General features: G+C 39.6%; 42 protein-coding genes and 1 tRNA gene (2 of these 43 running past the window's edge). 16 read left to right on the forward strand and 27 right to left on the reverse strand.

The window, feature by feature from the left end; all coding sequences use genetic code 11:
* Positions 1 to 1035 carry the 3' portion of a hypothetical protein gene (locus AC04QZ_RS20740; RefSeq protein ID WP_478359293.1) on the forward strand. Its footprint begins 267 nt before the window's first position, so only the last 1035 of its 1302 coding nucleotides appear in the window; its start codon lies beyond the left edge, outside the window; its stop codon occupies positions 1033 to 1035.
* A gap of 285 nt (positions 1036 to 1320) precedes the next feature.
* Here AC04QZ_RS20740 and AC04QZ_RS20745 read toward each other — a convergent pair whose 3' ends face one another.
* Both AC04QZ_RS20745 and msrA read right to left on the reverse strand, forming a co-directional pair.
* Positions 1321 to 1671 carry a VOC family protein gene (locus tag AC04QZ_RS20745; RefSeq protein WP_478359294.1) on the reverse strand — a complete coding sequence of 117 codons (351 nt, stop codon included), beginning with the start codon at positions 1669 to 1671 and terminating at the stop codon, positions 1321 to 1323.
* Positions 1672 to 1744: 73 nt separating this feature from the next.
* Entirely contained in the window at positions 1745 to 2344 is a 600-nt protein-coding gene (gene msrA / locus AC04QZ_RS20750) for a peptide-methionine (S)-S-oxide reductase MsrA (protein ID WP_478359295.1), read from the reverse strand.
* Positions 2345 to 2691: 347 nt separating this feature from the next.
* Between msrA and AC04QZ_RS20755 the strand changes: the two genes are divergently transcribed.
* The 3 genes from AC04QZ_RS20755 (at position 2692) to AC04QZ_RS20765 (ending at position 6111) form a co-directional block, all read left to right on the forward strand.
* Positions 2692 to 3654 carry an isopenicillin N synthase family dioxygenase gene (locus AC04QZ_RS20755; protein ID WP_086547781.1) on the forward strand — a complete coding sequence of 321 codons (963 nt, stop codon included), beginning with the start codon at positions 2692 to 2694 and terminating at the stop codon, positions 3652 to 3654.
* A 107-nt stretch (positions 3655 to 3761) separates the two neighbouring features.
* Positions 3762 to 4604 (forward strand): DUF6929 family protein, encoded by an 843-nt coding sequence (locus AC04QZ_RS20760; RefSeq protein WP_478359296.1) that lies wholly within the window; start codon positions 3762 to 3764, stop codon positions 4602 to 4604.
* Positions 4605 to 4692: 88 nt separating this feature from the next.
* A complete protein-coding gene (locus AC04QZ_RS20765; protein WP_478359297.1) occupies positions 4693 to 6111 on the forward strand; it encodes an FAD-binding oxidoreductase in 1419 nt (472 codons plus the stop codon).
* 169 nt (positions 6112 to 6280) lie between these two features.
* Here AC04QZ_RS20765 and AC04QZ_RS20770 read toward each other — a convergent pair whose 3' ends face one another.
* From AC04QZ_RS20770 to AC04QZ_RS20785, 4 genes are all read right to left on the reverse strand, one after another.
* The gene (locus tag AC04QZ_RS20770) at positions 6281 to 6805 is read right to left on the reverse strand and encodes a hypothetical protein (RefSeq protein WP_478359298.1); all 525 of its coding nucleotides are present in this window, start codon (positions 6803 to 6805) and stop codon (positions 6281 to 6283) included.
* 74 nt (positions 6806 to 6879) lie between these two features.
* On the reverse strand, positions 6880 to 8697 hold the full coding sequence (locus tag AC04QZ_RS20775) for a serine hydrolase domain-containing protein (protein ID WP_478359299.1): 1818 nt from the start codon (positions 8695 to 8697) through the stop codon (positions 6880 to 6882).
* A complete protein-coding gene (locus AC04QZ_RS20780; RefSeq protein WP_478359300.1) occupies positions 8684 to 10318 on the reverse strand; it encodes an amidohydrolase in 1635 nt (544 codons plus the stop codon). The genes AC04QZ_RS20775 and AC04QZ_RS20780 overlap by 14 nt, the downstream gene beginning before the upstream one ends.
* A 365-nt stretch (positions 10319 to 10683) precedes the next feature.
* Positions 10684 to 11247 carry a magnetosome magnetite crystal formation protein family gene (locus tag AC04QZ_RS20785; RefSeq protein ID WP_478359301.1) on the reverse strand — a complete coding sequence of 188 codons (564 nt, stop codon included), beginning with the start codon at positions 11245 to 11247 and terminating at the stop codon, positions 10684 to 10686.
* A gap of 565 nt (positions 11248 to 11812) precedes the next feature.
* Between AC04QZ_RS20785 and mutL the strand changes: the two genes are divergently transcribed.
* From mutL to AC04QZ_RS20815, 6 genes are all read left to right on the forward strand, one after another.
* The gene (mutL, locus tag AC04QZ_RS20790) at positions 11813 to 13651 is read left to right on the forward strand and encodes a DNA mismatch repair endonuclease MutL (protein WP_478359302.1); all 1839 of its coding nucleotides are present in this window, start codon (positions 11813 to 11815) and stop codon (positions 13649 to 13651) included.
* 301 nt (positions 13652 to 13952) lie between these two features.
* On the forward strand, positions 13953 to 14684 hold the full coding sequence (locus tag AC04QZ_RS20795; RefSeq protein ID WP_086547789.1) for a rhomboid family intramembrane serine protease: 732 nt from the start codon (positions 13953 to 13955) through the stop codon (positions 14682 to 14684).
* Entirely contained in the window at positions 14677 to 15531 is an 855-nt protein-coding gene (locus AC04QZ_RS20800; protein ID WP_478359303.1) for a rhomboid family intramembrane serine protease, read from the forward strand. The genes AC04QZ_RS20795 and AC04QZ_RS20800 overlap by 8 nt, the downstream gene beginning before the upstream one ends.
* Entirely contained in the window at positions 15531 to 16643 is a 1113-nt protein-coding gene (locus AC04QZ_RS20805; RefSeq protein WP_478359304.1) for an endonuclease/exonuclease/phosphatase family protein, read from the forward strand. Before AC04QZ_RS20800 ends, AC04QZ_RS20805 begins: the two co-directional genes overlap by 1 nt.
* A gap of 172 nt (positions 16644 to 16815) precedes the next feature.
* Complete coding sequence (locus tag AC04QZ_RS20810) at positions 16816 to 17448, forward strand: nitroreductase family protein (protein ID WP_086547792.1); 633 nt, start codon at positions 16816 to 16818, stop codon at positions 17446 to 17448.
* A 461-nt stretch (positions 17449 to 17909) separates the two neighbouring features.
* Positions 17910 to 20636, forward strand: coding sequence for a carboxypeptidase regulatory-like domain-containing protein (locus AC04QZ_RS20815; RefSeq protein WP_478359305.1), 2727 nt, complete (start codon positions 17910 to 17912; stop codon positions 20634 to 20636).
* 278 nt (positions 20637 to 20914) lie between these two features.
* On the opposite strand, the gene AC04QZ_RS20820 is transcribed toward AC04QZ_RS20815, so the two are convergent.
* The 11 genes from AC04QZ_RS20820 to AC04QZ_RS20870 form a co-directional block, all read right to left on the reverse strand.
* Positions 20915 to 21874, reverse strand: coding sequence for a 2-hydroxyacid dehydrogenase (locus AC04QZ_RS20820; protein WP_478359306.1), 960 nt, complete (start codon positions 21872 to 21874; stop codon positions 20915 to 20917).
* 62 nt (positions 21875 to 21936) lie between these two features.
* Positions 21937 to 22746, reverse strand: coding sequence for a DUF4249 domain-containing protein (locus tag AC04QZ_RS20825; protein WP_478359307.1), 810 nt, complete (start codon positions 22744 to 22746; stop codon positions 21937 to 21939).
* 4 nt (positions 22747 to 22750) lie between these two features.
* On the reverse strand, positions 22751 to 25075 hold the full coding sequence (locus AC04QZ_RS20830; protein ID WP_478359308.1) for a TonB-dependent receptor: 2325 nt from the start codon (positions 25073 to 25075) through the stop codon (positions 22751 to 22753).
* A 96-nt stretch (positions 25076 to 25171) separates the two neighbouring features.
* Positions 25172 to 26371, reverse strand: a complete 1200-nt coding sequence (locus AC04QZ_RS20835) for a multiheme c-type cytochrome (protein ID WP_478359309.1) — start codon at positions 26369 to 26371, stop codon at positions 25172 to 25174.
* 15 nt (positions 26372 to 26386) lie between these two features.
* Complete coding sequence (locus tag AC04QZ_RS20840) at positions 26387 to 28138, reverse strand: cellulase family glycosylhydrolase (protein WP_478359310.1); 1752 nt, start codon at positions 28136 to 28138, stop codon at positions 26387 to 26389.
* A gap of 25 nt (positions 28139 to 28163) precedes the next feature.
* Positions 28164 to 29570, reverse strand: a complete 1407-nt coding sequence (locus AC04QZ_RS20845; RefSeq protein ID WP_478359311.1) for a glycoside hydrolase family 30 protein — start codon at positions 29568 to 29570, stop codon at positions 28164 to 28166.
* A gap of 92 nt (positions 29571 to 29662) precedes the next feature.
* Entirely contained in the window at positions 29663 to 31192 is a 1530-nt protein-coding gene (locus tag AC04QZ_RS20850) for a RagB/SusD family nutrient uptake outer membrane protein (protein WP_478359312.1), read from the reverse strand.
* A gap of 13 nt (positions 31193 to 31205) precedes the next feature.
* On the reverse strand, positions 31206 to 34376 hold the full coding sequence (locus tag AC04QZ_RS20855) for a SusC/RagA family TonB-linked outer membrane protein (RefSeq protein ID WP_478359313.1): 3171 nt from the start codon (positions 34374 to 34376) through the stop codon (positions 31206 to 31208).
* A 260-nt stretch (positions 34377 to 34636) separates the two neighbouring features.
* Entirely contained in the window at positions 34637 to 37552 is a 2916-nt protein-coding gene (locus tag AC04QZ_RS20860) for a ligand-binding sensor domain-containing protein (RefSeq protein ID WP_478359314.1), read from the reverse strand.
* A gap of 495 nt (positions 37553 to 38047) precedes the next feature.
* The gene (locus AC04QZ_RS20865) at positions 38048 to 38707 is read right to left on the reverse strand and encodes a GDSL-type esterase/lipase family protein (protein WP_478359315.1); all 660 of its coding nucleotides are present in this window, start codon (positions 38705 to 38707) and stop codon (positions 38048 to 38050) included.
* A gap of 852 nt (positions 38708 to 39559) precedes the next feature.
* Positions 39560 to 41638 (reverse strand): FUSC family protein, encoded by a 2079-nt coding sequence (locus AC04QZ_RS20870; RefSeq protein WP_478359316.1) that lies wholly within the window; start codon positions 41636 to 41638, stop codon positions 39560 to 39562.
* Between the two features lie 472 nt (positions 41639 to 42110).
* Here AC04QZ_RS20870 and AC04QZ_RS20875 point away from each other — a divergent pair, with 472 nt between their 5' ends.
* Positions 42111 to 42302, forward strand: a complete 192-nt coding sequence (locus AC04QZ_RS20875) for a hypothetical protein (RefSeq protein WP_478359317.1) — start codon at positions 42111 to 42113, stop codon at positions 42300 to 42302.
* A 108-nt stretch (positions 42303 to 42410) separates the two neighbouring features.
* Here AC04QZ_RS20875 and AC04QZ_RS20880 read toward each other — a convergent pair.
* A tRNA-Lys gene (locus AC04QZ_RS20880) sits at positions 42411 to 42486 on the reverse strand.
* Between the two features lie 1112 nt (positions 42487 to 43598).
* On the opposite strand from AC04QZ_RS20880, the gene AC04QZ_RS20885 reads away from it, so the two are divergent.
* Positions 43599 to 44678: an FISUMP domain-containing protein gene (locus tag AC04QZ_RS20885; RefSeq protein ID WP_478359318.1), complete on the forward strand. Its 1080-nt coding sequence runs from the start codon at positions 43599 to 43601 to the stop codon at positions 44676 to 44678.
* 237 nt (positions 44679 to 44915) lie between these two features.
* Here AC04QZ_RS20885 and AC04QZ_RS20890 read toward each other — a convergent pair whose 3' ends face one another.
* The gene (locus AC04QZ_RS20890) at positions 44916 to 45494 is read right to left on the reverse strand and encodes a dihydrofolate reductase family protein (protein ID WP_478359319.1); all 579 of its coding nucleotides are present in this window, start codon (positions 45492 to 45494) and stop codon (positions 44916 to 44918) included.
* 394 nt (positions 45495 to 45888) lie between these two features.
* Between AC04QZ_RS20890 and AC04QZ_RS20895 the strand changes: the two genes are divergently transcribed.
* Positions 45889 to 46461 (forward strand): hypothetical protein, encoded by a 573-nt coding sequence (locus tag AC04QZ_RS20895; protein WP_478359320.1) that lies wholly within the window; start codon positions 45889 to 45891, stop codon positions 46459 to 46461.
* A 299-nt stretch (positions 46462 to 46760) separates the two neighbouring features.
* On the opposite strand, the gene AC04QZ_RS20900 is transcribed toward AC04QZ_RS20895, so the two are convergent.
* The 4 genes from AC04QZ_RS20900 to AC04QZ_RS20915 all read right to left on the reverse strand — a co-directional run bounded on the left by AC04QZ_RS20900 (position 46761) and on the right by AC04QZ_RS20915 (position 51920).
* On the reverse strand, positions 46761 to 47123 hold the full coding sequence (locus AC04QZ_RS20900; protein WP_478359322.1) for a hypothetical protein: 363 nt from the start codon (positions 47121 to 47123) through the stop codon (positions 46761 to 46763).
* A 154-nt stretch (positions 47124 to 47277) separates the two neighbouring features.
* The gene (locus AC04QZ_RS20905; protein ID WP_478359323.1) at positions 47278 to 49731 is read right to left on the reverse strand and encodes a TonB-dependent receptor domain-containing protein; all 2454 of its coding nucleotides are present in this window, start codon (positions 49729 to 49731) and stop codon (positions 47278 to 47280) included.
* A gap of 99 nt (positions 49732 to 49830) precedes the next feature.
* Entirely contained in the window at positions 49831 to 51570 is a 1740-nt protein-coding gene (locus AC04QZ_RS20910; RefSeq protein WP_478359324.1) for a PspC domain-containing protein, read from the reverse strand.
* A gap of 14 nt (positions 51571 to 51584) precedes the next feature.
* On the reverse strand, positions 51585 to 51920 hold the full coding sequence (locus tag AC04QZ_RS20915) for a PadR family transcriptional regulator (RefSeq protein ID WP_478359325.1): 336 nt from the start codon (positions 51918 to 51920) through the stop codon (positions 51585 to 51587).
* A gap of 608 nt (positions 51921 to 52528) precedes the next feature.
* Between AC04QZ_RS20915 and AC04QZ_RS20920 the strand changes: the two genes are divergently transcribed.
* Positions 52529 to 53980, forward strand: coding sequence for an amino acid permease (locus AC04QZ_RS20920; protein ID WP_478359326.1), 1452 nt, complete (start codon positions 52529 to 52531; stop codon positions 53978 to 53980).
* 210 nt (positions 53981 to 54190) lie between these two features.
* Complete coding sequence (locus AC04QZ_RS20925) at positions 54191 to 54355, forward strand: hypothetical protein (RefSeq protein ID WP_478359327.1); 165 nt, start codon at positions 54191 to 54193, stop codon at positions 54353 to 54355.
* A gap of 14 nt (positions 54356 to 54369) precedes the next feature.
* Here AC04QZ_RS20925 and AC04QZ_RS20930 read toward each other — a convergent pair whose 3' ends face one another.
* The 4 genes from AC04QZ_RS20930 to AC04QZ_RS20945 all read right to left on the reverse strand — a co-directional run bounded on the left by AC04QZ_RS20930 (position 54370) and on the right by AC04QZ_RS20945 (position 57427).
* Positions 54370 to 55266 (reverse strand): NAD(P)/FAD-dependent oxidoreductase, encoded by an 897-nt coding sequence (locus AC04QZ_RS20930; RefSeq protein WP_478359328.1) that lies wholly within the window; start codon positions 55264 to 55266, stop codon positions 54370 to 54372.
* 74 nt (positions 55267 to 55340) lie between these two features.
* On the reverse strand, positions 55341 to 55967 hold the full coding sequence (locus tag AC04QZ_RS20935) for a class I SAM-dependent methyltransferase (protein WP_478359329.1): 627 nt from the start codon (positions 55965 to 55967) through the stop codon (positions 55341 to 55343).
* Positions 55968 to 56045: 78 nt separating this feature from the next.
* Entirely contained in the window at positions 56046 to 56957 is a 912-nt protein-coding gene (locus AC04QZ_RS20940) for a UbiA prenyltransferase family protein (protein WP_478359330.1), read from the reverse strand.
* A gap of 113 nt (positions 56958 to 57070) precedes the next feature.
* The gene (locus AC04QZ_RS20945; RefSeq protein ID WP_478359331.1) at positions 57071 to 57427 is read right to left on the reverse strand and encodes a winged helix-turn-helix transcriptional regulator; all 357 of its coding nucleotides are present in this window, start codon (positions 57425 to 57427) and stop codon (positions 57071 to 57073) included.
* A gap of 136 nt (positions 57428 to 57563) precedes the next feature.
* On the opposite strand from AC04QZ_RS20945, the gene AC04QZ_RS20950 reads away from it, so the two are divergent.
* Positions 57564 to 57671: the start of an SDR family oxidoreductase gene (locus AC04QZ_RS20950; protein ID WP_478359332.1), read on the forward strand. The gene runs 675 nt beyond the window's last position; 108 of the gene's 783 nt are visible here — the first part of the coding sequence; the start codon lies at positions 57564 to 57566; its stop codon lies beyond the right edge, outside the window.

The raw sequence follows: 57671 nt of genomic DNA on the forward strand, positions 1-57671 counted from the left end.
ATTTCAGTAATAGATGCCTTAAGGCTATATCAAGAATACCGCTCGGTTAAACAATTTGTGAAAGAAACCGACGAAGATGTTTTCCCGCTTTTAACAGCTGGATTTATTGCAATGAAGACTGGCGTTAAAACCCCGGATCCTTTTTTTAAAGACCTAAAAAAGGTTTACTATCAAAACATTGAACATGCTATTTTAAGTATGACAGTTTTAACCACCAGAGATTTAGGGCAGCCTTTTGCATTATATGAATGCGCTAAAACTCAGCCCGAATTGCTGGATGATTGCGAAGTTAAAACCTTGCTCGAATTTGTCCGTGGCTTTCTGTTTTTTGGCAATAATCTTTTTTACCTGTCAGAAGATGGTCTCTCGCGAAATATTAAATGGCTTGATAAAAATGAGAAAATTCCACTCCCCTACACGAAAGCCTTTTTTGGTTGGAGCCGCTTAAATGATGAACAAACCCATGTAGCTTTTCATGGCATGAACTACCTTTTCAGAGGTTTTGACCGGATGAGAATGGAGCGGAAAATTGATGAGGAGCGATCGCTTGAAGATTTTGAGGCTTTTTTAAACGACATGAATAAACTCGGCGTCCAAAATGAACTGGTTTGGGGTATAACCGCTTACCTGAATTTAAAAAAAGAAAGACCAGAGCAGTCGCTTCCGGCATTAGAAAAGCTAAGCAAAAGCCCATTATTTTCTAACAGTGAACGTGAAGCCCTCCAGCAAACCATTGTTTATGTAAAAGACCGTAAATCAGATAAGGCACTAACGGGAGTATACGACAAAGCATTTATAGGCAAAATTGCCACCAAATATATGATCGCACTGCTATCGAAGATTGATTGGGAAAAACTGATGAAGCAACAGGGAGTTCCTTATACTAAAGAAGTATTTGCCGGCATTGGCAAATTTAAAGCGCTTTCCAATTCGGTGAGTGAGTACACACAACCCTCAACCATCGAAAAGGGTAAAAAAGAGATTGGCAAGAAAGGCAGCGAGCTGCTCGAAAAAGCTAAAGGGTTTTTGAACTAAGAGGCGGTTTTTCACTTAGACGGGAGCGCAGTCCTGAATTTAGGGCGAGAGCTTTTTAACTTTCTTTGGAAAGTTAAAGATTTTACTTCGCAGCGTCTTCGGGTTCTCGCCTACGCCATTACTAACAGATTCCAATAAAGCGGTCGTCCTTCCCACGCATGCGGGAATCTTAACGCATATTGTATTAAGATTCCCAATCGAGTTGGGAATGACGATATCCAGAGAGGTATCACCTACTTAAAATTACCTATGCATTTAATTGACCGCTCTGCAATAAATTAGATCTCAATAGTGACTTAAAATATTAACCAATTTGCCAAATGGATCTCGGGTATAAAATCGCCTGACACCCCATGGCTCATCAGCCGGCCCGTATTCGACAGGAAATCCGGCAGCCTTAACCTTCTTCAAGATATCATCAACATTTTCAACTTCAATGGATAGATCTGGTGTTGGGGTACCTGATCCGCCTTCAGCGGCAAAACTGATCTGTACATCCATTTTTTGGCCGGCAGCGCCATAGGTTGCAATCCAGCCGTGATCCATCATTAAATCCAGCCCCAATACATCTTTGTAAAAACTTGCTGCATCTGCAATTTTTTGAGTATCGATATTAAGCACAATTCTTTTTACCATAAACAGAAGTTTAAATTCCTAAGATAACAAAAAGCCCTGCAATGTTTATTGCAGGGCTAGTCAACCACGCTTATCAGTTTTTAAGCTTCGCTTTAAATATCTTTTCCAGTTTCTCTATTTTTGGCTGGATCACCAACCTGCAATACGGTTCACTTCCATTTTTATTGAAATAATTCTGGTGATAATTTTCGGCGACATAAAAAGGTTTGGCCGCTTCTATAGCGGTTACCACTTTCTTGCCATAGGCATTGGTTTTATTCAATTCTGCCTTATATTTTTCGGCCAAAGCTTTTTGTTCTGCTGAATGGTAAAAAACTACCGAGCGATATTGTGTACCACTATCTGCCCCCTGGCGGTTTAATGTAGTTGGATCATGGCTTTTCCAAAAAACTTCTAACAAGTCATCATAAGAAATCACCAGTGGATTGTAGGTTATTTCCAAAACTTCTGCATGACCGGTAGCACCGGTGCACACTTCTTCGTAAGTTGGATTGGTTAATGTACCGCCTTCATAACCCGATTTTACCGACACGACACCTTTTAACCGCTGAAATATAGCTTCGGTGCACCAAAAGCAGCCCATACCGAAAGTAGCCTTTTCCGTCTTTTTCCCTTGTGCATTAGCCTGGTTAAGCGCCAGTACTGCTAACAGAATTAAAATTATTTTTCTCATTTTGTGTTTATTTATTTTTACCTGTAATGAGGCTATCATGATTTTTTATTACTTGCAAAATGCAAATCATGATGGTTTCATGTATGTTTTTATTTTATTAGTCGCAAATAACCCATTTACCTTACAGGTTGGTTATGTTATTTCCATTTAATTATACGAAATTAAACAAACTGTAGTTTGCATTTAAATTATAATGGATTTAGTGTGACAATCGAATATCACCTGGATTTTGAGATTTTGTTAATAACTTAAAAACCTGTATATTAATTTATTAAACACTTAACATCCGGCCGAAATGCAGTTATTAACAATTCTTTTTAAATTCGTATAACATTAAATATAAAATTATGTCTACACCGTATATTCCTTGTTTAGATTTAGGCTCTTACATCAATGGTTCAGCAGAAGACCGCAAAAAGTTTTCAGATGAATTGGGCCGTGCATTTAACGATTCAGGTTTTGTTACCATCACCAACCATGGTTTAAGTCAGGAATTAATTGATAAACTTTACGAAAACATTAAAGCGGCCTTTTCGTTACCTGTTGAAACCAAAAGGAAATACGAGAAACCAGAATTGGCAGGCCAGCGCGGTTATACCAGTGCCGGTAAAGAAACGGCTAAAGGCGCTAAAACACCAGATTTAAAAGAATTCTGGCAAATCGGACAGGAAGTAACTGATGGCGATCCGGTTAAAAACGAATACCCTGATAACGAAATTTTGGAGGAATTACCTGAATTTAACCAGGTAACCGGCGATATTTATAAAAAACTGGAAGAAAACGGAACGCATTTATTACGTGCCATTGCAACCTATTTAGAATTACCGATCAATTATTTCGACAAACATGTTCATAACGGAAATTCGATTTTGAGAGGCATCCACTACTTCCCGATCGAAAATCCTGAAACCATTCCTGATGATGCAGTTCGTGCAGGCGCACATGAAGACATTAACCTAATCACCTTGTTAATCGGTGCCAGTGCAGATGGTTTAGAAGTGTTAACCCGCAGTAATGAGTGGTTACCAATTAAAGCACACCATACCGATATTGTAGTGAATGTGGGCGATATGTTACAGCGTTTAACCAACAATAAATTAAAATCGACTACACACAGGGTGGTAAATCCTCCTCGTGAACTAATGAAAACTTCACGCTTTTCGGTTCCATTTTTCTTACATCCACGTAGCGATATGGATTTAACCAGTTTACCATCAACCATTGATGCTGAACATCCTAAAGCTTATAGCGATATGACCGCAGGAGAATATTTAGATGAAAGATTAAGAGAAATTGGATTGAAAAAATAAAAAAGATCGTCATTGCGAGACTCGATTCTTCATCGAGACGTGGCAATCTTATTCAAAAAAACATTAAGCATCGGCCAAAACCGGTGCTTTTTTGTTATTTTGATAATATGTATTCAGCACATTTAAACGTTTTCGCCGAAATTGATGGCATTGGCTCTGCCTCGGGGTTATTTGCAAGTGGAGATTTGCTTTACATTATAGGCGATAACAGTGCTTATTTAAATGCATACAACATTAAAACCAAACAGCTTCGCAAGATCCAGGTATTATTTAACACAGGACTAAAGCAGCTGGAAAACATTCCTAAACCATTAAAACCCGATTTCGAAATCCTTTGTCAGCACGATGATAAATTATACCTTTTAGGTTCTGGTTCAACTCCAAAAAGAAACCTGACGATCGAATTCGACCTGAAAACTCAAAAAGTTATTCAGAAAGACCTGACCGAAACCTACACCAAACTTAAAGCTATTGCTGAAATAGATGATCAGAATTTTAACCTCGAAGGCGCAATTTTTACGGGTAAGGAGTGGCTGCTTTTTAACCGTGGCAACGGGATCGATGCAAAGAATGGCATATTTAAAATCCCTGGAGCAGATTTAGCCGACACTAACCAGATTAAATTTAACAGTTTTAAACTCCCTAATATTGATCATGTGGAATCATCTTTTACCGATGCAACACGGGTTAAAAATGAAATATTTTTCATCGCTACTGCTGAAGACACCAAATCGACTTATGCCGATGGCGAAATTCTGGGCAGTTTTGTTGGCAGTATTAACCTGCAGACCTTAAAGTTAAACTTCAGCAATAAAATCTCTGATCAACATAAATTCGAAGGCATTACTTTATTAAGCCAGGACGAGCATAACACCACTTTTCTCTTATGTGAAGACCGCGATACGGAGGAACTTAAAACAGTAATTTATAAGTTGGTAATCAATTTTTAAGAAGAGTTGTCAACTTTCTGGCAGATCGGCTATTAAAGTTGACAACTCTTTCATTTGTTTATAAACATAGAAAAAACACCTGACTACCATGAAACGTACAGCTCTCAGCATTTTTCTAATTCTCATCTCTTTACTTTTTGCTTGTCATCCTGATCAACCAGTTGCACAAAAAAACACAGTAAACGATGTTACACAACTAAATCCTATAAAAGTTGCTAAAATAATTACACCACAAACTTCCGCTGAAATTATTAAAGCAGTTAAAACCCAGAATGGACCAATCTCCATAGGGGGAGGCCAATTTAGTCAGGGTGGGCAAACGGCCACAGAAAATGCTTTGCAAATTGATATGAGAAAGTTAAATCGAATATTAAGTTTCTCAAAAGAAAGAAAGGAAATTACAGTTCAGGCAGGAATAAGATGGCGTGAAATAATTCAGTTTATAGATCACTATGATTTATCGGTTAAAATTATGCAGACTTACGCAAATTTCACGGTTGGAGGTTCGCTCAGCGTTAATGTTCATGGCCGTTATGTTGGACAGGGACCAGTAATTTTATCAGTTAAAAGTTTTAAGATTGTTTTAGCTGACGGAAGTTTCATCACCGCAAGTCCAACGGTTAATAGCAAGGTTTTTTATGCAGCTATAGGTGGCTACGGCGGAATTGGCGTAATCACCGAAGTAACCTTATCACTAACAGAGAATTATAAAATTCAGCGAAAAGACACTTTGATGGATATCGCTGCTTACAAGCAGTTTTTCTTTTCTACCATTAGAAATAAGCCTCAATTTGTATTTCATAATGCAGATATATATCCCAATAATTACACCAAAGTTAGGGCGGTTACTTATACCAAAACCGAAAAGAAATTAACTGTAACCGAGCGCTTAAAACCAAACGACAAAAACTTTGGGCTGAAAAGATTTGCAATGAAAGTCGTAGCCAGTTCTGATTTTGGAAAGTGGCTAAGACAACACCTGATAGACCCCTTACATTATACGGGTAAAGTTGTTGAGTGGAGAAATTATGAAGCTACCTACGATGTAAAGGAGCTAGAACCCAATTCAAGAAAAAAAGCAACCTATGTTTTACAAGAATATTTTATACCAATAAATCATTTTGAGTCCTTTTATCCAAAGATGGTCAAAGTGCTAAAAGATAATGATGTCAATGTAATCAATATTTCAGTAAGGCATGCTAATAAGGATTCTGGATCGTACCTCGCCTGGGCTAAGGAAGAAGTTTTTGCTTTCGTAATTTATTATAAGCAGGAAGTATCTGATGCAGAAAAAGTAAAAGTAACCAAATGGACAAGAGCTTTGATTGATGCATCTTTATCTGAAAAGGGCACCTACTATCTTCCCTACCAAATACAGGCTACTCAATCACAGTTTTCAAAAGGCTATCCGAATGCAGAAGCATTTTTTAAACTAAAGAAAAAATACGACCCAGACTATAAATTTAGAAATAAACTTTTTGATGCTTATTATAGACCTAAAGATTAACGATTTAAAAAGGGCGGGCCATTTGAATCAGCTAAATTGTTATGACCTCTCAATCAAACCCTGAAATCTATGTTAATGCCCTCCATTTCTTAATGGTCAATTTTTAAAATCAATTGCTTTATTGTTTGACCACCTAAGTCACCTGAGAACATTAAAGTTGACAACCCTATTAATTCTTCAACAAACTCCTTACAGAAACCTGTGGTGTTTCACCCGCAGGTACAATAAAAATGGCGTCATTTTCTATCGTTTGCCCTTCATCGAAATAATAACCTGCGGTAACTGGCATTATCGCGCTGATCATTTTTCCGTCTTTATCTTTGGTATAATAGGTAACGTTTATTAAATGGCTTTTCATACCAACCTGAACCTTTTTAGAAGTTAACCTTGCTCCTGTCGCGTTAATACAATCCAGCTCGATAATTTTTGAATTGCCGATGGCTGATAAATCCAGCGAACTGGCCAAACGGATGTTAAAAGATTTGCCTGTATTGTTTTTCACAGAAGCCAAAACTTTATAACGGTCGAAATCCTGATCTTTTATGGTTAACTTTTCCTTATTTACAACGGTATAGGTTACCGCAATTCCATTTAAATTTACAGTTTCTCCGTCTTTAATCTGCTGTGCATTTACGGTAGTTTTAAGTCCCAAAAAAAGCAGCAAAAAAGCTATAGTTTTGATACATCTCATCATCAGTATTCTGTTTTAGGTTTAGGTACTGAAATTACAAATAATAATTAAATCTGCTCCATTCTTACTATAATATCCTATTTCTTCGACTCGTCAATAGCCTTGTTTACCACATCCTCTATCCTGCCCCTAATTTTTAAGTTCGATAATTTATCGGTAACGGTGGGATTAACACGGTTTGATAAAAACACATAAACCAAACCTCGTGATGGATCGACCCAAACACAGGTTCCGGTATAACCTGTATGACCATAGGTTTGTGGTGAAGCCAGCTCTGAGGGATAATGTTTGGTCGTATCTGGATCCCAGCGATCGAAACCTAAACCCCTGCGGCTTACATTCGATTGTTTCGACGTAAACATATCCACCGTTGAATTTTTGAAATATGTTACACCACCATAAGTACCGCGGTTTAAAAGCATCTGATAAATAATTGCCAGATCGTTAGCACTGGCAAATAAACCAGCATGACCAGATACACCACCGGCCAAAGCTGCGCCCTGATCATGAACATAACCCACTAGCAAAGTTTTTCTGAAATACTTATCATCTTCTGTCGGTATGATCTGCTCTGGTTTAAAACGGTTACGTGGTAAAAAACCAACCGTTTGCATGCCTAATGGCTTATAAAAGTTTTCGTAGGTATATTGGTTTAAAGGTTCTTCGCTAATATGTTCAACAATATCTTTCATCACATACATGCTGATATCGCTGTACACATATTTACCACGGGTTTTAATCGGCGAATTGAGCATTTTAGGCCACATAAAATCTTTGAAAAAGCCTTTTTTGATATAATAGTTATCGGCCACTTTGGTCGGATAAGCCGCAGATGAATCCCTGCTATAATCGCCTGTTTTTACATAATCATGAAAAGGAATGTAAGGGATAAAACCTGCCTGGTGCAACATCACTTCACGCACCTGAATATTATTCATGGGTGTAGTACGTGCTTTCGGGATGTAAGCGCCAATATTGGTATCCAGTTTCAGCTTTCCTTCTTCAAACAAACGCATTACCGCGGGGGTAGTTGCGGTTACCTTGGTCACCGAAGCCAGATCGAAAATATCGGTTACCTGATCAGGCACATGGGTATCGTAGGTATGGGTACCGTAAGCTTTGTTAAAGATGACTTTACCATCTTTGGCTATTAAAACCACCAGGCCGGGTGTTGCTTTTTGCGCTATGGCTTCGGCAGCAATAGCATCAATCTCTTTTAAGTTATTCGAATTTAAACCCGCATCTTCAGGTACGGTGTATTTTAAGCGGGTGGCGGTTGTAGTAAAACCCGAGCCCATGGTATAACGCGCCGAGTAAGCTGTGGTTAATTTATTTGAAGCGGCAATACCACCAAAAATATACTGCGGAACAACGGCTGCAGCATCCATATTGTTTTGACCTGTCCATATAATTGGTGATTTTAACAAATCGAATGATTTTAAACCAGGTCCGTTACCAAAAAAAGAAATGACTACCTGTTTATTTTTGCTGATACTGTTGATGAAATTGATGTATTTCGCTTTGCTTACATTTTGATCATCAATGGTAATTAAAATCGTATTAAAATATTTAAGATCATCTTCTAAATCATTCAGGTTCACACTATCTTTATAAGAATCGGCAGAAAATGAAGTGATTTTAGCATATTTATTGGCCAAACTATCGAACACGGTACTATAGGCAAAGCTCAAACTAACCGAAGCAATATTTTTTTTCTCCAATGATTTTAAAGGAATAATGCCCTCCTGATTGTTTAACAAGACGGTTGTATTGGCTATGGCATTGGCAATAGCCAGTTTTTTTTCATTCGCTGTATGCTCCTGTGCGCAAGCCATTAAACATAAAATATTGCAGCAAAATGCTACAGCCAGGATACACAATCTATTTCGCTTCATATACTTTTTCTCCGTTCAGGTAGGTTTTTAAAACTTTGGTTTTTAATATGTTTTGTGGTGTTGATTTCAAAATATCGTGGTCGAGTATCACAAAATCGGCTAATTTGCCTTTCTCCAAACTACCCTTTTCATGTTCTTCGAAATTGGCTTTTGCTGCCCAGATGGTCATTCCACGTAAAGCTTCTTCGGGTGTTAAGGCATTTTCCATCTGGAAGCCTCCTTTCGGAAAACCTTTTGCATCTTCTCTCACTGTTGCTGCATAAAACGTTAATAATGGATTAATGTTTTCGACCGGAAAATCGGTACCTAAAGGAATCCAACCATTTTGTTTTAATAATTGTTTGTACGCATAAGCACTTTTTAATCTTTCAGTACCTAAACGCTGTCCGGCCCAGTACATATCAGAAGTGGCATGCGTAGGCTGTACCGAAGGCACAATACTCGCCTTTCCAAAAAGATCAAAATCGTTCGCATTCACCACCTGGGCATGTTCAATCCGCCAGCGCTGATCGTTTTTGCCCTTTAAAATTTTATTGTAAATATTCAGGATTACCCGATTCGCCGAATCGCCAATGGCATGGGTGCACATCTGGAAATGATTGGCGGCAATTTTTGTGGCAACCTCTTCGAAATGTTTTTGATTGCTCAGCAAAAAGCCTGTTTTATTGGGCATATCGCTATATGGATGCAACAGGCAAGCCCCGCGCGAACCTAAAGCACCTTCGGCATAAACTTTAAATGCCCGAACATTCAATCGGTCGGTTTTAATCGGTCCGCGATTAAACAGGTATTTATAATTATCGGGTTCATCGGAAAGCATTACATAAAGCCTCATTTTGAGTTTATTCTCTTTCTGGAGTTTTTCGATAAAGTCGACCGCCAGATAACTTAAACCGCAATCATCAATGGTGGTTAAACCCGCAGCAAAGCAATTTTTCTGCGCATCTATAAATATTTTTTCGGCTAGTTTAGCGTCTGGTGAAGGAATTTTACGTTCTACTAAAGCTACGGCATTATCAATTAAAACACCGGTGAGCTTTCCGTTTTGGGTAAGCATATCGCCACCAACCAGTTTCTGTTCGCCTTTAATACCGGCATCATCCAAGGCTTTTTGGTTGGCAATGGCCGCATGCCCATCGATACGGTTTAAGAATACCGGGCGATCTGGAAAAAGTGCCGTTAGTTTTTCATTTGTCGGGAAGGCTTTATTGTCCCAATCGTTTTGGTCCCAGCCATTACCGATTAACCAGCCATCGGGGTGCGTTTTGGCAAAATCAGTTAAGCGGGCAAGCACTTCATCCCAGGATTTTGTTTCTCTTAAGTCGGCGGTTTGCAAACTTTGTCCATAACCATAAAAATGGGCATGTGCATCTATAAAACCGGGATAAACAGCCTTACCGTCTGCATTAATTTCTTCTTTGCCCGCAAATCTGGCCCGGATATCGTCACTTTTACCCAGCGCCAAAATTTTGCCCTCTTTTACAGCGAAAGCTTCAACCGTATCAAATGTATTGTTAACGGTATACACTTTTGCGTCATAAACAATTACATCAACTTTTTCCTTTTGGTTACAGGAGCTGAGCAGCAGAACAAAAAAAAGGCTGTATAAAATGGTTTTCATATCGATAAAGATAGAAAATTGAAAGCATTTGGATTTGTAAATTCGGTTTTACAGAGGGTAGATTTTTTTGGCTCGGAAACACAGAAAGCATGGATTTTATTTTCTTGGTTTTTTGCCACAGAAGCACCGAAAGTACAGATTTCGTTCTCTTATTTTTTTTGCCACGGAAGCACGGAAACACGGATTTTTAATTTACGCCTTGACTTGTGTTATCACAGACAACCTCAATAACAACATTTTTGCGTAATAGATCCTGAAACAAGTTCAGGATGACGACTCTTCGTAACCACACTCGCCTGGTCTTAGCGTCCCGCTAAGACTCTTTTGCAATAAAGCGATTATTTTACCACTCACAGACCACAAGCTTAAAAAAAAGGAATTGCGGGTATATAAATTACCTCTTTCATGTTCTTACTCCGAAAGGTATTAAATAAAATAAGTGCAAAATTTAAGGCGTAAAAACTATAAAGAATGATTAGAAAAGTATAAACACTAAAAAATCCTCCAAGATGCATCACTTTAACCAACATGAATAAAGCATAAAAAAAAGATACTGCCAATGTCCATGTGGCCTGAAAATTAAGCAATTTTTTACCAGTTTCATTTAGCTTTTCATCTCCATTACGTTTAAAATACCATAAAATTAAAGGCACAATAAAACCCAATATTGGATAGATGATAAAACTTAGGGCCGATAGATTTAAAAGAGGAATCAAATAAGTCTGCTCTTTTTCAATCTGGCTGGTTAACTCCATTGGTTTCAAATTAAAAACCTGGGCCAACCTTTTTAAAGTATCTCCTCTTGCTTCGGTTTCATTTTGTTCAATACGCTGAATAGTCCGCAAGCTTAATTGTGTTTGCCTTGCGAGTTCCTCCTGACTAAAGCCATGCTGGCTTCTTAGCGCTTTTACCTTATCTGATAATCTCATAGTTTTTAACGATTGCGTTGAACAAATGTAAGGGATCGCGTTTACATTCAACTGCGACTTATTTGCGTCATTTCAATGCCAATCTCATGCAAAATGAATTAATTTGCCCCCGTTTGAGGAACATACCTACGTTTTTCAGCCCTTAACAATCTTTTTAATACATCCGAGTTACCGTTTAGCACCTCTGAGAAACTTTTAAATACCAAGAGAGCACCTTTTCATATCTATGAGAATGGTCACCAGGTTTAGAATGCCAGCCCTTTATCAAATAAACCCGATGGAAGCGGTTCCGATCCTTCATCGGAATTAGCGGACAGCGGGACTACCCGAACCGACTGGCACTGGAACCTGCTTTTCAAAAAAATGAAATAAGAAACTGAAATATAAGCAATTAATTCGTCCTTAAACAGATTCTTTACGGCACTCCGCATGACAACTCAAGAAAAACAAGCTTACCAGGCAATTAATTCTATTTAGCTACAGTCATTTACATGTTGAGTTTTAAACAAATCGGGTTCTTTAAGCTTATTTTGCATAATTTAGCGAATTCACTTTGCCATAATACATGACTGATATTATTCACTTATTGCCTGATGCTGTTGCCAATCAAATTGCTGCCGGAGAAGTTGTTCAACGACCTGCCTCAGCGGTAAAGGAATTGCTCGAAAATTCGATAGATGCCGGCGCAGATAAAATTCAACTGGTAGTAAAAGATGCCGGTAAGGCACTGATTCAGATTATAGATAACGGCTGTGGAATGAGCGTTACCGATGCCAGAATGTGTTTCGAACGCCACGCCACCTCGAAAGTAAAAAAAGCAGAAGATTTATTTGCCATCCGCACTATGGGTTTCCGTGGTGAGGCCATGGCTTCTATTGCGGCTATTTCGCAGGTAGAAATGAAAACCCGCAGGCATGAAGATGAAATTGGCACCTGCATTTCAATAGAAGGTGCACAGGTAACCAATCAGGAACCCGTTGCCACCTCAGCTGGGACACAGATTTCGATTAAAAACCTATTTTTTAATACGCCAGCCAGAAGAAACTTCCTTAAAAGTAATCCGGTTGAAATGCGCCATATTCTGGATGAATTTCAACGCGTAGCACTGGCACATCCGGGTGTGTTTTTTAGTCTGCACCATGATGGAACCGAGATTTTTAACCTGCCAAAAGGCAATTTAAAACAGCGCATTGTCCACCTTTTTGGCAATAATTATAACGAACGTTTGGTTCCTGTTGAAGAGGAAACGACCATTATTAACCTCAAAGGATATATTGGCAAGCCTGCTTTTGCAAAGAAAACCAGGGGCGAACAGTTCTTTTTTGTGAATAACCGCTTCATTAAAGATCCTTATTTAAACCATGCGGTAAGCTCTGCTTTTGAAGAGCTACTGCCTGATGATAGTTATCCACTCTATGTACTGTTTATTGAGATCGATCCGTCGAAAATCGATGTAAACGTACATCCTACTAAAACAGAGATTAAATATCTGGACGAAAAGTCGATTTATGCCATCATGAAATCGGCCGTAAAACGTTCCATTGGCCGGTATAACATTGCACCAACTTTAGATTTTGATCAGGAAACTGGTTTTAGCAATATGATTACCCATAAAGCGGTTGAAGATATTGTACCACCCAGCATTAATTTCAATCCTGATTTTAATCCTTTTGCCAGCGATAGCAGTTCTACATCTGGTTATGCTACTTCACCGAGAAATTATGAAGCCAAACCGAGTGCTAAAAACTGGGGCTCGCTTTACGAAATAACAGAACAGCCAATTGTGGAGCAAACCTCTATTTATGCGGATGAAACTGTTTTAGAAACCAAGCAAAAGCAGTATATGCAATTGCACAACCGTTATATTGTTTCGCAGATTAAGTCGGGATTAATGGTAATTGACCAGCAAATGGCGCATGAGCGGATCCTTTACGAACGTTTTCTCGTACATCTGGATGACCGCAAAGGTGCATCGCAGCAGAGTTTATTTCCACAAACCATTACACTTAATGCCAACGATTTTGAACTGGCCAAAAGTTTACTGGATGATATAAAAAGTTTAGGCTTCGATGTACGGGAATTTGGTAAAAATACGTTGGTAGTAGAAGGTGTTCCGGTGGACCTGGGTAGCAGTAACATTAACGAAACACAGTTATTTGAACAATTGATTGAGGGCTTTAAAAACTCGCAACAAGAATTAAAACTAAGCAAACGCGACAGCCTTGCCAGGAGTTTAGCTAAAAACAGTGCCATTAAAGCAGGAACAAGCCTTGGCCAGGAAGAAATGAATACCTTGATTGATGAACTTTTTGCCTGTAAAACACCTAACTTTAGCGTGAGTGGTAAACCGATTATCCAAACCATTACTTTGGCAGAACTGGATAAGAAGTTTGAGAAGGGATAGAAAAGTCGGAGGTCGGAAGACTAAAGAGAAAAAGTCGGAGGTCAGGGGTCGGAAGACCGAAGATTGATTGGCATAGCAAAAGTTGAAGCCAACTAAACAGTTAACCAGTTTAAACAATTAACCCGGTTAAGCGTTTGGAGTTGGGCGTTTGGAGTATTAAGCTGGAATTCAGGAGAAGTCTGGCGATTAACGGTCATACAAAACTTAGATGCCCTTAGGTTTCTGAGGTGGTAAAAAAATTTGGAGTTAGGCGTTTAGCGTCGATTAACCCTTTTAAAAAATAACCGATTTTTAAAATTAAATGAATAACATATATATTCCACCAGTAGTAAAAAACCTACTGATTATTAACATCTTATTTTTCGTGGCTAGCTACCTGCTAACAACGCTCCACCTTGATGATCGGTTAGCAGTATATTATTTTGATTCTCCGAAGTTTGAGTTATGGCAGCCGATTAGCTATATGTTTATGCACGGTGGTATAGCACACATCTTTTTTAACATGTTTGCATTGTATTCCTTTGGAAGTTTGTTAGAATCGAGATGGGGAGGCAAAAAATTTATTATCTTTTATTTTATTACCGGATTAGGAGCACTTGCATTACAATGGGCCGTACAAGCTTACGAAGTACACCAGATTATCGGTAGTGCCACTAATAACGGAAAGATAAATCTTACCGCATTATTTCAGGGAGAGTTTAATACACAACAACTTTCAATGGCACAGGCGGTTACGTTACGCAGCATTTATTTCGGCGGCATGGTTGGTGCCTCTGGTGCTATTTTTGGTTTACTGGTGGCCTTTGGCATGCTTTATCCAAATGCCGAGCTGCTAATTATGTTTATTCCGGTTCCGGTAAAAGCAAAATATATTATACCAATTTATATTTTAGTAGAGTTATCTTTGGGTGTTGCCCAGTTTGAGGGCGATTCTATTGCCCATTATGCCCACCTTGGGGGCGCTTTAATTGGCTTTATACTGGTTAAAATATGGAAAGACAAAAACGATACATTTTATACACTCTATGAATAATACTTTCAAAGATTTAAAATACAAGGTTTTTCAATCGGGCAACCCATTGTTCTTTTACATTGGGATTAATGTGATCCTCTTTTTAATTATCGCTGTTATTGGGGTATTTAGCAAGCTAAGTGGCCAAGGTAACACGGTTGATTTATTTGTAAGCGATTATTTAGGTTTACCTGCCAGTATTTCAAAATTACCTGAGCGATTTTATACCATATTTACCTATATGTTTATTCATGACGGGATTCTTCATATCCTGTTCAATATGCTTGGTTTATTCTGGTTCGGCAACATCTTTATGAATTTCTTAAAAAGCCGTCAGTTTCATTTTGTTTACCTGGCAGGTGGTTTATTTGGAGGTTTATTTGCTGTTGCCGCATTAAATATATTTCCGCTTTATGCCAGCGGATTAGCAGGCGTAACCATTGTAGGGGCATCTGCCGCAGTAATGGCCATTATTTTTGCCGCAGCAACGCTGGTACCGAATTACACCATCATGTTACTTTTCTTTGGTGAGGTTAAAATTAAGTGGATTGCCATTGTCTATTTCATCCTCGATTTTATTGCCATCGGATCAGTAAATGCAGGTGGAAGTTTAGCCCATATTGGTGGTGCACTTTTAGGATTCACCTTTATTAAAAGTTTGCAAAGCGGAAGAGACTGGAGCAAAATTTTTGAGCGCAAACCGAAACTAAAAGTAGTTCGGAATGAGAAACCGGTTAAAAAACCCGAATTTAAAGGCGGTGTTTCTCAGCAGGAAATAGATGCCATTTTAGACAAAATATCAACCTCAGGATACGATAAATTAACGGCGGTAGAAAAAGAAAAACTATTTAAGGCAAGTAAAGATTAATGGCCACAAAAAAAAAGAAATATAGTTTTATGGATAAACTCCTTTTGCCTATTGCTGTTGCATTGGCAATTGCGATGCTTTTGGGGGTTCTCGCCGGTAATATGGATCCAAGAGCGCACACCATTATTGCTTTTTTCGGACTGGCCTACCCTTTTGTTTTATTTGCTAATATTATCTTTCTGGTTTGGTGGTTTTTAAGCAAAAAATGGGTTTTCGCAATCGCCACCATTTTAATTATTGCGCTTGGTGCTAAAACGTTAAAGGCCACCTTTGCCATTGGAGGTGATGAAGGTGGCGTAGAAAAACCAGAAAACAGCATCAGAATGATGACTTATAACGTGCATAGTTTTAAATTATACGGCCAGGACAATACCGAATCGGTAAAAGAAAAAATGCTTCAGGTGGTTAAAGACCAAAATCCCGATATTATCTGTTTTCAGGAATTTTTCACCCGTTATAAAGGCGCATTTGACACGGTTGACAGCTTAAAAGCACTTTTGAATACAAAATACTACTACTTCGTACCAACCAATAAAAATGATTACGAAGCCACTGGCTTAGCCATATTCTCTAAATTCCCGATTAAAGATTCTGGTAAAATCCCTTTTGTTGAAGGTTTGGCTGGTAACATGAGTATTTACACCGATTTAAACATTAAAGGAAAAACCCTGAGGGTTTACAATGTACATTTTCAATCCATATCTTTCGAAAAACAGGATTACGAATACCTGGATAAGGTGAAGGAAATGAATACCGAACTCCAGCCATCTAAACGGATTTTAAGAATGCTGAAAAGTGCTTTTTTGAAACGTAGCGGTCAGGTAGATATTATGAAGAAGGAGATGGCCACCTGTAAAACGCCTTACCTCATTGCAGGCGATTTTAATGATACGCCAGCATCTTACGTGGTTACTCAAATTACTGCCGGATTAAACAACAGCTTTATTAAAAAGGGAAACGGGTTTGGCAAAACCTATAATGGCAAATTCCCTAATTTTCAGATCGATTATATTGCCACCTCTAAAGAACTGGAAGTATTAAATTACAAAATTACCCAGGCCAAATTATCCGACCACTTCCCGGTACGCAGCGATTTGAGGTTTGTACCTTAATTTCTATTAAATATTCCCGTTGACTGAAGTCAACGGCTAAGAAAAATCCCTCCTTACCGTTCCCTTCAGTCAACCGAGACCAGGCAAAAAATTTTCTTACCATACATCAACATTAGACTTACCGCTTATCTGCATATTTGCCCTATAAAATTTAAAAATAATCTTCAAAAATATGAGCTTAATAGATGCCCTAAACTGGCGTTATGCCGTTAAGAAAATGAACGGTCAACCTGTTGAACAAGAAAAGGTTGACAAAATTATTGCTGCAGCACATTTGGCACCAACATCATCAGGTTTACAGCCATTTAAAGTTATCGTGGTAACCAACCAGGAGTTAAAAGAGAAAATTGCACCGATTGCTTTTAACCAGTCGCAGGTGATCGATTCTTCTCACCTATTGATTTTTGCCGCTAACGAAAACTATACAGAAGAAGGTATTGATGCCGTTTTCAGCAGAATGAATGCGGAGCGTGGCTTACCAGAAAGCGGAACTGATGCATACAAAGCACAGTTAAAGGGTATGATCTTATCCAGAACTGCAGAAGAAAACTTTAACCATGCAGCCCGTCAGGCTTATATCGGTTTTGGTATTGCTATTGCAGAAGCCGCTTTGTTAAAAGTTGATGCTACTCCAATGGAAGGCTTTAATGGTCCGGCTTTAGATGAACTTTTAGGTTTAGATAAAAAAGGTCTAAAAAGTGTTACCCTATTGCCTTTAGGGAATAGAGACGAAGCCGGCGACTGGCTGGTAAACCTTAAAAAGGTACGTTCACCTAAAGAAGAATTCTTAATCGAGTTTAAATAACAGGCAAACAACATCATAATTTAAAACCGGCCGCTAAAATAGCGGCCGGTTTTGTTTTAGAACATATTTTGATGACGGCTTCCAATGTATCGTCCTGCTGAACTTGTTTCAGCATCCTTATCGGTTGTTTTAAGATCCTGAAACGAGTTCAGGACGACGGTATGCAGAGTATTAAAGAGACCCGCATTTGTAATGTGGCTATCAACTATTTTCGTGGCGATAAAATCGCCCTTCTTCTCCCATCCTCGTTACAAACGAGGACGATGATAGCGAGAACCACATCTGTAATGTGGCTATCAACTATTTCGTGGTGATAAAATCGCCCTTCTCTCCCCATCTTCGTTACAAACGAGAACAATGAACATTGGATTTTTTGTAAAAAAATGTTAAACATCATCACATTTTATGTGCTCTATTTATAATTGGATATATTTACGGGCTTAGCATTTAATATCCAATCCATGAAGATTTTTAGATTATCGTTTATAATACTTTCACTTTTATCAGCACTAAGTTTTTCTTCTTCGGCCCAAACCGATACCATCAGCATAAACAGCATCATTACCAAAACGAATAAGGTATTGAGCGATTATCCTGCTGAAAAGATTTATCTTCATTTTGACAAACCATATTACGCGGTAGCCGATACCGTTTGGTTTAAAGCCTACGTTACCGAAAACCAGAATTTCTTATCTGCAATTAGTAAAATCATTTATGTGGATGTGATTAACCAGAAAGATTCGCTTATCCAGACCTTAAAATTACCCATTACAGGTGGTTTTGCCTATGGCAGCTTCCCTTTAGATCAGATCAACTATAAACAAGGAAATTACCACATCAGGGCGTATACCTTATGGATGCTTAACACTGAAGATCCGGCTTATTTTAACAAGACTTTTTATGTGGGAGAAGCAATCGACAAGGAAGTAAAAACCCATATCACTTATAAAAATACCTCTACCGATAAGTTAGAAAAAATTGATGCACGCGTACAATTTAAAGATGCCAACAATAAACCCTACGCCAATAAAAATGTAAGCTGGCAAGTGGTAACGAGTTATACGGTTATTGCCAAAGGAAGGGGCACAACAGATGCCAGCGGTTATTTAACAATAGCCATGAGCAATGCACAAAAGGCAGAATATCAATTACAAAAAGGCGAACTGATTACCAGCATTAATACCACCGATAAAGATGTGGCCAACAGTAGCTTTCAGCTTAAAAACGCGATCGTAAGCAAAGATTTTCAATTTTTCCCCGAAGGCGGAAGTTTAATTGCCGGCCTAAGCAACAAAGTAGCCTTTAAAGCTATTAAAAGTGATGGTTTAGGCATTAACTCAAAAGGCACGGTAACTGATAATGATGGCAAAACTGTAGCTACTTTTACTGCGCAGCATTTAGGGATGGGTAGTTTCAGCTTATTGGCGGAAAACGGAAAAACCTACAAAGCGGCAGTTACCTATGCCGACGGTAGCACTCAAAATTATAATTTGCCTGCAGTTGCTGCAAATGGCGTTGCGGTAAATATAGATAACAGCAGTGCAGATAATATAGCCATAAAAATTGCAGCAAATGATGCTTTCTTTGAGCAAAACCAAGGTAAAAAGCTTTATTTAATTGCGCAGAGTAAAGGTGTAATCTGCTATGGTGCCCAAACCGCATTATCAAATAAAGAATACAATACCACCGTACTTAAATCTAAATTCCCGAATGGAATTGCTCAATTTACCCTGTTTAATGAATTTGGTAAACCACTAAGTGAGCGATTGGTTTTTGTTCAGCATAAAAACACCATGGCAGTAGCCTTAACCAGTGCTGCCACCACCTACGGAATTAAGAAAAAGGTTAAAATAAATGTGGCGGCTAAAAAAGATGGCGCTCCGGTAGAAGGTAGCTTCTCGGTAGCTGTTGTAGATGAGTCGAAGGTTCCATCAAACGAAGATGCAACCAGTACCATATTAACAGGACTATTATTAAGCAGCGATGTTAAAGGTTATATCGAAAAAGCAAATTATTACTTTAATGCACCCGATGCGAAGAAAAATGCAGATTTAGATGTATTGTTGCTTACCCAGGGCTATCGCAGTTTTAAATACACTGATATTATTGCCAATAAATTACCTAAAATTGATTTCTTACCCGAACAAGGCATCGAAATTTCGGGTATTTTAAGACAGAATAATGGCATCCCGGTTAGAAAAGGAGCATTGTTATTATCCATTCCCGACAAACGTTTTAATTTAGAAGCGACCACAGATCCTGTAGGGAATTTTAAATTCCAAAACCTGATGTTTAACGACTCATCTAAAGTTACCATTACGGCTAAGTACAATGTAAACTATAAAAACATGACCTTAAGCTTAAATGGTGCGCCAGTGCCTACACTAACCAGAAACTTTAGTGCAGCTGAGGAGGTTTTAAATATTGATAGTGCGCTAACCAGTTATTTAGATAACAGCAAAAGACAATATGCTTATTTACATACTTTGAAAGACGTAAATATTAAAGCGGCGGTAATTCCGAAAGTCAGCCATAAAGATTACCCGGCCTTAAGTGGACTGAGCCAAATGGCCGACCATGAAGTGAGCGGCGATAGACTAAAAGGTTGCGGTTTACTGATTAACTGTTTACAGGGCATGTTACCGGGTGTAACCTTTGTGGATAATAATTTCTATGTGACGAGAGATTATAACCAGGGTAAAAAGATCCCCATGGGAATTTTTATTAACGGGATGAATGTTGACGTAAACCAGATTAATACTTTAGATGCTAACCAGCTCGAATCTGTTGAAGTGTTCTTAAGAGATGATTTAGGCCTGGTAAACCGTGCAAATAATGTAAACGGGGTAATTGTATTCAATCAAAAGAAAGCGCCTAAAGGAACTAAAATATCTAAAGCGCAGTTGATGGATATGTTACCAAAATACTATGAGCTAACCTTTTCACCACAGGGTTACAACAAAGAAAAACAATTCTATTCTCCAAAATATGATGTGCCTGCCAGCACGAACCGCAACGATTTAAGAACCACCATTTATTGGAATCCAAAAGTTGTTACTGATGCAACCGGTAATGCTTCGTTCGAATATTATAACGCAGATGGTAAAGGCCAGTATAAAGTAATTATTGAAGGAATAGATGCCAACGGAAATTTAGGAAGATCGGTATTTAAGTATCTGGTTAAGTAGAGGGGTGATGTGAAATGTAAGATGGATTATGGAGTAAAAATATAATGCTAATGGCTGAAATGGAAAATGTAAGATGGATGATGGAATAAAAACATAATGCCAATGGCTGAAATGGAAAATGTAAGATGGATGATGGAATAAAAACATAATGCCAATGGCTTAATAATGGAAAATGTAAGATGGATGACGGAATTTTAACTATCGATTAGCCCCTCATCCACCTTACATTCTTACCCCTTACATTTTACATCATCCATCTTCCTCTGCCATCATCCATCCTAAACTACCTCAAATGGTAGCTTCTCGCCTTCCAATCCTGCCACAATATTCTTAACAATAATCTGGGCCATAGCTGCCCGGGTTTCTTCGGTAGCCGAGCCAATGTGTGGTAAAACAGCAACATTTTCCATTGACAGCAAAGGATTATTTTTATCCATCGGTTCGGGGTTCGTTACGTCCAAACCTGCTCCCCATATCATTTTCTCTTCTAAAGCCTTGATCAAATCCTTTTCGTTATGGATAGCACCTCTGGCCGTATTAATGAAAATTGAATTGGCTTTCATCTGCTTAAAAACATCAAGTGTAAATTTATCCTTGGTTTCGGGGGTTAGTGCGGTATGGACAGAGAGCACATCGCTTTGTGCCAAAAGCGTTTCGAAGGATACATACTTTGCACCGATTTCTTTTTCAGCTTCTTCGTTACGCGATCTGTTGTGATAAATTACCGGCATTTGATAAGCACCTATACATTTTTTGGCCATCTCCAGTCCAATTTTCCCCAGGCCAAAAATCCCAAGGGTTTTGCCGTTCACCTCAATCCCGAGTTCGGGTGTGGGCTCATAGTTTTTCCACTCGCCTTTAATGATTTTTTTGTGTGCGAAAAAGGCCTTCCGCGATACCGCAAGCATTAATAAAAAAGCAGTATCGGCAGTTGCTCCGCTCAAAACCCCAGGGGTATTCCCAATCGGGATATTCAGTTTTTTGGCTGCAGTTACATCTACCTGATCGTAACCTACAGAGTGCAGTGCAATCACCTTTAAATGGCTACAGGCTTTTAAAAATTCAGCATTAATTTTATTCGGACCCACGCTGATTAAGGCATCCTGATCCTGGCAGGCCGCTATCAGTTCTTCGGCTGTAATCTGCCGGTTTTCTTTCCATTGGGTGATAGTTATATTGTTTTCTTCCAGTTCTTTTATTCCAACTGAAGCGATGTTGCCACTTATAAATACTTTCATGATTTATTTAACACTAAAAATTACCAGGTGTTTTTAATCATTTAAACTACCACCAAATCATTTTATTTAACGGTGGCCGTAATTACCTGATAAGTATTTGCACTAAAGTAGCCCAAAGCCTGATTGGAGATATTTGAAGTTGGGTTGGCCGGAGTGGTACCCTGGTTTGGCCCACGGTTAGATTGCTGACTCAAAGCATACCAATAATCGAAAATATTCGAATCGATACACTCCATTTCTATTTTAATCTTATCGTTCGAATTCAACTCATCACTGTCGTGATCGTTGGTAGGTGGTTTAAAAAATAACTGAATCCTTAAGTCGTTTCCATTTGTTAAACGATCGTTATTTACATAAAAACGCTCTGATAAAATATCATTAACATACAGGTTGAAATGATAAAAATTGGTTTCGTTAGCCGGATCTTTAAAGAATACCGCAGCGGTTTTACGCTCTCTCCCAAAGAAAAAGTTTTTGATCACCCCTATCGAATCCATTTTAACCACATTGGGCATTTTCGAACTGGCCGTGTAAGTTTGTCCTTCGGCAGTAACATTTAAATTATAAGTAACGCCGGGTACACCCTTCATCTTGTTAATATAAGTGCCGGGGGTGCCAGCTTCTTTAAATACAAAAATATTTCCCTTACTATCGGTAACCGTAACTGAAGCACCCGAAACTTTCGGAAAAATATTGGTTTCGGTGTAACCGATGGTTTTGCTGATCTTAATCTGCTGATCGATCAGCGAATCGTTAATTCTACCTTCAATTACCAGCTGAGGATCGGCATTTTCCGTATCAATTTCAATAATTTTCTTACAACCTGTTAAACAGAAAGCAAACAGCGAAAAGTATATAATCAGTTTTTTCATCCTTTTAAAATTTAAAGTTCCAGGTAATTGATGGAATAAGACCGAATAACGAGGTTTGCTGTGCAGCAGTTTTGCCTGGATGATCCGGATCGGTAATAAACTCAATGGCGTAAGGATTTTTTCGGGCCAGCAAATTATAGATACCAAAATTCCAGCTCGACTGGTATTTCTTCCTCACCTTTCCTTCTAAAGTTGCACTCACATCTAAGCGCATGTTGTAAGGCATACGCCCCGCATTTCTTTGCGTATAATAGTAGGCCATTTGTCCGCCAACGCTATATTTTCCTGCAGGATAGGTTACGGCATTACCTGTGCTGTAAATAAAGCTTGAAGAGAAAGTCCACCGTTTGTTCATGTTGTAAATACCAACCACTGAGATATCATGTGTACGGTCCTGCCTTGCCGGAAAATATTTACCATCATTAAGTTCTGTAAACTTACGCTCCGTGCGCGATAAGGTATAACCCACCCAACCGTTCAGCTTGCCAAATTTTTTCTTAAAAAACAACTCCATTCCATAAGCCCTGCCTACTCCGTATAAAAGTTCTGATTCTACATTGGAGTTGGCTAATAATTCAGCTGCATTTTTATAGTCGATCTGATTCTTAAGCCACTTATAATAAATCTCTCCTGAGAGTTCATAATTGTTATCCTGGATATTTTTAAAATAACCCAAAGCCACCTGGTCGGCTATTTCGGGCTTGATATTATTGCTGCTCAACACATACTGATCGGTTGGCGAACTAGAAGTGGCGTTAGTTAAAATATGTACATTTTGTGTATTGCGGTTGTAGGAAGCCTTAATCGAATTTTCTTCATTAAACAGATAACTCACCGAAAAACGTGGCTCGAGATTAAAGTAATTTTTATGGAATTTACCCTTAGCTACATTTTCAGTCGATACGATATTTCCATCAGCATCATAGGTGCTAAAATTACCAGGACCCATTAAAGAAAAAGCCGCCAAACGCACACCATATAGAAAGTTTAAATGTTCGTTTACCGCCCACTCATCGGAAATATAAGCAGCCGATTCGATCCCGTAACGCCTTTCCTGTGTAAGCGAATTCACCTGCGATGCTTCATCGCTGTCGATATCGATCGGAGAGATGCGGTGTTGTGTGGCATTTACCCCAAAACGAAGGGTATGTTTATTGCTGAAATACTGAAAATCTTCTTTAAAGTTAAAATCGCGTACCAATGAGGTGGCCTTAAAATTGGTGGCATCATTTAGCAAGCGAACGGTATAATTATAGTTATTGTAAATTAACGAGGTATTGGAAAACAAACGGTCGTTAAAAATATGGTTTAAGCGGATGGTAGTGGTTACATTCCCCCAGTTGTTCTCAAACAGGTCTTTAACACCGATATTATCTTTACCGAAATAGCCGGAAATGTAAATGGTATTTTTATCATTGATTTTATAATTCGCCTTGGCATTAATATCGTAAAAATTTAAGGTACTGCCGTTAACAGATGAATCTGGCGAAGCCCTTAAAAACAGATCGATGTAAGTCCTGCGGAAACTCACCATAAAGGAACCCCGGTCTTTTACAATCGGTCCTTCTGCTTTTAAACGCGAAGCAATTAAACCAATGCCACCCTGAAATTTAAACTCTTTATTATTCCCATCATCCATTTTAACATCTAAAACCGACGATAAACGACCCCCATATTGTGCAGGCATGCCACCTTTGTATAAACTTACATCTTTTATGGCATCGGCATTAAAAGTAGAGAAAAAGCCAAGTAAGTGTGATGAGTTATACACGACAGCCTCATCCAGAATAATTAGATTCTGATCGGCGGCACCGCCACGAACATAAAAACCTGTATTCCCTTCACCGCCTGATTTTACGCCGGGCAACAGCTGGATGGTTTTTAAGATATCCTTTTCGCCAAGCAGCACCGGGATAGAATTAAGCGATTTCATATCAATCCTTTCCAGGCCCATCTGTGCACTTTTAACGTTGTCGTTTTTACGGTTATTGGCACTTACCGTCACTTCGTCTAAATCGTTTGCACTCTTTAATTCCTCATTTAACTTGGTATCTTTTGTTAGATTGATGGTTTTAACAACGGATGTATAACCCGTATAACTTATCGCCACGGTATAGGTACCTTCGGTTTGTGTTAATGCAAAATAACCATAATTATTGGTTAAGGTTGCAGCTGTAGAAGCGCCGGAAATCCTTACCGTTGCACCAATTAATGTTTCGCCTGTACCTGCATCGCGAATGGTACCGCTAAGGGTAATTTTTTTTTGAGCAAAAATAGTTGTGGAGAGAAAAAGAAGGGAGAATAAAGCTAAGTAGTATTTTATGAGCATATCGGCTACTATCTAATTTTTAAGGTGGAAACCAAATGTACGAAATCCCAGCCCTATTAATGGGTAACGGTGAATTTCTTAATACAAGTTTGGTTTTTACTTATTAATAACGGGATAAATGGCAATATGGTGTGAGCGTAACCGGTATGGACTTAAATGATCTTTACCCGCCTGCTGAAAGCTGATCAATTTTGAAGATTCTTTAGGCATATGACAGTCGATACAATTACTACTGAGCGCTCCTTTTGCTAAAGTGATTTTGCTGTGATTGGTGCTTTTGTGGCAATTAATACAACGCTGCGAGTAAAGGCTTAAATTCCCTTTAATATTTTCGTGTGAATTGTGGCACGATTGGCAAGTCATGTTTTCGCTTTTCCGATAACAATTACTTCCCTGTAACATGGCGCTTTGATTACCGTGTACATCAATATTACCTCCACCAAAACCTGTAAAATCCTGCGAATAATAGGCATCCAGATCGTCGCCGGGCTGGAAACCGAATACAGATCGCTGTGCCACCAAAGTATTGCCCGAATGACAAACGGCGCAAACATCCATTTTCTGTTTACGCGTAAGTGTTTTAAACAGGGTGATGAATTTTGCTGTCTTTTCTTCGGGATTTTCCATATGGAACACCACGTGCTGTTTGCCTGGACCATGACAGCGCTCGCAATCTATACCATAAATGATAGAACCTTTCTCCATTTCCTCATCTTTTGAAAAAGTAGATGTTTGAGTGAGCTTAATATCTACATAGGAAGCATGACATTCCAGACAGCGGCTGGTTATCGCCCGGTCATAATAAAAGCTTTCTTTCGGAAAACCAGGACTGATGGCCCAATTCTGAATGGCAGAAAAGTACGATAAAGGCAATTCATACAATTTCTTTCCCTGCCAATAAGCATAAGTAAAAGCCTTTTCGCCCGAGCCGAATTCGATATCGAATTTTTGGGAACGAACTGCTTGGCCATCCTGATAAGCCACCTGAAAAATACCACTATCTCTTTTTTCGATCACCACTTTTTGGTGTGCGCTGAATAAAAAGCTGTTCGAATCGGGTGCAAAAACCTTTAACAATTGTGCATCTACCACAGGTTTAGAGGTAAGTCCGTGCGCACTATGCGCATAAGACTGTGATAAATCTTTATGGCATTTCACACAGGTCGCCGCTCCGGTATAGGCCTCACCCCTTACATCTACGGGTAATTGATCAGCCACATTCATACATCTCGACAGCACGATGATTGCAACGGCAATTGCCCCTAAAATAAACAGGATACGTTTTGCGCCTTTCAAGATGATGTTTTGTTTTTATTTTACGAATTGAATATAACCAAAATTATAACCGCCTGCAGCGGTTAAAATCTTAATTTTTTGTTTACCTGCTTTTAAAGCGACCTTTTTAACCTCAAAAGTGCTAAACTTTTTAGGGTCTCCGGTATTCGGGATCACAATATCCTGGGCAACTTTTTTACCATCAACAATAATGTTAACCCTGCCTGCGGCATTATCGGCTGCAGCATTTATTTTTAACGTGTAGGTTCCTTTTTGCGACACATTTATGGTGTACTGTAACCACTCTCCTTTTTCGATATGGTTTACATAATACTTTTCGTACTGTGTAGAATCTTTTGCAATATCTACACCATCATTCCGGTAAATCCGGCCGCGGTTACCTGCACTTCGTTTTCCGGTTGAGGTATGGTAATCGGCTGTATCTGTATCAAAGTAAGCTTTGCCATTTTTACCTAAATCGTAATCTACAGCATAAATTATACTTTTATTTTTAATTAAACTGGTCTTGAAAGGTTTGGTTTCATTACTAAAGGGCTGGAGGATCATGGCATCGATCACATCGTGGTGGATGATGGTGTTTTCTAATCTCGAATAAATAGCCAGCTCCATTAAACCGCTGTACACATTGCTATCTTTAGGCTTATTTCCACCGTTATTCAGGTACTTTACCAGTGCATCATAATTAGGATTGGATTTAATTTCCATCGGGTTGTTGCCGCCGATTTTTTTCAATGGCCACCAGGACCAGCCGATATTATTTTTTTCTAAAAGATGGATGGCATCCGTAAACCAAACATTCGAATTTTCGCCCGTTTCGCCCAGCCAAACCGGAACATTCTGTTCATCTCTGGCTTTAATAATATGGGCTATTGAAGCCTGATCATTATAATTCCAGTATTTATGGTAACTCAGCACCATGTTTTTATCCCAAAGCGGGAAAATACCATTGTAATTATTCCCCCAGCCATTTCCTTCGATAATAATGATGTGTTTTTGATCAACTTCACGGATGGCTTTGGTAATCTCGACCATTAACTTACGCAAAGGCGCATTCACTTTTTCTTTCGTTCCGTTTTTATCTTCTTCAGGATTGGTGAAACCATAATTAGGCTCATTCAAAATGTCGTATGCACCAATGTAAGGTTCATCTTTATATCGTTCGGCCAGTTTTTTCCAAAGTGCTATGGTTTTTTCCTGGTTAGCCTCACTATCCCATAAATACGGTTTGGAGGGATCACGGTCGGCGATGTTTAGATCATTTCCTTGTCCGCCGGGTGCAGCATGTAAATCTAAAATGAGGTACATGTTATTGGCCTTACACCAGGATAACAGACTATCGGTTAAAGCAAAGCCTTTTTCCAGCCAGGTATTTTTACCGGCAACAGGTTCTTTATCTACCGGCAAGGTATACAGATTGTAATGCATAGGGAGACGGATGGAATTAAAGCCCCAGCGTTTCATCGAATCGACATCGATTTTACGCATGTGATTAGCCAGCCAGGCATCGTAAAACTCCTGGGTTTGTTTTGGGCCCATCAATTCTTCTATGCGCTCGCGAATCCGATACTGTTGTGCCTCTTTATTGATTTTGAGCATATAACCCTCCTGCAACATCCAGCCACCTAAACCAAAACCACGGAGTAAAACATTCTCCCCTTTTTGGTTCACTATTCTTTTACCATCGGCTTTTAAAAAACCCTGACTAAACCCTGTAAACGAAACGGTACTGAGCAGAAAAATATATAATATCGATTTTGTGAAAGACATAAAAATAAGATTAGGTTTTAGAGAATTACCAGATATAAGTGGCTACAGATCCTTTATCGAGTGTTGCGACGAGCATTTTGCCATTAAAACCAATGTTAAAGGTATTGGCGTTTTTTCCACTATTGGCTACAATTAAAACATGTTTACCATCTGGGGTTTTAAAGGCAACATTGGGCAGATCGGTCAAATCATTTGTAGCTACCCGAACAGCACCTGGCCGTACAAATTTAGAAGCATGCGCAATGGAATAATAAGCCAGGTTCCTGCTATAGGTATCTTGATCAATCGTTACTGCACCCTGGCACATCGAACAACCGCCCCTGTCGGTATAAGGTTTATTTTCAGGATCGGCAGCTAAATTCCATTCAAGCACATTTTTGCTCCAGTTACGGGTAGCCCCGATAATTAAGCGTCTAACGGGATTCACAATTTTAATATCTGTAGCATCTGGCTGTTCTACGACCATTTGCTCCGAGAAATAAATATTCTTATCAGGATGGGCATTGTGCACATCACTTAAAGCTTCGATCTTTCCCCCGTACAAATGAAAGGCAGATCCATCGATATATTTTTTGGCTTCAGGATCATCTAAAATGCTAATCGGGTAATCGGGCCGGTCGGCATTATGGTCATAAACAATAATTTTGGTTTTGATATTGGCCTTGGCAAAGGCAGGGCCTAAGAATTTTTTTACAAAAAGTGCCTGATCTGGTGCAACCATCAGCAAGCTAGGGTTATTCCCGGGGTGCAAAGGTTCATTTTGAACGGTAACCGCATCAATAGGGATTCCTTCTTTTTGCATTTCCTGTACATACCGCACAAAATATCTGGCGTAAGCATCGTAGTATTCGGGTTTTAACATCCCGCCACGGGCATCGTAAGTGGTTTTCATCCATAAGGGGGGAGACCATGGCGAACCCATAATTTTTAGCTTTGGGTTTATGGCCAGGATTTCCTTCATTACCGGAATCACATCCACCTTATCGGGGCCCAGGTCAAATTTAGCCTGCGTTAAATCGGTTTGTCCTTCGGGAAGGTCGTTATACGAAAATACTTTTTCATTTAAATCGGAAGCGCCAATGCTTAGCCTGATGTAACTTACCCCAATGTTGTTTCCATCAGTAGCAAATAATTCTTTGAGTAAGGCAGCCCTGGCCTGTGCAGACATTTTAATGATATGTTGTGCACTTCCACCGGTTAAAGCATAACCAAAACCATCGATAGTTTGATAGGTTTCTTTATCGTTTACGGTAATGCTTGGCCAATTGTTTTTTGTAGCCGTAAAACTTAAAGCGGCTGCCTGCCTGGCGAATAAAACAGACCGATCTGCTTTGGTCAGCCAAACTTCAGGCTGGTTTTGGGCAATAACAGCAAAGGAAGGAAAGGTAAAAACAGCAATAATATAAAGGCGAAACGCTTTGGTAGAAAGCATAGATAAATGATAATCAGATTAAAAAAAACAGGAAGAAAGATTTCGCTTTCTCCCTGTTAACAATTAAACATTAAGCGTGCATAGATGAGATTTTATTTGGTACCACCCCATTCTTTATTCTGCTCGATTTTGGTGTTATTCAATTCGCCTTGCGGAATAGGAAAAACTTCGTGACGACCAGCAATGAAACCTTTCGAAGCCAATGTTGCAGCAGCTTTGCCCCAACGTACAAGGTCAGGAAAACGCTGGCCTTCGCCTGCTAGTTCCAATCTTCTTTCTTTTTCAATGTTGGCCTGTGTTACGGCAACCGGATTTAGTCCTACCCTTGCACGAACGGCATTAAGCAAAGCATAAGCCCTTGAACCTGCCCCTACTGCCGCACCGGCATTCATCAAAGCTTCAGCCTCCATTAAATAAGTATCGGCCAAACGGATTTCGTATTCATCTATTCCGAAATTTAACTCTGGTGTATTTGCGGCTGCCTGGGTAGTTAAGCCCATGTACTTGGCAAAGAAATACCCTGTGTTATTGTACCCGGCAGTGTACTTGGCAATACCATTAGTTTGCAAACTATCTAAGTTGGCTACCGTGGCCGCATTTCTCGGATCGAAATGGATGAAATCAAAAAAGGCTTTTGTAAATACAAGGAAACTATAGCCGCTAAAATAATCAGGAGCAGTAGAAACCGTTTTACTGTATCCACGTGGGCCCGTTGTGATGGATAATAAATTGCCTTCGCTATTACCGGCTGCAGACCAGTTACCGTTAGATTTATTGCTGTGCACAAACTCTATAATGGCTTCTGAATTGAATTTATTGCTTGGTTTCCACAAATCACCAAAATTAGGAATAAGCTTGTAGCCATAAACCGAAGGTGAAACACCAGGTGCAGTGCCGTTTACCACAGCAAACTGATCTGCAGCTGCCTGCCATTTTTTCTGGTACAATAAAACCTTGCCCAGTAAGGCCTGTGCAGCGCCTTTAGTTAAGCGGCCACCTTCTGTAGCAGCCGGAACTGTATTTGGCAATCCTGGAATGGCATCAGCAAGATCTTTCTCTACATAAGCATACACTGCAGCTGGTGCAGCCTGAACAACATTGTATAAATCTTTTGGATCAACCGTGCCTTCTATAATTGGCACATTTTTAAAGAAGGTAACCAGATCGAAATAAAACGCTGCACGCATGGCTTTGGCTTCGGCAATATACCTTGCTTTTAAGGTCGCATCCATCGGGATATCTACAATTTTTTGCAGCAGAACATTCACTCTATAAATTCCGCTATATCCTCTGCTCCAAAGGTAACCCTGAGGACCTGTGCTGGCATTAAGTGTATAGGTTTGCATAACCTGCAAATCGTTAATATCACTTGGGCCGCCCCCACCTGCAAGCTGATCATCGCCTGCAACACTCATGACAGCCGATTTATCGTACAAGCCACCTGATTGGTAAGCAAACCTATCGTATATGGCCACCAAACCCGTAAAGGCATCGGCTTGTGTTTTATAATAATTATCTAAAGTTATACGGTCCTGCGGATTTACTTCCAAATCCTTTTTGCACGAACCCAACGATACAGAAAGTACAAATGCTGTAAAGTATAAAAAATTCTTTTTCATCATGATTTAAATTATATTAAAATCCAACATTTAAGCCAAACAAAAATGCCCTTGCCTGTGGATAAGCACCACGATCAATACCGTATTGTGCACCACCACCAGAATCGGCAGTTACGCCCAATTCAGGATCGTAACCCGTGTATTTGGTTATCGTAAATAAGTTTTCTGCAAGCACATAAACCCGAAGTTTTTTCATGCCCCATTTGCTAATGATGTTTTTAGGCAATGAGTAACCCAGTTGCATGGTTCTTAACCTGAAGAAATTACCACTTTCCAGATACAGGTTAGTAAATTTAGAGTAGTTACCATTTGGATCGCCATCAACAATGCGTGGAAGGGATGCTCCGGTATTACTTGGGGTCCATGCATCTAAATATTTGCTTTGGTAATTTGCTGTAGCAATATCTAACCTTCTTAAGCCCTGAAAAATTTGATTGCCGCCCGAACCACTGCCGAAAGCAGTAAAATCGAAGTTTTTGTAACCTAGATTAATCGTGATACCATAACTTACGGTTGGGTTTGGATTACCTAAATAAGTACGGTCATCAGGATTGATGATGTTATCGTTAGTTAAGTTGGCAAATTTTAAATCACCAGGTTTTGCATTGGGTTGTAATTTGGTTACACCATCAGCTCCAAAATAACTGTCTACTTCGGCCTGACTTTGGAAAATACCCAAAGACTGGTAACCATAATATTGCTGGTAAGGCAGATTTAAACCTGTTCTGGTAATGTTTCCAAAATTCTGGAAGGTTGCGCTATTATCTTCTAAGAAAAGGTTGCCGGGAAGTAACTGCGTAACTTTGTTTTTGTAAAACGAAATGTTTCCGTTTACACCAAAATCTAACTGACCGATTTTATTTCTATAGCCCAACTCAATCTCCAAGCCCCTGTTTTGGATATCTGCCACGTTTTGCGCAAAACTTCCGTAACCAGCATATCCCGGTATTGGTGGGTTTTGTAAAATACCCGTGGTTTTCTTATCATAAATATCAACGGTTAAGGTTAAGTTCTTGAATAGCGTTGCATCGATACCAATATCTGCCTGACGGGTTTCTTCCCACTTCAGATCAGGATTGGCCGGAGCACCTGGGCTATACCCTACATAAACGGTTTCATTTGTAGAACCAAATACGTAATTACGATCTCCTCCTGCCCCTACAATTGGGATATAAGGAAAATCGCCAATACCATCATTTCCGGTAATACCATAACTTCCACGAATTTTCAGGAAGGTTAGCACATCATTTTTAGGGAAGAAGTTTTCTAAAGTAGGTACCCATCCTATTGAACCTGAAGGGAAGTAACCGAATTTATTATTACCTCCAAACCTTGATGATCCATCACGTCTGATTAAGGCAGAAAACAGATATTTCTCACCATAGTTATACTGGATTCTCGAAAAAAGTGAGTTGATTCTATGATCGGTACCATCGCCACCGCTACTGTTTGTTCTATCGGCAGGCAAGGCATTGTACCTGAAAGATGCTTCATCGAAAGTTTTTGCAGGTACATTATTGTACACTACAGTTGCCCTGCGCTGGTTGCCATCTTTATACTCACCATGACCCAATAGGAAGGTGAAATTATGTTTATCTATCACCTTATTGTACGAGATCGTATTCTCCAGATTCCAGTTAATTACATAGGTATTCTCTCTTGATAACGAAGATTGGTTAATAGGTGTTGAAGTATTGTAATAGGCTATCGGGGTAAATGAGTTACTTCCATAAAAAGCCATTTTTGTACCCAACGATGAACGAATGTGCAGACCTTTTATAGGTTCCAAATCGGCAAAAACATTACCTACAATGTTATGGTCGTAGCCATAGTTCCCTAATCTGTTCTGGATCATAGCCAGAGGGTTCTTCATTTCCTGTAGTACATACGGCGAGATCCCAAAAAGTTGCCCATCACCATTTCTGGTTGCTGCAGCATTTTGTACCGGATTGCCTGTAGCCGAAGGGAAAAAAGCCGATTGTGAAGCCGGATCTGTAATAATAGAAGGCGTAATCGGATCTAAATTAATTGCCGAACTTAATACGCCACCAAACTCACGGTTAGTCTCACCAATACCACTGTTAACCCCGTGGCTATAACCTAAATTTTCGCCAAATGTTACACCTTTAATGGGCTTGAATGAGGTATTGATACGCACATTTGCCCTGTTAAATTTAGAAATAGGTGTTGCTACAATCCCCTTAATATCGGTATAACCAAAAGAGGTAAAATAAGTTGCTTTCTCACTTCCTCCAGATACGCTAAACTCATGGCTTTGCTTCGGAGCACTATTGTTAAAAATCAAATCCTGCCAATCTGTACCCGCACCTAATGCTGCAGGATTGGCAAATGCCGGGGCTTTACCTGCACTAACAAGTGCCTGGTTACGCAAAGTTGCATATTGTGTAGCATCCAACAAGTCTAATCTTTTAGCTGGCGCCTGTGTGCCGTAATAACCGCTGTAGTTAATGTTCAGCGTACCTGCCTTACCTTTTTTGGTGGTTACCAAAATAACACCCGCAGCAGCACGTGTTCCGTAAATGGCGGCAGAAGCACCATCTTTAAGTACCTCGATTGATTCGATATCATCCTGGTTTAAATAGCCAATACCACCTGCATCAATCACCACACCATCAATTACCCAAAGCGGATCGTTTTTGCTATTACCAAAAGAAGTAAAACCTCTTAAACGTACGGTTGAGCTTGAACCTGGCTGGCCAGACGTTGCCGCAATGGTTAAACCTGAGGTTCTGCCCTGTAATGATTGCTCGATACGAACCACAGGTTGATTTTCTAAATCTGAAGCCTTAACGCTAGAAATTGCTCCCGTTACCACACTTTTCTTTTGGGTACCATAACCCACCACCACTACTTCTGTTAAATCTTTCGAATCGGCTGTAAGCGATACATTAATACGGCCGCCTGCCGGAATAGTTACCGTTTGTGGCGCCATACCAATTAAACTGATGGTTAATTTGCCTCCAACAGGTGCCTGAATGCTAAAAACACCATTGGCATCAGTAGATGCCGCCCTGGTAGTTCCATCGAGCTTAACTGTTACACCCGGTAAAGGGCTACCATTTTGTTCTGTTACTTTTCCTGTAACCGGAATATCTTGTGCCATTAAGGCCAGCGGAAATGCCATGATACAGTAAATGAAGAATACGAATGTAAATCTTCCTCTCATAGAAATTAGTTTTAAGTTAATATTTGGTTAGTTAATGACCGGGGCTCTTGGTAGCCCGTTTCATAAATCAAATCTATAGCGGTGCAGTGCAATAGAACAATTTGGCGCTACTACACAAACCATACAGAAGCCCTCAATTAACCTAAAAAACAGAATTTTAGGCCTACATAAGCCCTACAAGGAAAATACAAGATAACTGAATATCAGACACTTAATTGGTTTTAACAAAAAATGTTTTTTATTGTAACAAAAACATCGGTTTAAGGTGTTTTTTGACGGGCAATATCAATCAGGAACTCATATAAATTAGTTTCAGGCTTGAGCTGAAGCTTCTTTCTTAAGCGATATCGGCCCACTTCGATGGCTTTTATGGTTACATTCATCAGCTGCGCCATTTCTTTTGATGAAAGATTCATGGATAGGTAGGCACAAAACTTTAAATCGTTCTGACTTAAATCCGGATAGAGGTCTTTGAGTTTATTAAAAAATTCGGTGTTTACATGATTGAAGTGAACGCTTAAATGATCCAGTTCCTGGTCCTTCTTTTCCACATCCCTGATCAGCCTGATCAGGTGCCTGAAACTAGGTGAGCTCTCATTTATATCGTGGTTTTTAATGACAGCCGATATCACTTCTTTAATTTTGGCCAATACCTTGCCCCGCTGTACCAGGTGCATGGTCATGCTGGAAAGTTCTTTATTCTTGTAGTTTACATCAGCCTCTAACTTTTCGTTCTGCAGCCTAACAATTTCCTTTTCATTCCGGTCCAGCTCCAGTTGATGCAGGTAACTCATCCGCTCCTGCTCTTTAATGTGTTTCCGCTTTTGCCATCTGATAATCAACCTGATTAACAGCACAATCAAAATCAGGTAAAAAATCCTCATCCATATGGTATTGTACCAGGCCGGCAGCACAACAAAAGTATAAGCCACCACTTCCGACTCATTGCCTATATCTGTTCTTCCTTTAATATTGAAAGTATATTTCCCGGCAGGTAAATTGGTATAATCCTTTTCACTTTTTGTAGTCCATGCCGACCACTCCTTATCGAAACCAACCAGCTGATAACTGAATTTAATGTTTTTATCATGCTCGAACAGTGTAGAGGAATATTCGAAATGCATGGAATTTAAGTTATTGGTGTATTCTGGTATTTCGTGCTGGTCCTGTTTAGGCGAAATTACTCCCTTAGTTACAAAATAGCCGCCAAAAACCAAACTGTCTTTTTTACCAAGCAGTTTAATCTGCCCCAGCACTACAATGGGTTTGGTTATATTTTCGATGTACTTTTCATAATTGATATGATAGGCACCTTTATTGGCACCAATAAATATATTTTTACTATCTAAGGGGTAAATCGATTCGAAGCCACCCACTATTTTCCCATCTAATTCGGGCAGATAAAAAATACTAAAAGGATTCGAGCCTGATGGCCGGTTAAAATCAATAACACCCACTTTCTTATTGCTTACAAACCAGATATTTCCGTCGTTATCCTCCTTCATATACTGCACCGAAATCCCTTTTATGGCGTTGGCCAATAATTTTAGGCGTACAAATTTTTTCTTTGCAGTATCATATTCATAAACGCCGTTTATCGTAGCAATAACCACCCTGTTCTTAATGTGATATACATAATTGTACAATTTAGAGGGTAGTCCATCACGGTCGGTATACATGGTGGTGCGCAGTACTCGTTTATGATCGGGCTGCAATTCTATTTTATATACCCCATGGTAAGGATGCGATGCCCAGATATGATCAGGATTGTTATTATCGGCTACAATAAACCGCAGCGGTTCGTTTATCCCATCTATTCTTCCGCCATTGCTAAATAGCCCATCCTTATAACTTAGTCGTTGTAAACCCCAATAGGTTCCCGCAATAACCTCGCTGCTTGGATAAACCCGGTCTAAAGTTTGGTACAACCAGGTACCGGGCAAATTGTAAAGCGGCTTCGCAACATTATGCTGCACCAAAAGTGTGCCCTCCTCATGTGCCAGCAACAATTGATTATTAATCTCATCAAGCCCCCAAACCTGCCCTTTGGTATTTTTTACCTCTTCAAAATTCGCGGTGGCATAACTTAAGTCTTTGGCAGCAGGATTAACGTTTGTTCGATATAAACCGTTCGATGTACCGATGTAAACCGATTGCTCAAATTTTCTGAAAGCATAACTCGTAATCTGTTTATTTCGGTCAGGAAAAATACTTTTAATGGCACTATTGATGGCCACATATGCAATCCCATCATCTAAAGCCAGCCACATATTTTTATCCCTGTCCTGCAGAATGCCCCTTACGTTATTGTTCTGCAAACCTTCCCTGTAATTGTATTTCTGAATCAGTTCTCCACTTTTGTTCATAATGTACACCCCGCCAGAGGTAGTACCCACTGCATACAGGTTTTGATTGATCCGATCGGCAAAATAAATCCGGTCGTTAAAAAACACATGATCGAGACTGGTTTTTAGCGGTTTAAGCTGGTGGTTAATCAACAGAAAAAAACCACCTTTTAAAGTAGAAACCATTAAAGTATCGCCATTATAAGGTAAAATAGCCGTAACAGACGATTTCTTGAAAACCGGATCAGCACAAAAGGGTTTCCACATTTCCTGCTCATAAACCATTAACACCGACTCTTCCGATTGGGCAAACACCTTATTATTGGCTATACCCATAAAAAGCCAGGCATTACTGGGTTTATAGTTCTTAACCACACCGTCCTTATAGTGCAGAATGGCATTGTTCGATCTGAAAAAAACTTCGTCGTGAATAATCGAAATGTCCCATATATCGGCCAGTTTGCGCAAGTTTTCGGGCAGCAGGCCTAAAAGCGAAGTATATTTTAAAATCCCCTTCTCATTGGGGTAGTAAAAACCAAATTCATCCTGACCGCCAACATAAATCCGGTTTTTAGAATCAATCCCGATGGAGCGTACAGAAGTATAATTGGGTAAGCGAAACAGGTTCCAGTAGCGGCCGTTAAAAGTAAGCAGGCCCTCGTTGTTCCCAAAATAAAGCACCCCGTTTTTATCCTGCTTTACATCCCAGTTCTGCATCCCCGCATTATACTGCTCGTTATTGTAATTTACAATCTGCGGAATCCCCAAAAGGTCCTGAGCATGTACATGGTAACCGAAAAAAAATAAGATAACAACTAGAAATTTATTCATCTGGCTAAAGGAGGACGATTTGAACGCAATAATAAATATATAATTTTAATTCCGATTAACCTTACATACAACTATGCGCTGTTGTTAAACCAGGTCGCCCATTTTTAGGGAGTAGAATAAAAATCTAATCCTAGGTGTACTCAGGTGACTAAGGCGGTAAAACAAAACAATGATGCTTATTTTTTGAAGCGCAATACCCGTGGTGTTTCGGTGTGTTCCGGTCCCGCTTTCACTACAAGTCCTCACTCGTACCTCGCTCCGGGCTTACCGTTCAATCGGGGCTAGTTTTTTGGGGCAGGGTAATAAAAATATAAAACCAAATCCTTAGGTGCCCTCAGGTGACTAAGGTGGTCAGAAAAAAGAGTATGATGCTTTTCGAGGAAGTGGCGCGATTTTTTCCCCATAATAAATTTAATTCACATAAGCTTATGTGCTCTTATATCACTTATATGGTAAATAATCCTTTGGTTCATTAAGTGCTGAGAAGAAAAATAATTACTTCAGTAGATGCCGTTCAACTGCTTTTCGCCAGATCGCATAACCCGCCGCATTCATATGCAACATATCATCCACAAAAAGTTCTGGCCTAAGCTGTCCGTCTTTGGTGAGCATCAGCGGATATATATTAACAAATTTCGTGTTGGCCTCTCCCGCTAAAAATTTCTCGATCAATGCATTCGATGCTACTGCCTTCGCTTTAAATTTATCCCTGCTCGGACTTGGTTTAATAGAAATATAAACAATCGGCACCGTGGGCAATTTCGCCCTAATAGCCTGGTACAAATGGATGGTACGGTTCAAAACGGTATCTGGTGTAACCGTTTCACTTGGTAAATCGTTCTCTCCCACATACAGTACAATCTGTTTAGGTTGGTAAGGAAAAACAACATCATTTAAATAATAGGTAATGTCGTTAATTACAGCACCGCCTATTCCACGGTTCAATGCGTTGTATTTAGCAAAAATCTGTGTACAGTCGTCCCATTTCCGAATGGAGGAACTTCCTACAAACAACACCGGATGAACTGGTGGTTTATACATCTGATCGTACTTTTTAATGGTTTGTACATCATCCCAAAAATTAGGTTTCTTTTGGGCAAAGGCCGTTACAGTTAAAAAAGCAATCAAATAGAGGCTTAAAAATGATTTTTTCATACGCATCAGGAGCTGAGGCTCACAATATACCAATATCCTGTTTTTTACAATCGATTCAATCAAATTTATTACGCCCGATTAACCAAAACCTTGCTTCAGGGGACTGTGTGCCGATCAAGAAATTTGAGGAATATTACTTTGTGGAATAGTGCCTGATTCGCCTGCATTGAGTAATGCAGGCAAACAGGTCTTGCTATCATCAACTAACCAAACATATAATGATGAACAAATATAACTCTTTATTTAGAATTATTCTAAATAATTAACATTTATTAACTAAAAGAATAGTAACACATTAATAATCAATTAATTTAATTTCAAAGAATTGCTACCACAACGAAACCTAATCAGTTTAAATGGTAAACGATGAGCTTCATCAGGCTGCGTTTCTTTAGGAGTATTAACGAATAATCTGTGATCATTAGTACAATATCATCTTTTCTTTAACCATTTAAGGCATATAAGTTTCATATAAGCTCAAACAGCTAATGTATCGCTTGAAAATTGATCAACTTGATTTTCTGCGCCGATCTTCTTAATCTGCGGGAGCAAATAAGAATAAGGGTTTCCCGCTGATATCGCGAATCTCAATGCGTTCGTCATCCTGAGGGTTAATTTATTGTATAAAAGTCAATATAAATGACATTTTTTTGCTAATCGTAGGCTGCGGGAGATCGTCATTCCCAACTCGATTGGGAACCCCGGAGTGCTCATGAATGCCTCTGAAAAAAGGAAAGCATATGAATAATCGTAATGCCTTGGTAGGTTTTGTAGGTTGCATTAAGATTCCCGCCTAAGCGGGAATGACGATCATTCTATTGGTGCCTGTCAAAGATAGCGGAGTAGATGAAATTAGCCCCGGAAACCAGCACTAAACCTCCTGAAATCGAATGATAACATTGCAATATGCGCCAGTTTCTGCCTGGTAGAATGGTCATCATGATTGACATCCATCACATCCGGTACCATCGCATCATTTGTTAATACCGCTTCATTACTGAGGTTACTCACAATCTGCTTAAGCAGCAACGGATCGGCCTGTTCGGGTTTATGGTTAAGCGAAAGATATATAGAAGTAATAATCGCATTGATCTGGTAAATGGTCGACTGTACGCCATACAAACCGTTAAAATCGATATGTTTCCGCATGGGCTCCTGGCTGGCCGACTCAATCGCCTCGCTTAAGGCCGATAAACTCAGGTTGGCATTTTTCCTGGCCATGCGCGAAATGTTCTCGCCAAGGTTTTCCTTCCTTTCTATCGCTACCTGCAAATAATGTAAACTATCATTGGTTGCTTTGCTTATTTTCGCTTTCAACTGGCGGCTATCCCATATCGGAAAAAGATAAGTGGCAAAAATGGCAATTACACAGCCCAGCACGGTGAAGATAATCCGGTCGTGCACAATATGATCGAAATGCCCCTGGTAACTGCCTAAAGTTAAAATTACTGCAGGAGTGATAAATAACACGCTTACGGTATAATTTAAGCGGTTAAAGGCATAAAAGCCCAGTAGAAAAATAACCGAAAAAGAAAGCAGCACCGCCGGACTCTTCACAAAATAGATGATGATCAGTCCGATGACCACCCCGCCAAGGCTTCCTTTTAAACGCTGTAAATTCCGTTTCCAGGTAATCGAAAACTTCGGCCGGGCCACAATCACCAGGGTGAGGAAAAGCCAGTAACTGTATTTACTCGGCTCCAACTGCCAGATTAGCAAAAAACCAAACAGGAAACAGATGGCCAGCCGCAGTGAGAACCTGAAGATGGGCGATTTTAAAGTCAGGTGCTCTTTAATTGAAAAGCGGTCGCCGGTAATAAATAAGGGATATGAAATCGATCCGCTCAATTCTTGTAAGTGTTTCTCGGGCGTGCGCTCGTTGCCCCTGATCATTTCGATAATGCGTACAATATCGTTCATGTTCGAAACCACCTTCAGCACAATTTTACGCTGGCTTTCGTTTAAACGTTCCATCTCCTGCAATAACATGACGCGTTTCTGGTAATACTCAATATTGGTTGCCACCTCACCTTTATAAGCCTTGGCCGACCGCACGTGCCTGCCCAGCTGCTCGAGCTCTTTGGCCAGCAATTCAATTAAGCTGGCAATCAGTTTCAGGCTCGGGCCTGTTGCCAAAGTTTTGCGCACCAAAGCATAATCGTAATGTACGGCATTCAACTGTTCATACAAATCAATTAGTAACCTTGCCCTTTCCAGCAACAGCTGTCCTTTGGGGTTATCGGGGTTCATGGCGTATTTATCGGTAAGCAACAGGTTGCGGATCAGCTCGTGCTTTTGGTTCACCTTAATGTGCAGTTTTATAGCTTCTTTTTGTTGCAGATCGAGCGGAACATCCACATCATAATTCCTGGCCTTGGCATTTAAAAACACCGCACTGCTCATCAGGCATTCGAAAATAGCATGGTGAAGCGAACGATAAGGGCGGATTAAAATCTGGATCAAACTGATCACATAATACCAAACACCGCCAAGCAAAATATAACTGCTAAAATACAGCGGTCGCGCCGGGTGAAGGCCCATTACAAATGTACACACAATCAGCGCCATGGTACCAATCAGCGAGAGTTTCTGCCCGTATACCGCAAACATCGAAAAGCTGAAAGCCGCGATAACCACTACAATCGCAGTAAGGTAAACATGATCTAAAACCGACGATACCACCAGCGTAGTGCCAAAAAAGACCATGATGCTCCACAAGGCTGTTTTAAGTTTGTTCAGGCGGTTATCGGGCAAATCGGTCAGACTGATCAATAAAGCACCAACCCCTATTCCTTTGGCCGCCTCCGGATTACCCAGGTAAAAGAATAAAATAATGGGCAATACCACAGTAATGGTGGTGCGAAGGGCATCAGAAAAGTACTCGCCTAAAAAGAAATACGAAATGGTAGAGCCGATGCTGTTTTTGCCCATGTATATGTTAATGAATGCTGATCAAACGATAAAAGCTGCAAAGATAATAGATTTATAATGCATGCATAGCAAATACCACACAAAACCAGATACCGATTTGTTCTTTGGGTTTAGAAGCGTAATTGCGTGTTCGTATTACTCCGTAGTGACGCGGCGCTGAATACTACGGAGAGAAGTTTTGAAAACGGACCAAAAAGATTGCTTCACGCCACCACAACAGCCCTACCCTTCCGTTCGCAATGACGTATCTTCTGTAACTAATTTAAATATCCGCGCGGTTACTTCTCCATGTCATTTATGCTCTACGCTGCCCGACCTTTGCGGTTAAAAAAATCGACGTATGCTAGCGTTGATTCGTCCAGACTTCCGACCTCGGTCACCCGACTTCCGACTAATCAAAATCCCTCTTTTAACAATTAACAAAACAATTGCTTTTAAAAAGGATTGTATAAATACACCAATAACATTTGATATGAAAACGAAAATAATAATCTTAGTGGCTGCCTTTGCTTTGGCCTTATCGGCCTGTAGCGGTAAAAAAGCTGATCAGGAAAATGCAGATAGCCTATACAAATACACGGACACCGGCAAGATGATTGACAGTACCCATACCGATTCTACAGCAGATTCGACCACCAATGCCCCTGCTGATGTAAAAAATTAAAGAAAATAAACAAACAAACGCGCTCATGCCGAAAGGTATGGGCGTTTTTTTATGCCCGAGCGTAATGTTTTGTAAATTGACCCTCTGGCCATTTAATGCTTTAATAAATGGTGACCCCTCAGGGGTTCGAACCCTGGACCCACAGATTAAGAGTCTGTTGCTCTACCAACTGAGCTAAGAAGTCTGGTTGAATAAATATAGGATAAAAAAGGGGAGAGTTGGGAACCCGCCATTAGATTAATATGATTTAAGGACCATAGCAATTCAGCCCTTTTTTATTATACTTGGTTTCTAGATACTCGCTAACAATGCTAAAGTTAATTCTGTTTACAATCTGTTTTTCATTTTCTTTTGTAGGCTACGGTCAAAATAAATCTTTTCATTCGATTCAAGAAGTCATAGATTACCATACTGCTGAGTTAAAGAGAGGTAATTGGAAAGATCTTAAACACATCTATATTTCAACATATTTGGATACTATTACCACATCAAAAGAAGTGTTATTGATTCGAAATGGACTTGATGCGAGATATATTCGCAAGAAGGATACTAATTTGCTTATTCAGGTTACCATCAAAACAAAAGTGGATCACCTTGAACTAAGTATAGCTAACTTTAATGTATTCAAAAAATCAAGAAGGCACTTAAATTTAGTCAACTTAGGTAATGGCAATTTCTATATTGTCAAATAATCTTTGAGGCATCCTAAACCAATCTCATATTCCAACATCTAGCGCAAGTCTTAGCGCCCTGGCCATTCAAAGGCCCGACTTGTGCCTTGAAAACTTAATGCTTTAATAAAAACCGTTTTTAATAGATGCTGAAACAAGTTCAGCATGACGATCGCCTTAGGAAAAGAAGCAAAAAAGCGTTTACTTCACCATCCTGCCCTTCCGTTCGCCATGACGAATTGGCTCATTTTTATAAGCACAGACTTCCGACCCCGGTCCTCCGACTCCGGACTAACTTATCAAACATCTAGCGCAAGTCTTAGCGCCCTGGCCAACGCAAAGGCCCGACTTGTGCCTTGAAAACTTAAAGCTTTAATAAAACCGTTTTTAATAGATGCTGAAACAAGTTCAGCATGACGATCGCGTTAGGAAAAGGAGCAAAAAAGCGTATACCTCGCGATCCTGCCCTTCCGTTCGCAATGACGAATGGAAACACTTTTAGAAACCCAAACTTCGGACCTCCGTCTCCTGACTTCTGACTAATCCGAAAATATACCCAGTAAATGGTATTGCGACCAAGTGGGCTGATTGGGAAATTTGCCTGCAACAAACAAACAATCAGGGCATGAAATTAAACAAACTCCTCCCAATGGCATCAGGGCTTATGCTATTGGTAATGGCATCAGGTGTGATGGCGCAGGTAAAGAAATCGCCAAGTAAAGCAGCTGTTCCGGCTAAAACCAAATACGGCGCTTTAGCTATAGACCGATCAAATGGTTTTTACTATGGTTTTTCATTCGATCAGCCAAACCTGGCCGAAGCCGAAAAAAGAGCAGTTGCCGAATGCAATAAACGTGGTGGCGCCTGCAGTATTGTACTCACCTACTCGGGTACGGGTTGTGCCGCCTACCGCACCATAAATGGTAATGTGGGTACAGCATTTGGCTGGGGCATTGCGAAAACGAAAGAAGAGGCTGATGCAATTGCGACCAAAGAATGTTTAAAAAGAAGCGGCGGCATACAACCGACCAACTTTGTCTGGAGCTGTAATGCAGCACAAGCGGCGCAGTTAAAAGAAATATACAATGCTTCGCCAGAAATTACAGGTCCGGTAAAAATTGGCAACCAGGTATGGACAAGCACCAATTTAAACGTAAGCACCTATAGAAACGGCGAGCAGATTTATTATGCGGCCAATCAAAAAGAATGGGAAAAAGTAAGCAGGGAAAAGATTCCGGCTTATTGTTACCTTAATTTCGATAGCAGTAATGAAAAGAAATACGGAAAGCTGTACAACTTTTATGCGGTTACCGATCGCCGTGGATTGGCGCCGGCCGGCTGGCATGTGCCCAGCAGTAATGAATTTTTAACCCTTATTTCGGCTTTAGGCGGAGAAAAGGTAGCTGGTAAAAAAATGCGTGGTACTACCGGCTGGGACATCAAAGATTCGTACAAATTTGCACATGGCAATGGCGATAACTCATCGGGTCTTAATTTACTGACCAATGGCAGTGCAGGCGGCGATGAATATGGTGGTGGCCAGTCTTTCAAGTATGGGATATGGTTAAGCTACTGGTGGTCGAGCAGTACCAAATCGAGTGGCGACAGCTTTGCCTACTACCTCGATTTTAACAAATACAGCGAACCGCGCGTAACCGATTATAGTAAAACCACAGGCGCTGCAGTAAGGTTAGTGAAAGATTAATTGCCCGTATCGCAATAATGCTCATATTCGAAACCTAAGGTTAGAAATCGCTTAATCAACCGGAAACGATCAATATTTCCGGTTGATTTTGTTTAAGGGGATAACAAACCAAATACATTTAAGCATATCAGGAATTGAAGAAAATATAAGCTGACCGGCTTCCGTTCGCAATGACGAATGGGTTCTTTTTTAGAATCCCAGACTCCGGACTTCCGACTTCCGACTCCGGACTTTAAACTAACCCTTCCCCAGCTGCCCTACATACCGATAAGTGTTCACCTGCACACCTGTAGGTGTAGACTTCGAGCTTACAAAAGCCAGTACGCGCGGATCGGCAGTAGCTGAAAAAAAGCGTTTGCCTGTGCCCAGCAATACCGGGTATACTATTAGTACAAGCTCGTCTACCAGCCCCTGCTCCAATAACACCGCAACTACCGTTGAACTTCCATACAAAACAAGATCAGGTCCATCTGTTGCTTTGAGTTCGCGAATACGTGTAATGATATCACTGCCTAAATCTTCAACCGGCCCCCATTCAAGGCTTTCTGGTCTATGGGTGGCTATATATTTTTTGCCCTTATTTAAACTGTTCGCCATCGGATTATCACCGGCCTTTGGCCAAAACTGTGTCCAGCTATCGTAGGTACGGCGGCCCAGCAGCAGATCGATGTGAGTGCCCTGTGCCTCCATTACGGCTGCCATACCTTCTGCACTCCGATAAGGTGTTGTCCATCCGCCATGTGCGAAATCCTCGCTGTTTTCGTGCTGCATTACGCCATCAAGCGAGATATGTTCCATTATTCTGATCTTTCTCATTTTGTTTTCTATTGATTTGATGATGATAAAGTTACAGCGGAAGGCTTATGCGAATGAGGGGTAATCGTGACAATATCAAGGCGTTTTTATGACTATTTGAATTTAATTTATGGGTTAATGGTTTAACTGAAAAGGCCAGCTTGAAATGGTAAAGGATTTGGAAATGAAGGGTGCTGTGCTTTTCGGGTTAAGCAGTCCCGCCATTCGCTAATCCGATGAAGAATCGGAATCGCTGCTGCCGGGTTTAGTTAGGAAGGTTTGTAGCTTTTGGCAAAGGTTGAATAGCGACTGCGTTAGCTATGCGTTCCTTAAATTTCTGATATGGTTAATTGTTTAACTGATTGCCTGAAAAACTTACTAAATTCCTATCTTGTGGTAAATAAATTAAACCAAATTGAAATCATTTCTAACGTCCCTCATCATTTTTAATCTTACTGCAGCATTATCTTACGGTCAATCCAAACCAGTACAGGTCATTTTTGAAAACACCAAAGTAGGAACCGCAACAGGACTAACAGCAACACCAGTTTATGTACTTCAAAAGCAGGCTAAAAATGCCGACTTTAACTATTCAAAACTGAATGCCATTGATGAAAATACTAAAGGAGCCATCAACACTAAAAATATGATGCCTGTTTTCGAACCCATTAGTGGAACTTTTAATTATTATCAGTTTCTGGCAACCTTTAAAGGTAAAGCTTACAATGGTGGTGAAGCAACAACAATTAAAGATTTTCACGACATCCTGATTATCAAAACAGACCAGAATAACAAAATTATAGATGCCTATCAATACACATTAGAATGGGCAGAGCCACCGCTTCAATACGATCTGTATAGATCTTCGGCCAAAAACATTCTCTTAGCCGATAACCTGAACATTAAACAACTAAAATTTAAACGAACATACAACTGGAGCGAAAAGGATATCATCCTAAAGGAGAATGGAATAATTAAGTTGAAATAGCTTTGGGTATTGCGTGGTTCCCGCCTGCGCGGCAATGACGATTGCCCTTAACTCTGCGCTAATCACCTTAAATCTGTGAGAGAAAGAGATGGTTAGGGTTGCCCGCTGATCACACTGATTTACGCAGACAAAAAATTTCTTTACGCGCCGCACATCCAACGGCTTCGGTTCGCAACTCTGCGCTAATCACCTTAAATCTGCGGGAGAAAAAGGCGGTAAAGGTTGCCCGCTGATCACACTGATTTACGCAGACAATCCCTCCTTATGCCTAATGCACCTTCTTTTTGCGGTTAAACACTTTACTCCGTTAATTGCTGTTTAATGCCTTCAGTAAGTTTTTTCACTTTCATATAACCTGCCAAAGAACTGTTACGTTTATCGAAGTCGATTACTAACCAGCCTTTTTTGGCTTTAAGGTTAAACTTATCGCTGCCGTTTAAATTCACGAACAGATCGATATTCTGATCTAACGGAAGTTCATTGTTCAAGGCACTATCCAGGTATTTTTCCAGTTTACCGGTTTTATTTTCAGCATACTTTGCTTCAAATTTAAAATCGGTATTGTTATCCATTATGCTTAGCGATAAATGTCCACCACTGTTACGACATCCATAACCTAAGCCGGTCAATAAAATTGCGATACTATAGATTATATTTTTCATGTTTTTGTTGGTTAATTGGTTAACTATTTAAATTGGTTAATTGGGGATTTAACACACACACCCCGAACGGAACTGAGTTTTTCGCCCAGACTTCGGTCTCGCGACCCCGGACTTCCGACTCCAGACTGATGACTCCAGACTTAGGACTAAAAACCTAACCTCCCGCCCTTCCTTTAATATCATCTGCCGCCGTTTTCCGGTCCTGGTTTGATTTTAAATTTTGGTTACCAAAACTATAACTGATGTTGAAAGATACCCTTCTGCTGATGTAATTATTCTGCACCCTTAAATTCACATTCTGGTAATCGAGTGTTCCTTTCCAGTAGTTGGTTTGAAAGATATCATCAACATTTAGCTTCACCTTTAAAGCTTTGTTTAAGAAACTTTTCTGCACCCCTATATTTAAAGCATACTGATAAATAGTAGTCCGTTCTAAGCCCCTAACTTTAGGTGAGTTTAACCAGAAATTGGTTTCTAATGCCCAGTTATTCCCTAAAATAATAGAATTAACAGTATTGAAGTTGTAAAACACTTTACTTAAAGCAAATGGGGCGCCTTCTAAATTATCATCGTTAAATTTATTATAGGAAACCCTAAAATTGTTCTGCAAATTCCACCATTTGGCAATGGTTACGGGAACAGATAACCCGGCCGAATAGTATTGCCCGCTGCCAATATTGCCTTGCCCTACGGTAACTATCCTGGTGCTATCGTTTTGTGCGGTTTTACTATCTAAAATTAAATCTTTTGTTTTAGCATAACTCAATGAAAAAAACAATCCGCTTTTGTAATTGTAACTCACCTCAAAATTATTGGTAAACTGTGGTTTTAAGTATGGGTTTCCCTGTGCTATGGTATAAGGATCCATATAAAAATTAAATGGATTTAACTGCTGGTAATTTGGCCGATCTATCCGTCGGCCATAAGTGTAACGCAGATTACTGCTTTCAGAAATTTTCTGGTTCACAAAAACCGTTGGGAATAACGATAAATAATGTTGTTTTACCGATGTATTATTGGTTACCGATGTTCCGGTTGATTGTGTAAACTCTGCCCGTAAACCCGCCTGAACCTGCCACTTACCCAAATCTTTCGATAAATTTGCATAGGCCGCATTTACGTTTTCTTTGTAAATAAAATTATTGCTTTGCCCCACAACATTTTGCCACTCGTTGTTGACCAATGCTGACGAAAGAAAATCGTTATTGGTTTTAACATAAGCACTTTTCAGTCCTGTTTCAAGCTTTGTAGTTTTTGATATCGGCCAGGTAAAATCTGTTTTTGCCGCATAAATATCAATAGCGGTTTTACTATTATTTCTAATCACTGTATTTTTAAAAACAGCACCCTTATCATCGTAAAAATTGGTGTTAAAATTTTCCAGTCCTGAGTAATCAAAGCCAGAGTAATCGGCATCAAAGTTTAAACTTGCACCCTCTTTTTTAAATTCATGCCTGATATTAAAGTTTGCGCTATAATTTTTGTTTGGGGTATTCGCATCAGAATATTGGATTAGCGAATTATTGCCGGCAACTCCATCCTTAATTTCGTTTATAAAGGTTTGAGAGAAATTATCCAATTTACGTGTACTGGTACTGCCATCAAACATCACACCTATTGTTGTTTTTTCAGCTGCATAATAATCTGCACCTAATTTTGCAGCCAACCGCGATCCAGTATATATTTTCTGGAAATTCTGGTTAAAATTGCTCTGTAAGCCATTCGCATTGGTGCTCCGTTCTAAAAATAAATTCGAAAAATTATTATTTTTTGACGCATTTGCATTGGTGAAAAAATTCCACTTTTCTACCCGGTGATTTAAATTGAAGTTAAGTTCCGATCCGTAAATATTGGTGGGCAAGTTAGCTCTTATTGCATTGCGATAGGTTGACGAGACATTTCCGTTGGTACCAAATGCTTTGTTCTTTTTTAATTTGATGTTGATGATACCTGCATTGCCGGCAGCATCGTATTTAGCCGATGGGTTAGTAATAATTTCGATGGTAGCAATCTGGCTACTGCTTAAGCCATTTAAATAAACCGTTAAATTAGCACTCGATAAAAAGTTGTTCTTCCCATCAATCATCACCATAACACCCGATTTATTGTTCAGTAAAATCTGATCATTTTGCCTGTCTAATTGAACGCCCGGCGCCTTCTCCAAAATTTCGAGCGCCGTGCCACCTGTTGCAATAATGCTATTTTCTACATTCAATACCATTTTATCAATCTGATGTTCAATAAAAGGTTTCTTGCCCTGCACACTCACTTCTTTTAATTGTTTGCTTAAATTTTCGATCGTGATGGCAGGTAATTTCAAGTCTTCATTAAGTGAAAAATGGCTGGTCTTTTTACTTTTAAAACCGACGATAGAAACCGATAACACATATTCACCGCTTTTTAGCTGATCAATTGCAAACTCGCCTTCAATATTGGTCGATACGCTTTTAACCACGGTGGTATCTGGATAATGCAGCACCCGAACAACCGCAAACGATACCGGAACAGTCTTTTCATCAACAATTTTCCCCGTAAGTTTATTTAATTTTTGGGCAAAAGAAGTCCCACATGCGATAAAGCATGCCAGCAGCGTAAATAATGTTTTCATGTTTTTTTTTCTTATAGGTATGATCGTCATCTCGACTGCAGCGTAGTGAAACGGAGAGATCTATTTTAGTAGGTTTCTCCGCTCGAAATGACGCAACAATTATTCAGGCGTTATACCCAACTCTTCTTTAACTTCTTTAATTCGGTTTGATACGGAATCCTGGTAAAGGGTATCATTAGGTTTATCTTGACGCAAATGGTCTAAATCACGTAGCTCCTGCTCTAGCTTTTCCTTTTTTAACGCCTCTTCTTTTAATTTTGCCACGCATTTCAAACCATCATCAGTCATAATCCATACGCTGGAATCGTTATGATCATTTTCGCTGTCGTTACATTCCCAAGTCCAATAATTATTAACATAGCGGTAAGCATCCTGCTTTAAAATTAATTTTGTACCCACCGGAATTTCAAGATTTAACCTTACTTCCTGGTTTCTCCAAATGGTTCCCTTTCTCAATTGAAACCGCGGACTAAAAATCAGTTCAGAATCTTTCACAACATAATTGTAGCTAATGTTCTGCGCATTTTGCAAGGCACTTTGAAAAGTTTTACCCTGCGATTCGTATTTCTGTGTTAAACGGGTAACACCAGTTTCACTCTTGTTAATATCAATGCGAATATGGTTCGGTGAAACAAAAGGTCCGTCTTCAAAATCATCAACTACAATCTGATGGCGATTATTCGCATCAATGTGGTAAGCCACGCTATCTTCTTTGCTGAAATATTTACTTTTATCGATATTGATGGTATATACCGGATAAGCTTTCAGGTCGGTTGTTTGCGTTAACTCCGCATGTTGCTTAAATTCTGATGATATTTTAGCTGCCTGATAACCTGTAATGGCTACACCCGCCAGCCAGATAATTAACAGCGCAAAAGAAAGTGTTTTGTTAATGGCCTGTTTGTTAAAAGCTACCCTGATCGAGAATAACACCAGGGCTAAAACCGGCACAAAGCAAACAATAAATGCACCAAATAAAATTGCCCCCCTATTGCCTTCATTAATAATAGAAAAAGGGAAATATTCGTAAATACTGGCATCCCAAAATCCCTGAAAAGCGGCCGTACCTATAATTAAAATAATTAAAAAGAGTACACCAAACACAACGATGAAACCCGCAATGATCTTAAAAATCACTTTTCCGGTACCCGAAATAAACCGGCCAAGCCACTCGAAAAACTCTCCGATAAAATTCCCTAAACGGGCAAATATAGGCTGGGCATGTTTATTTACTTCACCTAAACGCTCCTTAACGGCTTGTAATTCTTCATCCAGGTTTTTCTGAAATCCCTGAAGATTCGCAGGTTCACCTTTCATTTCCATTCTTTCGATACGCGATTTAGCCTTTGGCATAATGATCCAAAGGATGGCATACACCAATAGTCCAAATCCACCTGCTATGCTGATCAGCAATGTTGCCAGTCTAATCCACTTAGGATCGGCGTTTACATAATGCGCAATACCTGCACAAACCCCTGCTACCACGCGGTCGTTCATATCGCGGTACAATTTTTTCTCTACATACTGGTGCTGGTAACCGCTGTTCATTACAGGTTCCTCTTCACCTTCTTCTACGGTATCAAAATCCTGCACCTTACCCATTTGCGCAATCACCGAATTTACGTTGGTCGAATCTACCACTTGTTTTTTCTGCTCTTCTAATTGCTCGGTTAACAGTTCCGCAATCCGGTTTTCAATATCCGTTACAATTTCAAGGTCATCTGCATGGTTGGCAAAATATTGTTTTACTTCGTTCAGGTAGGCCTTTAAGAGTTCGTAAGCACTTTCTTCAATATGAATAATCGTGTTCCCTATATTGATGATGATGGTCTTTTCCATTTCCTTTTTAATATTTATGAATTGACTCCTTTTTGTGAAATACCTACAGCATAAGCCAGCTCCTGCCAGGTTTGATCTAATTGTGATAAAATACCGCGGCCATCTTCGGTTAAGGTATAATATTTACGCGGTGGGCCTGAGGTAGATTCTACCCAGTTGTAGCTTAACAAACCATTGTTTTTAAGCCTGGTTAATAATGGATATAATGTACCCTCAACCACCAATAGCTTTGCCGTCCTTAATTCGGCAATAATATCCGAAGCATATATTTCGCCCCGGGAGATGATTGATAAAACACAGTACTCCAGAATTCCCTTCCGCATTTGTGTTTGCGTATTTTCTGCTATCATATAACAAAGATATATGTTTTATATACTACCATGCAATACATAGTACTAAAATAAATCAAAGTAAATTTACAAAACACTGATTATCAACTAAATAATTTTAAATTAAATTTTGTGTTCTGGAAATAATTCTGTAAAAGTTGAAAATTTTTAATGCTTTTTAGAAATGCAGGGTCCTGTAATCCTTCGGTTTTTGTAGCCCTGCTATCACCCATAGTCCCGATTTAGAGACGCTTTTAAATATAAAATATCCGATAAAATCGGGAGCTATTTGGTTCTATCAGGTTTAAGGTGGATAGGGCTGGTGTTACTATTAATGGCTTTCGGGTTAATGCCAGAACAGCCCCTCGTAAATAAACCCGACAGAGCGGGTAGCCCGCAGCCCGATTTTTCATCGGGAGAGGACTACAAGCGATGGCGGGACTGCAGGCCCCTATGAAAAGTGGCACGCAAATTTTCCAAAAAAAGAAATTCATTCTCCCTGCTTTAGTGTCCCAAAGTCTGCCCGTATACCTACCCTTTTAAACCTCTTAGGCCACACACGAATAATATATATAAATACTATAGAATTAATATATTTTAATAATTTTGCAGCGTCTTAACTTATTTTCATGAAAAAATCTATTGCCAGCATAGTTGCTGAGGCAAACGAGAGTGGCGAAGGAAGCCTAAAAAGAACCTTAGGCCCCATTAACCTTATTTTAATTGGCGTAGGTTTAACGCTTGGTGCAGGTTTATTTTCGATTACAGGTTTGGCCGCGGCCAACCACTCCGGGCCAGCAGTTACACTATCTTTTGTTATTGCAGCATTGGGTTGTGGTTTTGCAGCTTTATGTTATGCTGAATTTGCATCCATGATTCCGGTTGCGGGTAGTGCCTATACCTATTCTTACGCCACCATGGGCGAGCTTTTCGCCTGGATTATAGGCTGGGATCTGGTGTTGGAATATTCTGTGGGTTGTGCTACCGTAGCCATCAGCTGGTCGCAGTATTTAACCAAATTTTTGGCCAGCCTGCATATTTATCTCCCTCCGCAGTTAACCTTATCCCCTTTCGAAACAGCTAAACTGGCCGATGGTTCTACCGTTAATGGCATCATTAACATCCCCGCAGCATTGGTGGTGGTATTAATGACAGCCATATTAATCCGCGGTACCAAAGGCTCGGCCATTGTAAACGGGATAATTGTGTTTCTTAAAGTTGGTGTGGTATTGGTTTTTATTGCGCTGGGCTGGCAATATATCGATCCGGCCAACTACCATCCCTACATCCCCGAAAATACCGGGACCTTTGGTCAGTTTGGCTGGAGCGGCGTTTTACGTGGCGCTGGTTTAGTCTTTTTCGTATTTATAGGTTTCGATGCTGTTGCTGCATCGGCGCAGGAAACGAAGAACCCAGCCCGCGATTTACCCATCGGTATCATTGGATCGTTGCTGGTTTGCACGGTTTTATTCGGTCTGTTCGGGCACGTGATGACTGGCCTGGCCAATTATAAAGAATTTGCCAACAGCGGTGCCCCCGTTGCCATTGCCATCGAAAAAACACCTTATGCATGGCTAAGTCAGGCGATTATTCTGGCCATTTTGATCGGTTATACTTCGGTAATCTTGATCGATTTAATGGCGCAATCGCGGATGTTCTATTCCATTAGTAAGGATGGCTTATTGCCAAAAATGTTTTCTGATGTACATGCAAAATTTAAAACACCTTACAAATCGAACATTATCCTTTGTGTATTTATTGGACTTTTTGCGGCATTTGTCCCCATGAATGTGGTAGGCGAAATGACAAGCATAGGTACCTTACTGGCATTTTTAATGGTTTGCGTGGGCATCCTGATCTTAAGAAAAACAAATCCTAAAGCTAAACGCCCGTTTAAAGTTCCATTTGTACCCTTAATCCCCATTTTAGGCATTTTAACCTGCATTGCCATGATGGTATTTTTACCCTGGGAAACCTGGCTGAGGCTGGCGGTTTGGTTAATTATTGGCTTAGCCATTTACTTCTGGTACGGCAAAAAGAATAGCAAACTAAAAGCCCAGGAAGAGCAGAAAGAACTATAGGTAATAAACTCATTACTATACATCTGGCACGATTAAGCTGTTTCATTTTCTATACAGCTTAATCGGCTATTTATTCGCCTTATGGTATTGATAAACGCATAAATATCAGTTGAATAACAAAAAAATATAAGTTATTAACAATTCCACATTTTTCTTAATTTTTGGCTTGGGATTTGTCTTAAGGAAATTAACCCTATTAAACTCATCCCTATGCTTATTAAATTAGACACATCCGTTTTCAGGCTTTCAAGGCATAAAGCAGAGACCGTAAAAAAAAGCTTTACACCACTCACAAGAGCGCAATGGATTACTGCCGATAGAATTGTGATCGCAGCAATATTTATTGCCACCATTGTTGGTGCAATTTTATTTTAATTTCCGATGATTGATCAAAAATCTTCAGAAATCATTTCCTTATTCATCACCACTGCAGCCATTGTTCCTGCAGCTGTAATGATAGATAGCGACCTGAACAGGGTTGCACAATCTCCTGCGGCATAAACGCCTTTGGCAGTACTTTGCTGCTGCTCATCAACTTTTATTGTTTTTAAATCTGTGAGTTCAAATCCGAGCTGCTCGTTGAAATTGAAATGTTGTTCCACATCGGATTTTACGTATATCGCTTTCAAAGCCAATTTTTCGCCGTTTTTAAAAACAACCCCTTCAAGATAGCCATTATTTTGCAGCAGTTCAACAACTTCATCTTCTATGACGGTGATTGATTTAGCTTTTAATTTTTCAGTCTGCTCGGCGCTTAGCTGCGATTTACCGTTAGTTAATATCGTTAAATCTTTATTCCAATGGTTCAGGGTTTTGGCCATCTCAAATGCATGTTCGCCATTCATTAACAGCCCTATTTTTTCACCCTTCACCTCGTAGCCGTGGCAATAAGGGCAATGTATAGCAGAAATGGCCCAACACTCAGCTAAACCTTTAATGTTAGGTAGTACATCTTTTAAACCTGTAGCCAATAATATTTTCCGTGCCGTAAAATCTTCACCCTTCGCTATCTCAACGCTAAAACCTCCATCTATTTTCCTGGCCGAAATAACTTTCCCTTCTAAAAATCTGACTGTTGGGTATTTCAGCACTTCTGTCTTCGCAGCTTTAGCAATATCAGCAGGTTTATCACCATCGTGCGTTAAAAAATTATGCGAATGCGGGGTTTGCCTGTTACACGGTTTGCCCGCATCGATGACCAAAACATTTCTCGTGGCCCTGCCCAAAGTTAAAGCTGCAGATAAGCCAGCATAGCTTCCGCCAATAATGATTACATCCAAATCCATATCTAAATCTTTTATTACAAAGATCCAAAACGAATACACAAATGCAACATTATTGCATTAAATTAATGTCATTTTTATTTCCTGAAGATTGTTGCCTTGATAAAACCGCCATAATAGAGTCGTTCTTCCACAATCAGATAACTGGCTTTGAAAAAATAAGGATTCATATCGATAAGCTCATCCGCTTCTACAATACCTAACAATCTAAAAAAGCCGTACATGGATTTGAGCAGCAGCCATTTCCACCAGTTTCCATTGATTTTGTTGAGTGAAAAATCGACCAGAAACCATAATCCCTCTTTCTTTAAATAGTCATGTAACTGCCTGAATACTTTTACAGCCCGTTGCTCCGCAAAATTATCAAATAAAAAAGGTGTTAAAATTACATCAAATAACAGATCAGTTTTAAAATCCTCGATGCCAAGGTTTACGAATTCGACCTGATTCTCTTTATGGTTTCGTTTTTGAGAAAGCGCAATCATTTTGGCAGATATTTCTACGTAAACAATTTTTAATCCGCTGGTGTAAACCTTCGCCAGTTCTTCCAAAATCCACCCGGTACCACCGCCTACAATTAATATATGGCTATTCTCCTGAATATATTGAAGTTGATTGATCTGCGCATTCACCTGCGATTTAAAAAACACCAAACGACTTAAAGTATCGTAATGGTTTGCTAATTTATCGTAGTTGTTATTCATTGGTTAACTGTTTAATTGTTGAAATTGGTTAATTGACATAACACCGATTAACCCCTAACCGATTTAAACCATTAACCCCTATTGTACAAACTGCATTCCGATTATTCCGCATATCGCTTTAAACAAAATGAGTCCATCGATGACCATCAAATAATAAAGAATATTTTTTCTTCTGTGCATGGAATAGGCCACGTAAATAGTGAGGATAAAAGGCAGCACATTAAATAAAACCTGCGGCAATCCGAAACCTTTGTAACGCGCAAATATGCCCAAAGAAATTAAGCCAATAATCAGCAATGGAATCAGTATACTGAAAATTGTTCTGCGCAGACCGTAGCGTACTACAAATGTTCTTAAATGTTTATTGGCATCAGTTGGGTAATCTTTAATATCAAAAATGATTGCATTTACCGTGCAAAACATCCAATTTTTAATAAATAACCAGGTCCAAAGTACAGAATCGTGGTAACCAACCCCTGTTTCAATTTTAAGCATAATTAAAGGCAGCACGTTGGCACAGCAGGCCCACACAAAACCGATAACAAAAGCTTTTAACCAGCCTGTATTACGCAGGTTAAATTGGAGAAAAGATCTGGGCAATAAACCATAGTATAATCCTCCTGCGGTGATGATGATCAATATGGCCACCCAATAACTAATTGGCAAAGCCAGGATATGCTGAAAGTTTTGGTAGAGCAGGTTGATGGCCAGCAGCATGCAAATAACAAAAAGCACTGCCTGACTCCAGTTGATAAACCGCTTATGCTTGAAATACCACTGATTGCGGGGATTAGTCGTAGATGGTTTGGTAGAAACCTTATTGTAAGCGTAGGTATAATAGATGGTTGGTGCCAGAAAAAGCAACAGGTAGTAATTTAATGAATTAAGCGGCAGCCTTAATTGGAAGGTTGCTTCGAGCGTGAGCGCAACAGCCAGAATGCCCACGAAGTAGTTTCCAAAAAAAATGAACCTGATAATTTTACCGAACATTTGCCACTGTTTATCGGCAGGCAATTTCGGATATATAATTGAATAAGGTAAATAATAGTGGTTAAAATAATTGATGCCAATTATTTTAACCTAAGTAGTATTTTTTTGGCGATTTAGTCTAAACGTTTTAAAATGAGCGACCTTAAACGTTCTTCATGCTCATCTCCCCAATTCCCGATGGCTGAAATTACAGGAATTAGTGTTTTTCCAAAATCTGTCAGGCTATATTCGACTTTGGGAGGCACAACAGGGTAAATAATCTTTGAAACAAGTTCATGCTCCTCTAATTCCTTCAGTTGAATATTTAAAACCCTGCGCGTAGCATCCGGTATTTTACGCTGCAATTCACTTGGTCTTTTATGGCCTTCATTTATAAACCATAGCAAGCGTATCTTCCATTTGCCGTAAAGTACTTCACCTATCAGATCAAGACCACAATTCAAGTTCGGCATTGTTTTTCTCTCATACATATTACAAAAGTAATCCTATGTTCCTATACGTACAATAGGGGAATAATTTATCCCTATATGAATCGTAACTCCTTACTTGCGAGGAACTAACGTACTTCCGAGATTTGTACAAAGAAATTTAAAAATACTATATAAGATGGATTATCAAAATGAATTATCAGGCAAGATTACCTTAGTAACAGGAGGTACAAAAGGAGCAGGAAAGGCAATAGCGGAAAGGCTGCTGCAAGCAGGCGCAACGGTA

It is taken from the genome of Pedobacter folensis (genome assembly GCF_056490665.1).

Coding starts and splice junctions, on each gene's coding strand:
- AC04QZ_RS20780 (WP_478359300.1), bottom strand. CDS start 10,318: ATGAAAACCATTTTATACAGCCTTTTTTTTGTTCTGCTGCTCAGCTCC.
- AC04QZ_RS20755 (WP_086547781.1), top strand. CDS start 2,692: ATGTCTACACCGTATATTCCTTGTTTAGATTTAGGCTCTTACATCAAT.
- AC04QZ_RS20760 (WP_478359296.1), top strand. CDS start 3,762: ATGTATTCAGCACATTTAAACGTTTTCGCCGAAATTGATGGCATTGGC.
- AC04QZ_RS20870 (WP_478359316.1), bottom strand. CDS start 41,638: ATGGGCAAAAACAGCATCGGCTCTACCATTTCGTATTTCTTTTTAGGC.
- AC04QZ_RS20840 (WP_478359310.1), bottom strand. CDS start 28,138: ATGTCTTTCACAAAATCGATATTATATATTTTTCTGCTCAGTACCGTT.
- AC04QZ_RS20745 (WP_478359294.1), bottom strand. CDS start 1,671: ATGGTAAAAAGAATTGTGCTTAATATCGATACTCAAAAAATTGCAGAT.
- AC04QZ_RS20920 (WP_478359326.1), top strand. CDS start 52,529: ATGAAAAAATCTATTGCCAGCATAGTTGCTGAGGCAAACGAGAGTGGC.
- AC04QZ_RS20925 (WP_478359327.1), top strand. CDS start 54,191: ATGCTTATTAAATTAGACACATCCGTTTTCAGGCTTTCAAGGCATAAA.
- AC04QZ_RS20800 (WP_478359303.1), top strand. CDS start 14,677: ATGAATAATACTTTCAAAGATTTAAAATACAAGGTTTTTCAATCGGGC.
- AC04QZ_RS20885 (WP_478359318.1), top strand. CDS start 43,599: ATGAAATTAAACAAACTCCTCCCAATGGCATCAGGGCTTATGCTATTG.
- AC04QZ_RS20825 (WP_478359307.1), bottom strand. CDS start 22,746: ATGAAAAAACTGATTATATACTTTTCGCTGTTTGCTTTCTGTTTAACA.
- msrA (WP_478359295.1), bottom strand. CDS start 2,344: ATGAGAAAAATAATTTTAATTCTGTTAGCAGTACTGGCGCTTAACCAG.
- AC04QZ_RS20815 (WP_478359305.1), top strand. CDS start 17,910: ATGAAGATTTTTAGATTATCGTTTATAATACTTTCACTTTTATCAGCA.
- AC04QZ_RS20845 (WP_478359311.1), bottom strand. CDS start 29,570: ATGCTTTCTACCAAAGCGTTTCGCCTTTATATTATTGCTGTTTTTACC.
- AC04QZ_RS20805 (WP_478359304.1), top strand. CDS start 15,531: ATGGCCACAAAAAAAAAGAAATATAGTTTTATGGATAAACTCCTTTTG.
- AC04QZ_RS20865 (WP_478359315.1), bottom strand. CDS start 38,707: ATGAAAAAATCATTTTTAAGCCTCTATTTGATTGCTTTTTTAACTGTA.
- AC04QZ_RS20945 (WP_478359331.1), bottom strand. CDS start 57,427: ATGTATGAGAGAAAAACAATGCCGAACTTGAATTGTGGTCTTGATCTG.
- AC04QZ_RS20935 (WP_478359329.1), bottom strand. CDS start 55,967: ATGAATAACAACTACGATAAATTAGCAAACCATTACGATACTTTAAGT.
- AC04QZ_RS20765 (WP_478359297.1), top strand. CDS start 4,693: ATGAAACGTACAGCTCTCAGCATTTTTCTAATTCTCATCTCTTTACTT.
- AC04QZ_RS20785 (WP_478359301.1), bottom strand. CDS start 11,247: ATGAGATTATCAGATAAGGTAAAAGCGCTAAGAAGCCAGCATGGCTTT.
- AC04QZ_RS20810 (WP_086547792.1), top strand. CDS start 16,816: ATGAGCTTAATAGATGCCCTAAACTGGCGTTATGCCGTTAAGAAAATG.
- AC04QZ_RS20940 (WP_478359330.1), bottom strand. CDS start 56,957: ATGTTCGGTAAAATTATCAGGTTCATTTTTTTTGGAAACTACTTCGTG.
- AC04QZ_RS20915 (WP_478359325.1), bottom strand. CDS start 51,920: ATGATAGCAGAAAATACGCAAACACAAATGCGGAAGGGAATTCTGGAG.
- AC04QZ_RS20775 (WP_478359299.1), bottom strand. CDS start 8,697: ATGAAGCGAAATAGATTGTGTATCCTGGCTGTAGCATTTTGCTGCAAT.
- AC04QZ_RS20875 (WP_478359317.1), top strand. CDS start 42,111: ATGAAAACGAAAATAATAATCTTAGTGGCTGCCTTTGCTTTGGCCTTA.
- AC04QZ_RS20820 (WP_478359306.1), bottom strand. CDS start 21,874: ATGAAAGTATTTATAAGTGGCAACATCGCTTCAGTTGGAATAAAAGAA.
- AC04QZ_RS20930 (WP_478359328.1), bottom strand. CDS start 55,266: ATGGATTTGGATGTAATCATTATTGGCGGAAGCTATGCTGGCTTATCT.
- AC04QZ_RS20795 (WP_086547789.1), top strand. CDS start 13,953: ATGAATAACATATATATTCCACCAGTAGTAAAAAACCTACTGATTATT.
- AC04QZ_RS20855 (WP_478359313.1), bottom strand. CDS start 34,376: ATGAGAGGAAGATTTACATTCGTATTCTTCATTTACTGTATCATGGCA.
- AC04QZ_RS20910 (WP_478359324.1), bottom strand. CDS start 51,570: ATGGAAAAGACCATCATCATCAATATAGGGAACACGATTATTCATATT.
- AC04QZ_RS20850 (WP_478359312.1), bottom strand. CDS start 31,192: ATGATGAAAAAGAATTTTTTATACTTTACAGCATTTGTACTTTCTGTA.
- AC04QZ_RS20830 (WP_478359308.1), bottom strand. CDS start 25,075: ATGCTCATAAAATACTACTTAGCTTTATTCTCCCTTCTTTTTCTCTCC.
- AC04QZ_RS20905 (WP_478359323.1), bottom strand. CDS start 49,731: ATGAAAACATTATTTACGCTGCTGGCATGCTTTATCGCATGTGGGACT.
- mutL (WP_478359302.1), top strand. CDS start 11,813: ATGACTGATATTATTCACTTATTGCCTGATGCTGTTGCCAATCAAATT.
- AC04QZ_RS20860 (WP_478359314.1), bottom strand. CDS start 37,552: ATGAATAAATTTCTAGTTGTTATCTTATTTTTTTTCGGTTACCATGTA.
- AC04QZ_RS20900 (WP_478359322.1), bottom strand. CDS start 47,123: ATGAAAAATATAATCTATAGTATCGCAATTTTATTGACCGGCTTAGGT.
- AC04QZ_RS20890 (WP_478359319.1), bottom strand. CDS start 45,494: ATGAGAAAGATCAGAATAATGGAACATATCTCGCTTGATGGCGTAATG.
- AC04QZ_RS20770 (WP_478359298.1), bottom strand. CDS start 6,805: ATGATGAGATGTATCAAAACTATAGCTTTTTTGCTGCTTTTTTTGGGA.